Source organism: Pseudoxanthomonas sp. LH2527, from assembly GCF_022539275.1.
Classification (GTDB): domain Bacteria; phylum Pseudomonadota; class Gammaproteobacteria; order Xanthomonadales; family Xanthomonadaceae; genus Pseudoxanthomonas_A.
The window spans coordinates 1-56,051 of record NZ_JAKZBW010000022.1 but is presented as its reverse complement, the minus strand read 5'-3'; the positions used below and the strand labels follow the sequence as shown (position 1 = coordinate 56,051).

General features: G+C 67.9%; 54 protein-coding genes and 2 tRNA genes (1 of these 56 running past the window's edge). 32 read left to right on the top strand and 24 right to left on the bottom strand.

Annotated elements, in window-relative coordinates:
• Positions 1-455, bottom strand: partial view of an aldehyde dehydrogenase family protein gene (locus tag MMG85_RS12825; RefSeq protein ID WP_241046394.1) — the beginning only. It extends 1,078 nt beyond the left edge of the window; the window shows 455 of its 1,533 coding nt (coding positions 1-455); its start codon is at positions 453-455; its stop codon lies off the left edge, out of view.
• Between the two features lie 258 nt (positions 456-713).
• Positions 714-790 (bottom strand) — tRNA-Arg (locus MMG85_RS12820).
• A gap of 77 nt (positions 791-867) precedes the next feature.
• On the opposite strand from MMG85_RS12820, the gene MMG85_RS12815 reads away from it, so the two are divergent.
• The 6 genes from MMG85_RS12815 (at position 868) to MMG85_RS12790 (ending at position 8,708) form a co-directional block, all read left to right on the top strand.
• Positions 868-1,362, top strand: coding sequence for a GNAT family N-acetyltransferase (locus MMG85_RS12815; RefSeq protein ID WP_241046393.1), 495 nt, complete (start codon positions 868-870; stop codon positions 1,360-1,362).
• 330 nt (positions 1,363-1,692) lie between these two features.
• Positions 1,693-4,185: a bifunctional aspartate kinase/homoserine dehydrogenase I gene (thrA, locus tag MMG85_RS12810; RefSeq protein ID WP_241046392.1), complete on the top strand. Its 2,493-nt coding sequence runs from the start codon at positions 1,693-1,695 to the stop codon at positions 4,183-4,185.
• Positions 4,186-4,381: 196 nt separating this feature from the next.
• The gene (locus MMG85_RS12805; RefSeq protein ID WP_241046391.1) at positions 4,382-5,311 is read left to right on the top strand and encodes a homoserine kinase; all 930 of its coding nucleotides are present in this window, start codon (positions 4,382-4,384) and stop codon (positions 5,309-5,311) included.
• Between the two features lie 57 nt (positions 5,312-5,368).
• Positions 5,369-6,658 (top strand): threonine synthase, encoded by a 1,290-nt coding sequence (thrC, locus tag MMG85_RS12800; RefSeq protein ID WP_241046390.1) that lies wholly within the window; start codon positions 5,369-5,371, stop codon positions 6,656-6,658.
• 216 nt (positions 6,659-6,874) lie between these two features.
• Positions 6,875-7,915, top strand: a complete 1,041-nt coding sequence (locus MMG85_RS12795) for a L,D-transpeptidase (RefSeq protein ID WP_241046389.1) — start codon at positions 6,875-6,877, stop codon at positions 7,913-7,915.
• Positions 7,916-7,970: 55 nt separating this feature from the next.
• Positions 7,971-8,708, top strand: a complete 738-nt coding sequence (locus MMG85_RS12790) for a murein L,D-transpeptidase catalytic domain family protein (RefSeq protein ID WP_277399874.1) — start codon at positions 7,971-7,973, stop codon at positions 8,706-8,708.
• Positions 8,709-8,714: 6 nt separating this feature from the next.
• Here MMG85_RS12790 and MMG85_RS12785 read toward each other — a convergent pair whose 3' ends face one another.
• From MMG85_RS12785 to MMG85_RS12765, 5 genes are all read right to left on the bottom strand, one after another.
• A complete protein-coding gene (locus tag MMG85_RS12785; protein ID WP_241046388.1) occupies positions 8,715-9,575 on the bottom strand; it encodes an MBL fold metallo-hydrolase in 861 nt (286 codons plus the stop codon).
• A gap of 76 nt (positions 9,576-9,651) precedes the next feature.
• Positions 9,652-10,008 (bottom strand): carboxymuconolactone decarboxylase family protein, encoded by a 357-nt coding sequence (locus MMG85_RS12780; protein ID WP_241046387.1) that lies wholly within the window; start codon positions 10,006-10,008, stop codon positions 9,652-9,654.
• 21 nt (positions 10,009-10,029) lie between these two features.
• Positions 10,030-10,395 carry a rhodanese-like domain-containing protein gene (locus MMG85_RS12775; RefSeq protein WP_241046386.1) on the bottom strand — a complete coding sequence of 122 codons (366 nt, stop codon included), beginning with the start codon at positions 10,393-10,395 and terminating at the stop codon, positions 10,030-10,032.
• The gene (locus tag MMG85_RS12770) at positions 10,392-10,751 is read right to left on the bottom strand and encodes a metalloregulator ArsR/SmtB family transcription factor (RefSeq protein ID WP_241046385.1); all 360 of its coding nucleotides are present in this window, start codon (positions 10,749-10,751) and stop codon (positions 10,392-10,394) included. The genes MMG85_RS12775 and MMG85_RS12770 overlap by 4 nt, the downstream gene beginning before the upstream one ends.
• Complete coding sequence (locus MMG85_RS12765) at positions 10,748-11,137, bottom strand: rhodanese-like domain-containing protein (protein WP_241046384.1); 390 nt, start codon at positions 11,135-11,137, stop codon at positions 10,748-10,750. The genes MMG85_RS12770 and MMG85_RS12765 overlap by 4 nt, the downstream gene beginning before the upstream one ends.
• 107 nt (positions 11,138-11,244) lie before the next feature.
• On the opposite strand from MMG85_RS12765, the gene MMG85_RS12760 reads away from it, so the two are divergent.
• The 7 genes from MMG85_RS12760 to MMG85_RS12730 all read left to right on the top strand — a co-directional run bounded on the left by MMG85_RS12760 (position 11,245) and on the right by MMG85_RS12730 (position 19,484).
• Entirely contained in the window at positions 11,245-12,516 is a 1,272-nt protein-coding gene (locus MMG85_RS12760) for an FAD-dependent oxidoreductase (RefSeq protein ID WP_241046383.1), read from the top strand.
• Between the two features lie 34 nt (positions 12,517-12,550).
• A complete protein-coding gene (locus tag MMG85_RS12755; protein ID WP_142125131.1) occupies positions 12,551-12,754 on the top strand; it encodes a DUF2892 domain-containing protein in 204 nt (67 codons plus the stop codon).
• Between the two features lie 29 nt (positions 12,755-12,783).
• On the top strand, positions 12,784-13,845 hold the full coding sequence (locus tag MMG85_RS12750; protein ID WP_241046382.1) for an efflux RND transporter periplasmic adaptor subunit: 1,062 nt from the start codon (positions 12,784-12,786) through the stop codon (positions 13,843-13,845).
• Between the two features lies 1 nt (position 13,846).
• On the top strand, positions 13,847-17,098 hold the full coding sequence (locus MMG85_RS12745) for an efflux RND transporter permease subunit (RefSeq protein ID WP_241046381.1): 3,252 nt from the start codon (positions 13,847-13,849) through the stop codon (positions 17,096-17,098).
• On the top strand, positions 17,095-17,769 hold the full coding sequence (locus MMG85_RS12740) for a DUF3365 domain-containing protein (RefSeq protein WP_241046380.1): 675 nt from the start codon (positions 17,095-17,097) through the stop codon (positions 17,767-17,769). The genes MMG85_RS12745 and MMG85_RS12740 overlap by 4 nt, the downstream gene beginning before the upstream one ends.
• Positions 17,766-18,248: an OsmC family protein gene (locus tag MMG85_RS12735; protein ID WP_241046379.1), complete on the top strand. Its 483-nt coding sequence runs from the start codon at positions 17,766-17,768 to the stop codon at positions 18,246-18,248. The genes MMG85_RS12740 and MMG85_RS12735 overlap by 4 nt, the downstream gene beginning before the upstream one ends.
• A 201-nt stretch (positions 18,249-18,449) precedes the next feature.
• A complete protein-coding gene (locus MMG85_RS12730; protein WP_241046408.1) occupies positions 18,450-19,484 on the top strand; it encodes a LacI family DNA-binding transcriptional regulator in 1,035 nt (344 codons plus the stop codon).
• Between the two features lie 142 nt (positions 19,485-19,626).
• On the opposite strand, the gene MMG85_RS12725 is transcribed toward MMG85_RS12730, so the two are convergent.
• Positions 19,627-21,297: an alpha-amylase family glycosyl hydrolase gene (locus MMG85_RS12725; protein ID WP_241046378.1), complete on the bottom strand. Its 1,671-nt coding sequence runs from the start codon at positions 21,295-21,297 to the stop codon at positions 19,627-19,629.
• Positions 21,297-22,787, bottom strand: coding sequence for an MFS transporter (locus MMG85_RS12720; protein WP_241046377.1), 1,491 nt, complete (start codon positions 22,785-22,787; stop codon positions 21,297-21,299). Before MMG85_RS12720 ends, MMG85_RS12725 begins: the two co-directional genes overlap by 1 nt.
• 373 nt (positions 22,788-23,160) lie before the next feature.
• On the opposite strand from MMG85_RS12720, the gene MMG85_RS12715 reads away from it, so the two are divergent.
• Positions 23,161-24,777: an alpha-glucosidase family protein gene (locus MMG85_RS12715; RefSeq protein ID WP_241046376.1), complete on the top strand. Its 1,617-nt coding sequence runs from the start codon at positions 23,161-23,163 to the stop codon at positions 24,775-24,777.
• Between the two features lie 320 nt (positions 24,778-25,097).
• The gene (locus tag MMG85_RS12710; protein WP_241046375.1) at positions 25,098-27,848 is read left to right on the top strand and encodes a TonB-dependent receptor; all 2,751 of its coding nucleotides are present in this window, start codon (positions 25,098-25,100) and stop codon (positions 27,846-27,848) included.
• Positions 27,849-27,988: 140 nt separating this feature from the next.
• Here MMG85_RS12710 and MMG85_RS12705 read toward each other — a convergent pair whose 3' ends face one another.
• The 3 genes from MMG85_RS12705 to rnd all read right to left on the bottom strand — a co-directional run bounded on the left by MMG85_RS12705 (position 27,989) and on the right by rnd (position 30,592).
• Positions 27,989-29,050 (bottom strand): DUF4238 domain-containing protein, encoded by a 1,062-nt coding sequence (locus MMG85_RS12705; RefSeq protein WP_241046374.1) that lies wholly within the window; start codon positions 29,048-29,050, stop codon positions 27,989-27,991.
• Between the two features lie 339 nt (positions 29,051-29,389).
• Positions 29,390-29,465, bottom strand: a tRNA-Ala gene (locus tag MMG85_RS12700).
• A 17-nt stretch (positions 29,466-29,482) separates the two neighbouring features.
• Complete coding sequence (rnd, locus tag MMG85_RS12695) at positions 29,483-30,592, bottom strand: ribonuclease D (protein WP_241046373.1); 1,110 nt, start codon at positions 30,590-30,592, stop codon at positions 29,483-29,485.
• Between the two features lie 242 nt (positions 30,593-30,834).
• On the opposite strand from rnd, the gene MMG85_RS12690 reads away from it, so the two are divergent.
• The 6 genes from MMG85_RS12690 (at position 30,835) to MMG85_RS12665 (ending at position 35,446) form a co-directional block, all read left to right on the top strand.
• A complete protein-coding gene (locus MMG85_RS12690) occupies positions 30,835-32,565 on the top strand; it encodes a formylglycine-generating enzyme family protein (RefSeq protein WP_241046407.1) in 1,731 nt (576 codons plus the stop codon).
• Between the two features lie 16 nt (positions 32,566-32,581).
• The gene (locus MMG85_RS12685) at positions 32,582-33,493 is read left to right on the top strand and encodes a M48 family metallopeptidase (protein ID WP_241046372.1); all 912 of its coding nucleotides are present in this window, start codon (positions 32,582-32,584) and stop codon (positions 33,491-33,493) included.
• Positions 33,490-34,035: an SRPBCC domain-containing protein gene (locus MMG85_RS12680; RefSeq protein ID WP_241046371.1), complete on the top strand. Its 546-nt coding sequence runs from the start codon at positions 33,490-33,492 to the stop codon at positions 34,033-34,035. The genes MMG85_RS12685 and MMG85_RS12680 overlap by 4 nt, the downstream gene beginning before the upstream one ends.
• Positions 34,036-34,070: 35 nt before the next feature.
• Positions 34,071-34,310, top strand: coding sequence for a hypothetical protein (locus MMG85_RS12675; protein ID WP_241046370.1), 240 nt, complete (start codon positions 34,071-34,073; stop codon positions 34,308-34,310).
• A 92-nt stretch (positions 34,311-34,402) separates the two neighbouring features.
• A complete protein-coding gene (locus tag MMG85_RS12670) occupies positions 34,403-34,765 on the top strand; it encodes a hypothetical protein (protein ID WP_241046369.1) in 363 nt (120 codons plus the stop codon).
• Between the two features lie 240 nt (positions 34,766-35,005).
• Entirely contained in the window at positions 35,006-35,446 is a 441-nt protein-coding gene (locus MMG85_RS12665; RefSeq protein WP_241046368.1) for a phage tail protein, read from the top strand.
• A 3-nt stretch (positions 35,447-35,449) separates the two neighbouring features.
• Here MMG85_RS12665 and MMG85_RS12660 read toward each other — a convergent pair whose 3' ends face one another.
• The 7 genes from MMG85_RS12660 to gluQRS all read right to left on the bottom strand — a co-directional run bounded on the left by MMG85_RS12660 (position 35,450) and on the right by gluQRS (position 39,490).
• Positions 35,450-35,665 (bottom strand): hypothetical protein, encoded by a 216-nt coding sequence (locus MMG85_RS12660; protein ID WP_241046367.1) that lies wholly within the window; start codon positions 35,663-35,665, stop codon positions 35,450-35,452.
• A gap of 6 nt (positions 35,666-35,671) precedes the next feature.
• The gene (locus MMG85_RS12655; protein WP_241046366.1) at positions 35,672-35,962 is read right to left on the bottom strand and encodes a hypothetical protein; all 291 of its coding nucleotides are present in this window, start codon (positions 35,960-35,962) and stop codon (positions 35,672-35,674) included.
• Positions 35,963-36,050: 88 nt separating this feature from the next.
• Positions 36,051-36,221: a hypothetical protein gene (locus MMG85_RS12650; protein ID WP_156383629.1), complete on the bottom strand. Its 171-nt coding sequence runs from the start codon at positions 36,219-36,221 to the stop codon at positions 36,051-36,053.
• A gap of 67 nt (positions 36,222-36,288) precedes the next feature.
• Complete coding sequence (gene phbB / locus MMG85_RS12645) at positions 36,289-37,029, bottom strand: acetoacetyl-CoA reductase (RefSeq protein ID WP_241046365.1); 741 nt, start codon at positions 37,027-37,029, stop codon at positions 36,289-36,291.
• 74 nt (positions 37,030-37,103) lie between these two features.
• On the bottom strand, positions 37,104-37,607 hold the full coding sequence (gene phaR, locus MMG85_RS12640) for a polyhydroxyalkanoate synthesis repressor PhaR (RefSeq protein ID WP_055942352.1): 504 nt from the start codon (positions 37,605-37,607) through the stop codon (positions 37,104-37,106).
• A gap of 176 nt (positions 37,608-37,783) precedes the next feature.
• Positions 37,784-38,524: a beta-ketoacyl-ACP reductase gene (locus MMG85_RS12635; RefSeq protein WP_241046364.1), complete on the bottom strand. Its 741-nt coding sequence runs from the start codon at positions 38,522-38,524 to the stop codon at positions 37,784-37,786.
• Between the two features lie 45 nt (positions 38,525-38,569).
• Positions 38,570-39,490 carry a tRNA glutamyl-Q(34) synthetase GluQRS gene (gene gluQRS, locus MMG85_RS12630; protein WP_241046363.1) on the bottom strand — a complete coding sequence of 307 codons (921 nt, stop codon included), beginning with the start codon at positions 39,488-39,490 and terminating at the stop codon, positions 38,570-38,572.
• Positions 39,491-39,610: 120 nt separating this feature from the next.
• Here gluQRS and htpX point away from each other — a divergent pair, with 120 nt between their 5' ends.
• On the top strand, positions 39,611-40,492 hold the full coding sequence (gene htpX, locus MMG85_RS12625) for a protease HtpX (RefSeq protein WP_241046362.1): 882 nt from the start codon (positions 39,611-39,613) through the stop codon (positions 40,490-40,492).
• 542 nt (positions 40,493-41,034) lie between these two features.
• Here the strand turns inward: htpX and MMG85_RS12620 are convergent.
• Positions 41,035-43,110, bottom strand: coding sequence for an EAL domain-containing protein (locus MMG85_RS12620; protein ID WP_241046361.1), 2,076 nt, complete (start codon positions 43,108-43,110; stop codon positions 41,035-41,037).
• A 97-nt stretch (positions 43,111-43,207) separates the two neighbouring features.
• Entirely contained in the window at positions 43,208-44,227 is a 1,020-nt protein-coding gene (gene epmB, locus MMG85_RS12615; protein ID WP_241046360.1) for an EF-P beta-lysylation protein EpmB, read from the bottom strand.
• A 103-nt stretch (positions 44,228-44,330) separates the two neighbouring features.
• Between epmB and efp the strand changes: the two genes are divergently transcribed.
• The 9 genes from efp to MMG85_RS12570 all read left to right on the top strand — a co-directional run bounded on the left by efp (position 44,331) and on the right by MMG85_RS12570 (position 52,529).
• Positions 44,331-44,897 carry an elongation factor P gene (efp, locus tag MMG85_RS12610; protein WP_241046359.1) on the top strand — a complete coding sequence of 189 codons (567 nt, stop codon included), beginning with the start codon at positions 44,331-44,333 and terminating at the stop codon, positions 44,895-44,897.
• Positions 44,897-45,112, top strand: coding sequence for a hypothetical protein (locus tag MMG85_RS12605; RefSeq protein ID WP_055942366.1), 216 nt, complete (start codon positions 44,897-44,899; stop codon positions 45,110-45,112). Before efp ends, MMG85_RS12605 begins: the two co-directional genes overlap by 1 nt.
• Before the next feature lie 6 nt (positions 45,113-45,118).
• Complete coding sequence (locus MMG85_RS12600; RefSeq protein ID WP_241046358.1) at positions 45,119-46,459, top strand: TRZ/ATZ family hydrolase; 1,341 nt, start codon at positions 45,119-45,121, stop codon at positions 46,457-46,459.
• A 117-nt stretch (positions 46,460-46,576) separates the two neighbouring features.
• Complete coding sequence (ubiG, locus tag MMG85_RS12595) at positions 46,577-47,296, top strand: bifunctional 2-polyprenyl-6-hydroxyphenol methylase/3-demethylubiquinol 3-O-methyltransferase UbiG (RefSeq protein WP_241046357.1); 720 nt, start codon at positions 46,577-46,579, stop codon at positions 47,294-47,296.
• On the top strand, positions 47,293-47,988 hold the full coding sequence (locus tag MMG85_RS12590) for a phosphoglycolate phosphatase (RefSeq protein ID WP_241046356.1): 696 nt from the start codon (positions 47,293-47,295) through the stop codon (positions 47,986-47,988). Before ubiG ends, MMG85_RS12590 begins: the two co-directional genes overlap by 4 nt.
• A 111-nt stretch (positions 47,989-48,099) precedes the next feature.
• Positions 48,100-48,807, top strand: coding sequence for a squalene/phytoene synthase family protein (locus tag MMG85_RS12585; RefSeq protein WP_241046355.1), 708 nt, complete (start codon positions 48,100-48,102; stop codon positions 48,805-48,807).
• Positions 48,808-48,913: 106 nt separating this feature from the next.
• Positions 48,914-49,852, top strand: a complete 939-nt coding sequence (gene folE2 / locus MMG85_RS12580; protein ID WP_345778853.1) for a GTP cyclohydrolase FolE2 — start codon at positions 48,914-48,916, stop codon at positions 49,850-49,852.
• Positions 49,853-50,036: 184 nt separating this feature from the next.
• Positions 50,037-51,614 (top strand): diguanylate cyclase, encoded by a 1,578-nt coding sequence (locus MMG85_RS12575; RefSeq protein ID WP_241046354.1) that lies wholly within the window; start codon positions 50,037-50,039, stop codon positions 51,612-51,614.
• The gene (locus MMG85_RS12570) at positions 51,615-52,529 is read left to right on the top strand and encodes a hypothetical protein (protein ID WP_241046353.1); all 915 of its coding nucleotides are present in this window, start codon (positions 51,615-51,617) and stop codon (positions 52,527-52,529) included.
• A 638-nt stretch (positions 52,530-53,167) separates the two neighbouring features.
• Here MMG85_RS12570 and MMG85_RS12565 read toward each other — a convergent pair.
• Genes MMG85_RS12565 through yidD form a run of 3 tightly spaced genes read right to left on the bottom strand, consistent with a single transcriptional unit; the run spans position 53,168 to position 55,625 of the window.
• Positions 53,168-53,974 carry a M23 family metallopeptidase gene (locus tag MMG85_RS12565; protein ID WP_241046405.1) on the bottom strand — a complete coding sequence of 269 codons (807 nt, stop codon included), beginning with the start codon at positions 53,972-53,974 and terminating at the stop codon, positions 53,168-53,170.
• Between the two features lie 44 nt (positions 53,975-54,018).
• Complete coding sequence (locus MMG85_RS12560) at positions 54,019-55,365, bottom strand: dihydroorotase (protein ID WP_241046352.1); 1,347 nt, start codon at positions 55,363-55,365, stop codon at positions 54,019-54,021.
• Positions 55,365-55,625, bottom strand: coding sequence for a membrane protein insertion efficiency factor YidD (gene yidD, locus MMG85_RS12555; protein WP_241046351.1), 261 nt, complete (start codon positions 55,623-55,625; stop codon positions 55,365-55,367). Before yidD ends, MMG85_RS12560 begins: the two co-directional genes overlap by 1 nt.
• Positions 55,626-55,690: 65 nt before the next feature.
• Between yidD and MMG85_RS12550 the strand changes: the two genes are divergently transcribed.
• On the top strand, positions 55,691-56,051 hold a 361-nt coding region (locus MMG85_RS12550; RefSeq protein WP_241046350.1), incomplete at its 3' end, for a hypothetical protein.

Here is a 56,051-nt window from a genome sequence, read left to right as displayed (position 1 = left end):
GGCTGGTACTGCTCGTACATGCGGTGGCCCGGGCGCTCGGAGTGCATGGTGTAGCCGTAGAGCATGCGGCTCTGGCCCACGGCGAAGTCGGCGATGTCGATCATCTCCTGCACTTCGCCGTCGCCTTCCGGCTTGCTCTTGCCCATTTCCAGCGCGACCAGCGAGCCCAGCGCGTCCTTGTGCTTGCGCAGTGCGTCGCCGCACAGGCGGATCGCTTCGCCACGACGCGGGGCGGGCGTGGTGCGCCAGACCTTGAACGCGGCCTGCGCACGGGCGACGACCTTCTCGTAATCGGCCTGGCTGCTGGCGTGCACTTCGGCGATCACCTCGTTGGTGGTCGGGTTGATCGACTGCAGCAGGCCGGCATCGGTGGTGGTGGACCACTCGCCGCTACCCAGATAGGTACCCGAGTTGGTGGTGGCGAGGCCGAGGGCCTTGAGGAGGTCAGCAGACATGGAAGCTCCAGGGGATCGAATTGCGGAGGACGCCGGCGCAAACCGCGGCGTCGCAGGGGGCACGATTCTATCAGAGCGACGTCCGCGGGCCGGGCGTAACTCCGTGTTTTTGCAGAGGTTCTTGCGCAACAGGCGCTTGCGCGCGCGGCCGTTGATCCGCTGCCGGGGTTTGTTCGGTTCGCCGACTCACGGTGGTGGCATTCGGCGATTCGCCGAGTGGGTCGCTGCGATGCCGTTGCACCGGCGTGCAAGGAAGGATGGTGACCCCGGCGCGATTCGAACGCACGACCTGTCCCTTAGGAGGGGACCGCTCTATCCAGCTGAGCTACGGGGCCATCGGCGGCGATTCTCGCACGAAGTGTCGCCAGGTACGACGCGTCCGGCCGTCCGCCATAGCCCGCCAGCCTTTGGCATGGCACTGTGGAACGAGCTCCCCATCTACTCGCACCGCATGGACATCCGTCTTGACGACCTGCGTCATCCCGCTGTCATCGCGCTGCTGCAGGAGCACCTGGACTGGATGCATCGCACGTCACCGCCGGAAAGCGTGCATGCGCTGGATCTCGACGCGCTGCGCGGGAACGACATCAGCTTCTGGGCGGCATGGGACGGGGAAGCGCTCGCCGGTTGCGGTGCGCTGCGCCGGTTGGATGCGGGCCATGGCGAAGTGAAGTCGATGCGCACGGCGCAGACCCATCTGCGTCGTGGCGTGGCGGCACGGATGCTCGACCACATCCTCGACGAAGCGCGTCACCGCGGTTACCGACGGCTGAGCCTGGAGACCGGATCGATGGCGTACTTCGCGCCGGCTCGTGCCCTCTACACGCGCGCCGGTTTCGTCGCCTGCGCGCCTTTCGGCGATTACGTGGAAGACCCGAACAGCGTCTTCATGACGCGCACGCTGTAGCGTGTGTCATTGGTTTCAGATGCATCCATCTGAAATCATTGGCATTGTTGCGACGCAGCGCTTGACAGCCCCCCGGGGTGGCGTGTTTTTCTTCCGCCATGCGCTCCCCTTTCCCGCACGCAACGCTTCCCCTGCCGGCCCCGTCGCCGGCGATGGCGCGTGCCGGCGAAGGATGCAACGTCATTACCACCACCATTACCACCCTGACTCGTCGGGTGCGGCTGGTTGTGTTCGCGTAAACGCAGACCACGGCCCCGCACCCGGATCAGGATGCAGGGCCACCCCACTTCCTGATGCCGTGCCGGGCCTCCTACCCGAGGTTCCTGACCCATGTCGTCCCGCAACGCCGAAGTCGAACAACCCAAACCGCGCACCGTCGTCCACAAGTTCGGCGGCACCTCCGTTGCCGATGCCGAACGCTACCGCCACGTGGCGCAGCTGCTGCTGGCGCGCGACGAGGACGTGCAGGTCACCGTGGTGTCGGCGATGAAGGGCGTCACCGACGCGCTGATCGAACTGTGCGAACTGGCCGCCGCCAACCGTCCCGAGTGGCACGAGAGCTGGCACGCGTTGCGCGCCCGCCATCGCGGCGCGGCGGTGGCGTTGCTGGGCGAGGCGGCGGGGCCGGTGATCGAGTGGGTGGACGAGCGTTTCAAGCGGCTGGAGGAGATCCTCAACGCGCTCATCGTCATCGGTGGCCTGCCGGAACTGGTCCTGCAGCGCGTGCAGGGACTGGGCGAAGTCTGTTCGGCGCGCCTGCTGGGCGAGTACCTGTCGTTGCAGGGCGAAGAGTGTGCCGTGCTGGATGCGCGCGAGGTGCTGCGCGTCGACCATGGCGAACTCGGCGTGGTGGTCGACTGGGAGACCAGCGCGCAACGGCTGGCGGCGTGGCAGGCCACGCACCCGCAGCGCCGCGTGGTGGTCACCGGCTTCGTCGCACGCGATCGCGAAGGCCGCTTCACCACCCTGGGCCGCAACGGCAGCGATTACTCCGGGGCGATCTTCGCCGCGCTGTACGACGCCGCCGAACTGCATATCTGGACCGACGTGGACGGCGTGCTGTCGGCGGACCCGCGGGTGGTGCCAGAAGCGGTGCAGCTCGGCGCGCTGAGCTACGACGAGGCCTGCGAGCTGGCCTACTTCGGCGCCAAGGTCGTGCACCCGCAGACCATGTCGCCGGCGATGGAACGTGGCCTGCCCATCATCATCCGCAACACCTTTCATCCCGAACATCCGGGCACGCGCATCACCGCCGAGCGCGACGCCGTGGGCCCCGTGAAAGGACTGACGCTGAGCGCCGACTTGGCGCTGCTCAACCTGGAAGGCACCGGTCTGATCGGCGTGCCCGGCACCGCCGAACGTGTCTTCGCCGCCTTGCGCAACGCGCATGTGTCGGTGGTGATGATCTCGCAGGGTTCGTCGGAGCATTCGATCTGCTGCGTGGTCAGGGCCAGCGAGGCGGCCAAGGGGCAGGCGGCGCTGCTCGATGCGTTCGCGCACGAACTCGACACCCGCCAGATCCAGCGCGTGCAGCGCCGCGACGGTGTCAGCGTGCTGGCCGCGGTCGGCGATGGCATGGCCGGCACGCCGGGCGTGTCGGCGCGCCTGTTCGGTGCGCTGGGCCGCGCGCAGGTCAATATCCTGGCGATCGCGCAGGGCTCGTCCGAGCGCAATATCTCCGTCGCGATCGACAGTGCCGATGCGACCAAGGCCCTGCGCGCCGCGCACGCCGGTTTCTGGCTGTCGCCGCAGACCTTCGCGGTGGGCGTGATCGGCCCAGGCAATGTCGGCGCGGCATTGATCGAGCAGTTGCGCGCCGCGCAGCCGCAGCTGCTGGGCAAGGCCAACCTCGACCTGCGCCTGCGCGCGATCGCCTCCAGCAGGCGCATGCTGCTGGACGAGCGCAGCATCGGCGCCGACTGGCGCGCGCGCTTCGATGCCAGCCCGCAGCCGGCCGATCTGGAGCGCTTCACCCAGCACCTGCTGTCGGCGCACATGCCGCACGCGGTGATCGTGGACTGCAGCGCCAGCCCGCTGGTCGCGGACCGTTACGCCGAATGGCTGGCGGCCGGCATCCACGTGATCACGCCGAACAAGCAGGCCGGCGCCGGCCCGCTGCCGCGCTACCACGCCATCCGCGAGGCCGCCGCGGCCAGCGGTGCGCGGTTCCGTTACGAAGCCACGGTCGGCGCCGGCCTGCCGGTGATCTCCACGCTGCGCGATCTGCTCGATACCGGCGATGCCGTGCTGTCGGTGGAAGGCATCTTCTCCGGCACGCTGGCCTGGCTGTTCAACCGCTTCGATGGCAGCGTGCCGTTCTCGCAGCTGGTCACCGAAGCACGCGGCCTGGGCTATACCGAACCCGACCCGCGCGACGACCTGTCCGGCACCGACGTGGCGCGCAAGCTGGTGATCCTGGCGCGCGAGGCCGGCCGTGAGCTGGCGCTGGAAGACGTGCAGGTCGAGAGCCTGGTGCCGGAGACACTGCGGCAGGCCAGCGTCGACGACTTCATGGCCCGGCTGACGGAAGTGGATGCCGACTTCGACGCGCGCCTTGCGAAAGCACGCGCGGCAGGCAAGGTTTTGCGCTACGTCGCACGACTGGATGCGGAAGGCCGCGCGAGCGTGGGACTGGTCGAACTGCCGGCGGCGCATGCGTTCGGCAACCTGCGCCTGACCGACAACATCGTGCAGTTCACCACCCGTCGTTACTGCGACAATCCGCTGATCGTGCAGGGCCCGGGCGCAGGCCCGGAAGTCACCGCCGCCGGCGTGTTCGCCGATGTGCTGCGGGTGGCGGCGGGGCAGGGGGCGAAGCTGTGAACCAGGGGAGTAGCGCTTTGCGACACGGATCAAAGCGGATAAAGGCAGATGAAAGCGGTGCGACCGGTGTGAAAGATGTGCCGGGTGCCTTCGTGCCCGCTACTTTCGCGATGGCGCGTTCATCCGCCTGTATCCGTGTCGATCCGTGTCTACCCGCTTTTCACCATTACACCGGGCGAACGAGGAGTTCCGCCGCATGAGGACGCAGGCGACGGCGTTCTCGCCGGCATCGGTGGGCAACGTGGGCGTGGGGTTCGACATCCTGGGCCATGTGATCGAAGGCGTTGGCGACACGGTGACGGTGCGCCGCATCGATGCGCCGGAGGTGCGCATCGCGGCGATCCGTGGTGCCACCGTCGACCTGCCGCTGGACGCGCCGGGCAACACGGCGGGGGCGGCCCTGATCGCGTTGCGCGACGCGTTGGCGCTGCCGTTCGGGTTCGAGGTGGAGATCGACAAGGGCATCCCGCTCGGTTCCGGCATGGGCGGTTCTGCCGCGTCGTGCGTGGCCGCCCTGGTCGCGGCCAATGCATTGCTGGAGGTGCCGCTGACGCACGCGGCCCTGTATCCGTATGCGCTGGTCGGCGAAGCCGTCGCCAGCGGCGGCAAGCACGGCGACAACCTCGGCCCGATGCTGCTGGGCGGGCTGGTGCTGTCCACCGCGGACCGGCTGGTGCGCGTGCCGGTGCCGGAACACTGGCACAGCCTGTTGGTGCACCCGGAGGCGGTCCTGGAAACCCGTCGTGCGCGCGCGGCGTTGCAGGGCGCGTACGAACTGAAGGACTTCGTGGCGCAGAGCGCTAACCTGGCGCTGGTGCTGGCCGGCTGCCATGCCGGCGATGCCGCGCTGGTGCGCGAAGGCCTGCGCGATGTGCTGGTGGAACCGCGTCGCGCGCCGCTGATCGTCGGTTTCGCCGCCGCCAAGCAGGCCGCGCTGGACGCCGCTGCGATGGGCGCCAGCATTTCCGGTGCGGGCCCCAGCGTGTTCGCCTGGTTCGAATCGCGCGCTGAGGCGGAAGCGGCGGCGCCCGTCGTGCAGGCCGCCTTCGCGGCCGCCGGTTTCGACAGCCAGGCCTGGGTGTCGCCGATCAATGCGACCGGCGCCGAACTGCTGCCGGCCAACTGATTCTTTCCTTATCTCGGTCGCCGTGCTTCGCGCGCGGCGCCATCTTCACGGCAGACCATGAACTTCATTTCGACCCGCAACGCCGCCCCCGCTGCCACGCTCAGCCAGGCCATCGCCGCCGGACTGGCGCCCGATGGTGGACTGTATGTTCCCGACGCGCTTCCGCCGGCCCGCGACCTGGTCCCCGGCCGTGACATCGCCGACACCGCGGCTACCGTGCTGGCGCCGTTTTTCGCCGGCGATGCGCTGGAAGGCGAACTGGCGGCGATCTGTCGCGAGGCGTTCGACTTCCCGGCGCCGCTGCGGGCGCTGGGCACGCCCGGCGACCATGTGCTGGAACTGTTCCATGGCCCCACGGCGGCCTTCAAGGATTTCGGCGCGCGCTTTCTTGCCGGAGCGATGACGCGCCTGCGCCGCAGTGAAACGAAGCCGCTGACCATCCTGGTGGCGACGTCAGGCGATACCGGCGCAGCGGTGGCCGCAGCCTTCCATCGCCAGCCCGGCCTGCGGGTGGTGGTGCTGTATCCGGACGGTCGTGTCTCGCCGCGGCAGGCGCACCAGTTGGGCTGCTTCGGCGACAACATCACCGCGCTGCGCGTGGCCGGCTCGTTCGATGACTGCCAGGCGCTGGTGAAGCGCGCGCTCAACGACGCGGACGTGCAGGCGCAGGCGCCGCTGAGTTCGGCCAACAGCATCAGCCTGGGGCGGCTGCTGCCGCAGATGAGCTATTACGCGCATGCGGCGCTGGCGCATCGCGCGGCGACCGGCGAGACGCTGAATCTCGTTGTCCCGACCGGCAACCTGGGCAACGCGCTGGCGGCGATCCTGGCGCGCACGCTGGGCGTGCCGCTGGGTCGTATCGCGCTGGCGACGAACGCCAACCAGGTGCTGCCCGACTTCTTCGCCGGTGGCGACTACGCGCCGGCGGCCAGCGTGGCGACGCTTGCCAACGCGATGGATGTCGGCGCGCCCAGCAACTTCGAGCGCCTGCGCTGGTTCTACCAGGGCGACGACGCGGCGCTGCGTGCGGCGTTCACCGCCACGCGCGTTGACGACGCGAGCATCCGCGAGGTCATCGCGCGCCGCTTCCGCGACCATGGCGAAGTGCATTGCCCGCACACGGCGACCGCCGTGAAGGTGCTGGAAAACCTGCGCGCCCAGGGCGAGCGCGGCCATTGGGCGGTGGCGGCCACCGCGCATCCGGCCAAGTTCGAGAGCGTGGTGGAGCCGCTGGTCGGGCGCGCGGTCGACGTACCGCCGGCCCTGGCCGCCCTGCTGGCCCGTCCCGCGCACGCCGACCCGATCCCCGCCGACTACGACGCCTTGCGCGAGCGCCTGTTGGCGTAGTCCGGCTGCAGGCGCCCCCTGTAGGAGCGACGTCAGTCGCGACCGCACGCCCACCCTCTACGAGGAAAGCCGGTGGTTCTCCTTCCGGGCTGGCTGCGGCGCGTTCCTATTCCTACAGGGGTACCGCCATCGGGGCGCGGTCGCGACTGACGTCGCTCCTACAGGATGGCTTTCGCCATCCTCGATGCATGACTCGCCTGCGATAAGCTCTTGCCCATGAAGCACATCCTGCTGCCCGCCCTCCTGCTCGCCGCACTGATCACCGCCGCAGCCCCGTTCGCCACGCACGCGCAATCCGCCGTGCCGCAGGCCGATGTCCGCGCGCTGAAGCCGGGCGAGTTCCTGTGGTATCCGCAGATCGCGCCCGAGGGTCCGGTGGTGCTGGTGGTCAGCCTGGATGAGCAGCGCGCCTACGTGTACCGCAACGGCATCGCCATCGGCGTGTCGACCATCAGTTCGGGCAAGGCGGGCAAGGACACGCCGACCGGCGTGTTCACCATCCTGCAGAAGAACAAGGACCACCGCTCCAACCTCTACAACAACGCGCCGATGCCCTACATGCAGCGGTTGACCTGGGACGGCATCGCCCTGCATGGCGGTCACCTGCCGGGCTATCCGGCATCGCACGGCTGCGTGCGCCTGCCGCAGGCGTTCGCCGAGAAGCTGTTCGGCATCACCCGCTTCGGCGATTCGGTGGTGGTGGCCAATGCCAAGGCATCGCCGGCCAGCCTGGTGCATCCGGCCGTGCTGGCGCCGGTCACGTCGGGCGGGCAGGCGGCGCATCCTGACCTGTCAACCTACGAGGTGTACTGGAACGAGGCCGCCTCGCCCGAGGGTCCGGTCAGCATCCTGGTCAGCCTGTACGACCAGCGCGTCTCGGTGCTGCGCAACGGGGTGCTGATCGGCGCGGCGCCGCTGCAGATGGTGCGCGACTTCGCGCTCAACGGCACCGTGCTGCTGGTGATGACGACCGAGATGGAGGACATCCCCAGCCTGCTCGACCCCCGGCAGAAGGAGCATCGCTGGGTCGCGCATCGCGTGCTGGGCGAGGAGGGCGCGCCGATGCCGCCGCTGCGCTCGCTGGGGGATTCGTTCTGGATCCCGCAGGATTTCGCGCGTCGCCTGTACGGCGTGCTGAAGCCCGGTACCACCGTGCTGCTGTCCGACCTGCCGGGCGTACGCGCAACGCCGGATGACCAGCCGTCCGTGCCGGTCTTGGAATCGGACGAAGCCAGCCCCACCCCGGTATCGCGCTGAGCCTTGCGGACGGAATCGGGACGCTGGCGCCATTCACCGATCTCTGGGCCTCCGCATGAACCGATTCCCCTTCCTGCTTTCGCTTTGCATCGCCGCGACGGCCCTCTCGCAGGCCGGCGCTGCGTACGCCGGCTCAACCGCCGTCGCGTCCCCCGAGCGCCTGGTCGAGCGGCTGCACCGTGCGGCGCCATCGCTCGACCGCGAGGTGCTGTCGATGGCGGCGCACGCGATGACGTGCTCGATCCGGCGCGGCGAGCCCGTGCCGATGCGCCGGCTCAGCGTGATCGACTATTCACGGCCATCCACCCAGCCGCGCCTGTGGGTGTTCGACCTGGAGGCCGCCCGCCTGCTGTTCGAGGAACGCGTCGCGCACGGGCGCAACACCGGCGAGAACCTCGCCACGCGTTTCTCCAACGTCACCGGCAGCTACATGTCCAGCCTGGGGGCGTTCGTCACGCAAGAGTCGTACAGCGGCGCGAACGGTTACTCGCTGCGCCTGCAGGGGCTGGAACCCGGATTCAACGACAAGGCGCGCGAGCGCGCCATCGTCATCCACGGTGCGCCCTACGTCAGCGATGCGCTGGTGCGCGCGCAAGGGCGCCTCGGCCGCAGCCTGGGTTGTCCGGCGGTCGGTACGGCTGTGGCCAAGCCGCTGATCGACAGCATCCGTGGCGGCTCGTTCCTGTTCGCCTACTACCCCGATCCCGCCTGGCTGAAACAGTCGCGCCTGCTGGGCGCCGACTGCGGGAGCGGTGTCGCCGCCCACCCCGCATCGCCCGCGCCGGGCGGATGACGGCGGTCAGAGCTCGAGCGGAATTTTCAGATAGCGTCGCCCGTTGTCCTCCGGCGCCGGCAGATGGCCGGCGCGGATGTTGACCTGCAGTGACGGCAGCAGCAGCGTCGGTGCCGGCAGCGTCGCATCGCGCGCTTCGCGCATGGCGACGAAGCTGTCTTCGTCCACCTCGCCACCGACGTGCACGTTGCCGGCCTTCTCGTCGGCCACCGTGGTTTGCCAGGCGTAGTGGTCGCGCCCCGGCGCCTTGTAGTCGTGGCACAGGTACAACGTGGTCTGCGGCGGCAGCGCCAGCAGTTTCTGGATCGAACGGTACAGCGTGCGCGCATCACCGCCGGGGAAGTCCGCGCGCGCGGTGCCGTAGTCGGGCATGAACAGCGTGTCGCCGACGAACACCGCATCGCCGATCCGATAGGACACGCAGGCCGGCGTGTGGCCGGGGGTGTGGATCACCTCGACCTGCAGCTCACCGAGCGGGAACGTCTCGCCATCGCGGAATAGGTGGTCGAACTCGCGGCCATCGCCACTGACATCATCCAGTCCGAACACCGGCGCGAACGTGCGCTGCACCTCGGTAATGTGTTCGCCGATGCCGACCGGGGCGCCGGTCTTCTCCTTCAGGTACGGCGCCGCGCTGAGATGGTCGGCGTGCGCGTGCGTTTCCAGGATCCAGTGCACCGTCAGGTCGTGATCGGCGATGAAACCGAGCAGGGTGTCCGCCGCGCGGTGCGAGGCGCGGCCGGAGCGGTGGTCGTAATCCAGCACCGGATCGATGATCGCGGCGTGGCGCGTGGCCGGGTCCCAGACCACGTAGGTGATGGTGTTGGTCGCCTCGTCGAATTGCGCATGCACACGGGGACGGGTCATTGCGTCGCTCCTGGATTTGGGCCGGGTGGGCGGCAGCGCCCATGATCGCAGTCGCATGGCATGCGGCCAAGCGCGATCAGGTGGCCCTCGCGGAGAACTCCTCGAAGGCTTCCAGCGCGTGCGCGGCGTACATCAGCGAGGGACCACCGCCCATATAGACGGCGACGCCCAACATTTCGTGGAACTCCTCCGGCGTGGCGCCCAGCCGTACGAGCGCCTTGGCGTGGAAGCCGAGGCAGCCATCGCAGCGCGACGCCACGCCGATGGCCATGGCGATCAGTTCCTTGGTCTTCTCATCCAGCGCACCGGCGGCCATCGCGCCACGCGCCATGGCGCCGAAGCCCTGCATCACCGCGGGTGCGGCTGTGCGGAAGGGAGCGAGGTCGCGGTTGATGCGCGTGGTCAGCTCCTGGTAGCGATCTGCACTGGACATGGGATTCTCGATAGCGGAGGGTCAGCCTTGCTGGGATACCGGCGGGCCTTCGGCGCGCCACGCGGACATGCCGCCGGCGATGTTCAGATAGGTGCGTGCGTCCTTGCCCACCAGGCCCGACTGCGCAAGACGCGACCGCATGCCGCTCTGGCAGATCAGCAGGATCTCGGTCGTGGCGGCCGGAAGGTGGGCGTCCAGCAGCGCGGGGCCGCCGGCTCGCAGGTCGCCGAGCGGGATGTGGTACGCGCCCCGCACATGCCCCGCGGCGAACTCGCCCGCTTCGCGCACGTCAACGAGCGCCGCGCCCTGGTTCATCCGTTGCACGGCATCACGCGGCGAAACCTGCGGGGCTCCAACGCCGAACAGGGCCTTGAGCAGCGCGATCATCGGGATATCCTTGCACCCTTGCGCGGCGACACGGCGGGGGCGCAATAAATGCCATGGAGCGTCTGCATGACCTCTGCCGCCGGTCCCGGCATCAGCGTATAGATCACGTTCTGCGCCTCGCGTCGTGCCTGCACCAGACTTTCTTCGCGCAGCACGGCCAAGTGCTGCGACAGCGCCGACTGGCTCAGGTCGAGCAGGGCGTTTATCTCGCCCACCGAGCGCTCGCCCGAAGCCAGCAGGCACAGGATCTGCAGGCGCTTCTCGTTGGCGAGCGCCTTGAGCAGTTGCGCGGCGTCGCCCGCATGCGCCTGCATGGCGGCGATGTCGAACGTGGGCGTGGGAGGGTTGCCGGTCATGCGGACTCCGTGGTCAGGGGCAGGCCTCCATTGCGCCATGCGGTGAGGCCGCCGGCAAGCGAGCGGACATGCGAAAAGCCGAGCGCCTGCAGGCTGTCGGCCGCAAGCGCGGAGCGGCCTCCGGTCAGGCAATAGAGCACCACGTCGCGATCGGGGGCAGCCAGTGCCTCGCTGGTGGCGCAGGCCATCGCCGGATGTGCGTGGATCTGGAACTCCAGCACACCGCGGGGCAGGTTGATGGCGCCAGGCAGGTGGCCCTGCGCGTACTCCGCGGGCTCGCGTACATCGATCACGATGCTGTGTTCGTCAACGGCGAGTTGGTCGGGCGCGATCTCTTCGATGCGGCCACGAGCCTCGGCGACCAGATCCTGGACGGAGCGTGCCATGGGTGTCTCCAATACATTAGTTGACTCTAATATTAGTAAATGCTAATTTGAATTGCAAGTCGACCGGCATTCCCGCCGGGGGCGCCATCCGACCTGGAGGGGAAGACATGGCACGCATCGTCGTACTGGGTGCAGGCATCGGCGGCATGAGTGCCGCGTACGAACTGCGCGGCACGCTTGGCCAGGGCCCGGAGATCACCGTGATCGGCGAGGGCGATCGTTTCTCGTTCACGCCGTCCAATCCCTGGGTCGCCGTGGGCTGGCGCAAGCCGTCCGATGTCGAGATGCCGGTCGCCCGCTATCTGGCGAAGAAGAAGATAGCGTTCGAGGGCGCCGGCGCCGAGAGGGTCGAACCGGGCGACAACCGCGTGCTGCTGCGCGACGGGCGCTACGTCGATTACGACTATCTGGTGATCGCGACGGGGCCGCGGTTGGCCTTCGATGAGGTGCCGGGCCTGGGGCCCGAAGGTGGCTTCACCCAGTCGATCTGCACCACGCCTCATGCGACCACTGCGTGGCACGCGTACCAGGCGTTCCTCGAAAATCCGGGCCCGGTCGTCGTGGGCGCCGCGCCGATGGCCAGCTGCTTCGGTCCGGCGTACGAATTCGCGATGATCCTCGACAGCGACCTGCGCAAGCGCAAGCTGCGCGACAAGGTGCCGATCACCTACGTGAGCCCGGAACCGTACGTCGGACACATGGGTCTTGGAGGTGTCGGCGACTCCAAAGGCCTGATGGAATCGGAATTCCGCCAACGCCACATCCGGTGGATCACCAACGCGAAGATCACGGCGGTGCGCGACGGCGAGATGGACGTGTCCGAAATGAACGACGCCGGCCAGCCGAAGAAGGCGCATACGCTGCCGTTCACGTATTCGATGGTGCTGCCTGCGTTCACCGGCGTGCCGGCCGTGCGCCAGTGCGAGGGGCTGTGCAATCCGCGCGGCTTCATCCTGATCGACAAGCACCAGCGCAACCCCGCCTATCCCAACATTTTCTCGCTCGGCGTGTGCGTTGCCATCCCGCCGGTGGAGGCTACGCCCGTGCCGACGGGCGCGCCGAAGACCGGCTTCATGATCGAGTCCATGGTGACCGCCGTGGCGCACAACATCCAGGCCGAACTGGCCGGTACGCCCGCCACGGCCGAAGCCACCTGGAACGCGATCTGCCTGGCCGACATGGGCGACACCGGCGCCGCCTTCGTGGCACTGCCGCAGATGCCGCCCCGCAACGTCACCTGGGCCAAGGTCGGCAAGTGGGTGCACGTGGCCAAGGTCGCGTTCGAGAAGTACTTCCTGATGAAGATGAAGTCCGGCAACACCGAACCGATCTACGAGAAGTACGTCCTCAAGCTGCTCGGCATCATGCGCACCCGCTGATGCCCGCCCCCGAAACCTTTCCGGAGAACACCCCATGAACCTCGACCGTGCCGTCCTCGCCTTCGCCGGCGTGATGACCCTCGCCAGCCTGGCGCTGGCCCACTTCGTTTCGCCGCTGTGGCTGTGGTTCACCGTCTTCATCGGCGTGAACATGCTGCAGGCCAGTGTCACCGGCTTCTGTCCGGCGGCCATCGTCTTCCGCAAGCTGGGCGTGCGCGCCGGCTGCGCATTCAAGTGAGCGCGAGGCCTGCCGTGAGCCGCATCGTGATGTCGTCGCGCCTGTTGTTGCCGCTGCTGCTGCTGGTGGTCACGCTCGCCGCGTGCGTGCATGAAGAGCCCGTCGCGCCTCCGGCACGCATCGACGGATTGCAGACTTTCCAGGTGCGTGCCGCCGACGCGGCGAACGGTCGCGCCTGGGAAGGCGTGGTGGAGGCCGTGCGGCAGGCCACGCTGTCGGCGCAGACGAACGGGCGCGTCATCGCCGTGTCGCGCGATGTCAACGATCTCGTGGCCGCTGGCGATGTGCTTGTGCGGCTCAGTGCGGTCGAGCAGCAATCCGGTGTCGACGCCGCCCGCGCCCAAGTGCGCGCGGCCGAAGCATCCGCGACCGAGGCGGATGCCAACTACCGGCGCTTCGCCGACCTGGCGAAAGACCAGTTCGTCTCCCGGGCCCAGCTGGACCAGGCTCGGATGGCGCGCGACTCGGCCCTCGCCGCGCGCGATGCCGCTCGTGCCCAGTTGGCGAATGCCGGCCAGCAGACCGACTACACCACCATCCGTGCGCCCTATGCGGGCATCGTCGCCACCCGCGATGTCGAACCTGGCGAGAGCGTGGGTGTCGGTCAGACCCTGATGACCGTGTTCGCACCGGGTGCGTTGCGCATCGACGTCGCCGTGCCCCAGTCCGAAGCCGAGGCGATACGCGCCGCCCCGGTGGCCACCGTCACCCTGGACAGTGGGCGACAGATCGAGGCCGATGACGTCACCGTCTTTCCCGCGGCCGACGCGTCTACCCATGCCGTGCGCGTACGCGTGCAACTTCCCGCGCTCGATGCGCCGCCGCAACCGGGGGTTACTGCCAAGGTGGCGTTTCCAGCGGTGAAAGGCGCCGCGTTCCCCCGCGTGCCCGCCAGCGCGCTGGTGCGTCGCGGAGAGGTGACGGCCGTCTACGTGCTCGTCGACGGCCGGCTTTCGCTGCGCCAGGTCAGGTTGGGTGATGTCGCTGCCGAGCATGTCGACGTGATCTCGGGACTCAAGCCCGGCGACGCCGTCGCCGCCGATCCGGTGGCCGCGCAGCAGGCGCTGGTCGCCGCGCGCAAGGAGCGCTGACATGGCACCGCTGACGTCACCGCCGCGACTGGGCATCTCCGGCCGCATCGCGCGCAGCTTCCAGGCCAATCCGCTGACGCCCATCCTCGCGCTGCTTGGCCTGCTGTTGGGGCTGGTGGCGGTGATGATCACGCCGCGCGAGGAAGAGCCGCAGATCGACGTCACCATGGCCAACGTCATCGTGCCGTTCCCGGGCGCGGATGCACGCCAGGTCGAGCAGATGGTGACCTATCCACTGGAGCAGAAGCTGTCCGAGATCGAGGAGATCAAACACACGTATTCGATCAGCCGGCCCGGCATGGCGGTGCTGACGGTGGAGTTCGAAGTGGGGGTCAAGCGACAGCCCGCGTTGGTGCGCCTGTACGACAAGGTGTTCTCGAACCAGGACTGGATGCCGGCGAACCTCGGTGTGGGCCAGCCCATCGTCAAGCCAAAAGGCATCGACGACGTGCCGGTGATGGCGCTGACCCTGTGGACGGACGATCCGCAGCGTGGCGCACGCGACCTGGCGGAGGTGGCCCACACGCTGGAAACCGAACTCAAGCGCATCCCCGGCACACGCGACGTGTTCACCCTCGGCGCGCCGGAGCGTGCGGTGATGGTGCAGCTCGATGCGGCGCGCCTGACCAGCCATGGCCTGGCGGTAAACGATCTTTCTTCAGCGCTGCAGGCTGCCAACCTGGCGCGCCAGGCAGGCGAGCGCGTCGGTACGGATGGGGTGGTGCAGGTGACGTCCGGCCAGTTCCTGGCCGACCGCGCGGACGTGGCCGGCCTGGTGCTGGGCGTGGCGGGTGGCCAGCCGGTGCGGCTGGAAGACGTGGCGACGGTCAGCGATGCCGCTGACGCGCCCTCGAGTTATGTCTGGCACGGCGTGCCGCCGAAACGCGCCGGGCCCTCCACTGGCATGGCCCCGGCGGTGACACTGGCCATCGCCAAGAAGCCGGGCAGCAATGCGGCCGACATCACCTCCGCCGCGCTGGCGCGGGTGGAGGCCTTGCGGGGCACCGTGATTCCCGACGGCATCCAGGTGGAGACCACGCGCGACTATGGCCTCACCGCCAGCGACAAGGCGCAGACGCTGATCAAGAAGCTGGTCTTCGCCACCGGCTCGGTGGTGCTGCTGGTGCTGTTCGCGCTGGGCCGCCGCGAGGCCATCGTGATCGGCAGCGCGGTGGTGCTGACGCTGGCGGTCACGCTGTTTGCGTCGTGGGCGATGGGATTCACCCTCAATCGCGTCTCGCTGTTTGCGCTGATCTTCTCCATCGGCATCCTGGTGGATGATGCCATCGTGGTGGTCGAGAACATCCACCGGCACATGGCGCAGGGCGGCAAGTCGCTGGCGGAGGCCATTCCGCCGGCAGTGGACGAAGTGGGCGGTCCGACCATTCTGGCCACCTTCACCGTGATCGCGGCGCTGATGCCCATGGCCTTCGTCAGCGGCCTGATGGGACCATACATGCGGCCCATTCCGATCAACGCGTCGGTCGGCATGCTGCTGTCGCTGATGATCGCGCTGGTGGTTACACCGTGGCTGTCGTTGAAGCTGCTCAAGCGGCATGCGGTCGCGCACGCGGATGAGGGCGCTGCCCACGGGCATGCGGAAGGCACGATGGCGGCGCGCTTGCACCGCCTGTTCGAACGCGTGATGTCGCCGTTCCTGGATGCCGGCGCGGGTGCCCGGCGCCGGCGCCTGTTGTTCATCGCCATGGTCGTGCTGGTGGCGCTGGCCGCCAGCCTGGCGATGTTCAAGCTGGTGGTGCTGAAGATGTTGCCGTTCGACAACAAGTCCGAACTGCAGATCGTGGTCGATCTGCCCGAAGGTCGCGCGCTGGAGGACACCAACGCCCTGCTGGCCGAACTGGCCGGCGTGCTGGACCGTACGCCGGAAGTCCTGCACTACCAGGGCTATGCCGGCACGGCAGCACCGATCAACTTCAACGGACTGGTGCGGCAGTACTACCTGCGCGAGGGTGCGAACGTCGGCGACCTGCAGGTGAATCTCGTGGACCGCCACGACCGCGACCGCAAGAGCCACGAGATCGCCGTCGCCCTGCGCCCGCAGGTGGACGCGATCGGCCGTCGCCACGGCGCGTCGGTCAAGGTGGTCGAAGTGCCGCCGGGGCCGCCCGTGCTGTCGCCGATCGTCGCCGAAGTATACGGGCCCGACTACGCCCGTCAGCGGCAGGTGGCGCGGGCGCTCGAGCAGCGATTCCTGGCCACCGACGGCATCGTCGACGTGGATACCAGCGTGGAAGCCGATGCGCGCCGCGACATACTGGTGATCGACCGTTTGCGCGCTGCGCGCCTTGGCGTGCCGCAGTCGGCGATCACCGAGACGATCGCCGCCGGCCTGTCGGGGCTGGACGCGACCCATGTGATCGATGGCGGCTCCAAGTATCCGCGCCCCATCCGCCTGCGCCTGCCGGTGGCCGACCAGGCTTCGCTCGACGGAGTTCTGGCGCTGCGGGTACGCGGCGGCAAGGGCCAACTGGTGCCGTTGTCGGAACTGGTGCAGGCGCGCTCCACATGGTGGGATGGCGCCATCCACCACAAGGACCTGCTGCCGGTGGTGTACGTGATGGGCGACGAGAGCGGGACCGTCGACAGTCCGCTGTACGGCATGTTCGACCTGGTCGGCCAGATCGCCGACAACGCCATCGACGGACAGCAGGTGGCGCAGTTCTTCATCCGGCAGCCCCCCGACACCACCGCCTTCGGCATCAAGTGGGATGGCGAGTGGCAGATCACCTACGAGACCTTCCGCGACATGGGCATCGCCTATGCGGCCGGCATGGTGTTGATCTACCTGCTGGTGGTGGCCTACTTCCGCAACTACGTGGTGCCGCTGGTGATCATGGCGCCCATCCCGTTGACCGTGATCGGCGTGATGCCGGGCCATGCCCTGCTGGGCGCGCAGTTCACGGCCACCAGCATGATCGGCATGATCGCGCTGGCGGGCATCATCGTGCGCAACTCGATCCTGCTGGTGGACTTCATCAACCATCTGATCGAGCGCGGGCAGACGCTGGAGTCTGCGGTCGTCGATGCGTGCGCGGTGCGCGCGCAACCGATCGCACTGACCGCACTGGCCGCGATGGCGGGCGCGTTCTTCATCCTGGACGATCCCATCTTCAATGGTCTGGCGATCTCGCTGATCTTCGGCATCCTGGTGTCCACGGTGCTGACGCTGGTGGTGATTCCACTGCTGTACTACGGGCTGAAACATCGCGCACACAAGCCGGCGGCCGCATGAGTGCTCCAAACCTCCGTCGGCTGCTGTGGGCGGCATGTCTGGCGGGCGCCGCTGGCGCCTGCACATCCACAGCCGGTGACGGCGGCCGGGGCGCCGCTACAGGGCGGGCGGTCGATACGCCGCCGCCCCTGTCGTCAGCCGATCCGGATCTCGACCGCGCGAAGGCGGCGGCCCAGGCCTTCAGCGGTCGCCTGCGCGGCCGCCTGCAGGCCGCGATGCAGACCGGCGGACCCACCGCTGCCGTCGAGGTCTGCCAGGCCGAGGCGCCGGCCATCGCGGACGCGGTGATGGCCGAGCACGGCGTGCGCCTGGGCCGCGTCGCGCTGCCCGGGCGTCACCGCAACGCCGGACAGGCCGCCGAAGGTTGGCAGCTCGCCACGCTGGAGGCTTTCCAGCAGGCCGTCCTGGCGGGCGCGCCCGCCGCCGAGCAGGTGTCAGTGATCCGCGAAGATCTTCCCGAGGGCGTCGCGTTGCGCGTGATGCGCGGCATCGCCACCGAGCCCGGCTGCCTGGCCTGCCATGGCATGCAGCTGGCCCCGCAGGTCCGCGAGGCCATCGCGACGCATTATCCTGACGATGCGGCCACCGGTTTCGTGGTGGGCGACCTGCGCGGCGGGCTGTGGGTCGAAGTGCCCGCCGCTGCCCCCACCCCCGACGAGGCTACGCGATGAGCACCGACGCACCGATCCGCATCACCCTGGAGCAGGAAGAGGACTACAGCTTCCGCATCCGTTTCGACGACACCACCATCGCCGACCTGATGGCCGACGAACCCCCGCCGCTGGGCAAGGGCGAGGGTCCGAATCCGACGCGGCTGCTGGTGTCGGCGGTGGCCAACTGCCTGTCCGCCAGCCTGCTGTTCGCGCTGCGCAAGTTCAAGAACACGCCCGGCAAGCTGGTGACCCACGCCACGGCGGAACTGGTGCGCAACGAGCAGGGCAGGCTGCGCGTGGGCCACATCCATGCCGATATCCAGTTGGCGGAGGCCGGCACGGCGCATGCCTCGCTGGAGCGCATCCTGGCCCAGTTCGAGAACTTCTGCGTGGTGACCGAGAGCGTCCGCCACGGCATCGAGGTGTCGGTCAGCATCACCGACGCCGATGGCGTGCAACTGCACGGCACCGCGCGGACGGCGCAGGGCGAGTCCTGAGCTGTGGGTGGAGGCGGGCTGGGGCTGCTCTTGTGGGAGCGACGTAAGTCGCGATGGGCCACCGGTAAGGCTTCATCGCGACTTACGTCGCTCCCACAGGAGAAGGGAGGAGGCCGGCAAGCCTTGCGCCCCCGGATCGCCGCCGGCGGTCGGCCGTGGCATGATCCTGTCCTCCGCCGTCCGTAGCCGAAGCCGTCCGTGATCGCGCCCATCAAGGGGAAGGCCACCTCGCTGGACATCGCCCACCTGGCGGGCGTGTCGCAGCCCACCGTGTCGCGCGCCCTGCGCGGCAGCCCGATGGTCAACGAGGAGACGCGCAAGCGCATCCTCGCCATCGCCGAGCAGCTCAACTACAAGGTCGACAAGAACGCGTCCAACCTGCGCCGGCAGCATTCCGGCACGCTGGCGCTGCTGTTCTTCGAGGACCCGACGCCGGACGAATCGGCGATCAATCCGTTCTTCCTGTCGATGCTGGGCAGCATCACCCGCGCCTGCGCATTGCGCGGCTACGACCTGCTGATCTCGTTCCAGCAGCTGTCCAACGACTGGCAGGCCGACTACGAAGACAGCAAGAAGGCCGACGGCATCATCCTGCTGGGTTACGGCGACTATCTGGAATCGCGCAGCCGGCTGGAGCGACTGGTCGAGCAGGGCACGCATTTCGTCCGCTGGGGCGCGGTGCAGCCGGACACGCCGGGCGTGTCGATCGGCTGCGACAACACCCAGGGCGGGCACGACATCACCGCGCACCTGCTCGCGCAGGGGCGTCGCCGCGTCGCCTTCCTCGGCCACGCGTCCAACCACTATCCGGAATTCTTCGAACGCTACCTCGGCCACCGGCAGGCGCTGGAAGCCGCAGGTCTGATCGCCGATCCTGCGTTGCAGGTCGATGCGATCACCACCGAACAATCCGGCCATGAGGCGGCCAGCGCATTGCTGGCGCGGGGCGCGGTGTTCGACGCGGTGTTCGCCGCCAGCGACCTGATCGCGGTCGGCGCGATGAAGGCGTTGATGGAACACGGCAAGCGTGTGCCGGAGGACGTCGCGGTGGCGGGCTTCGACGATATCCCGCTGGCCAGTTCGATGAACCCCGGACTGTCCACCGTGCAGCAGGACACCAAGCGCGCGGGCACCTTGCTGGTGGAAACCCTGCTGGCGCTGATCAATGGCGAGCCGGCGGAGAGCCAGGCCATTCCGGTGAAGCTGGCGTTGCGGGGGTCCACCGCGGCGAAGTGACCAGTGCTTTTGTGGGAGCGACGTAAGTCGCGAAGGTATGCACTCAGTTGACCATGAAGTCGGAGGGAAGCCCCCAAGCTTTCAAGGCAGGCATGGTCTGCGATCGCGACTTACATCGCTCCCACAACGGAGGGTGCGTGGCTCAATCCGCCTTCGGCGATTTGCGCGCCATCAGCTCGGCGAGGCGCGCGCGGGTGTCGGCGCGGGTGATCGGTGCGTCCAGCAGGAACACGCGCACGCCGTGCGCGGGCACGTCCGCTTGCAGGCGGTTGCGCACGCGCTGGGTCTTGCCGGTGAACGCATCGCGCCAGGTGCCGGCCTGCAGGTGGTCGGACACCGACAGCGTCGCCGGCGCGTCGGCCTTGTTCAGCAGCACCAGGGCGGTCTGGTTGACGCCCTCGTGCTGCAGCACGCGGTAGAACACCGCCTGGTCGCCCTTCAGGCGCACGTTGAGTTGCAGGCCGCGCTGCAAAGCCGGAGTGTCGCGGCGCAGGTGGGCGATGCGCTTGAGCGGCGCGAAGATCGGGCTCTCCGGTGCCGCATCGATGCGTTGCTGGCCGAAGTAGTTGCGGTTGCCGGCGTGCTCTGCGTTGCCGCGCTCGAAGCCCACTTCCGAGCCGTAATAGATCACCGGAATGCCGCGCGCGGTGAACAGCCAGTTGTGCGCGTCGATGAAGCCTTCATCGCTGGCCTTCATGCGCGCCATGTCGTGGTTGTCGTAGAACGTCATCAGGTCGTACGGATTGGCGTACGGGCCGTCTTCCAGATACAGCGCCTTGCCGATCTCCTCGAAACTGACCCCGGGCTTCTCGAAGACCTCGGTCAGCTTCCCCTTCAGCGGGAAGTCCAGCACGCTGTAGCTGCCGTTGCGTGCCCAGGTGTGGCCGGCGATGCTGGCGGCGTCGTAGTTGAAGTTCTCGCCGAACATGAAGAAGCCCGGCTTCTTCGCGCGGATGCGGTCGGCGAATGCCTTCCAGAACGCGTGCGGCATCCAGGCGATGGTGTCCACGCGGAACGCGGCGGCGCCCTGGTCGATCCACTGCTCGTACGCGCCGACCAGATACTCCATCACCGCCGGATTGTTCTCGTTGAAGTCCGACAGCTGCGCCAGTCCGCCGCCGGTGTTGTAGAACGCGTGCATCGGCTTGCGGCGCGGGTCCAGCTTGTCGGGGTCCAGGTTCTGGTGATCGGCGATCAGCGTGCCGTCCTTGTCCCAGATCTTGCCGTACTGCGGCTGCAGGGTCGGCATGGAGTAGGCGGGCGAGCCGTGATTGCCGACGATGTCGAGCACCACGTCCAGTTTCTGTTCCTTCATCGCCGCGGTGAAGCCGGCGAAGTCCAGGCCCTCGCTGGGCAGGTGTTCGTCCAGCTTGTAGAAGTTGATGCCCCAGTAGCCGTGGTAGCCGGTCTTGCCGCGGTCGGTGAACATCCCCTCCCACTTCACTTCCTCGCCGCCGGTGAAGGCCTGGTCGGGGTTGTCGATGATCGGCGTGATCCACACCGAGGTGAAGCCGAGCCCGCGGATGTAGCCGGCGTTGTCCAGCACGCCCTTGAAGTCGCCGCCCAGGTAGCCGACGTTGTCGCTCTGGCCCGCGGGCGCGCCGGGCGTGGGGCGGTCGAAGGTGGGATGCTGGCCGCCCTGGTCGCGGTGATCGTTCGACGGGTCGCCGTTGACGAAGCGATCGGTCAGCACGAAGTAGACGGCTTCCTTCGCGAAGGGCTCGGTGGTGCCGTAGAACTCGTCCGCTGCGAAAGCCTTGGCTGGCAGGAAGAGCAGGGTCGCGACGGCGGTGGCGATGGGGAGCTTTCGCATCAGATGGCCTCCGGGCCAGATCGTGATTCTTTCACGCGCAGGACGAACAACCCGGCCAGCAGAAGGCTGACGCCGCCGATGGCAAGCGCGTAGATCGGCTGACCGCCTGCGAAAATCTTGAGCAGGAAGCCAAGGACGCTCGCCGCCACCAACTGCGGGATGACGATGAAGAAATTGAAGATGCCCATGTAGACGCCCATCTTGTGCGCCGGCAGGCTGTCGGAGAGCAGGGCGTAAGGCAGCGAGAGAATTGAGGCCCACGCGAAACCCACACCTACCATCGACAGCAGCAGCCATTGGGGATCGCGGATCACAATGAGGGACAGCAAGCCGAGTCCGCCCAGCGAAACATTGATGAGGTGACTCATACGCAGGCCAAAGCCTCGCACCATCCAGGGAATCAGGACCGCCGCAAGCGCCGCGAATCCGTTATAGGCCGCGAACAGTACGCCTACCCAGTTGGCTCCCTCGTTGTAGGCGGCGGACGTGGTGTCGGTGGTGCCGTAGTGCACGCCGGTGACGGCCGCAGTGGTGTAGATCCACATGGCAAACAGCGCAAACCAGGAGAAGAACTGGACCACTGCGAGTTGCCGCATGGTGTCCGGCATGGTCTGCAGATCGGTCATGATCGAGGTGAACATGTTGCGCGCACGCCAGGCGCTGGCCACGAGCAGTGCCAAGCCATAGGCCGCCATGCCGCCCGCCAGCACATAGAGGAGGCGGTCCAGCTGCCACCATGTCACCGCCGCGATCGCGACCAGGCCGGAGATCAACCATCCCACGGATGCTCTTCGCGATCGGTCGCGATCGATCTCGGTTTCCAGTTTCACGCCGGAAGGCATGGCGTCATCGAACGATGTCAGTTGCTCCGGCGGATACTCTCGAGTCCTGGCGACGGTCCAGAGGACCGCGAGCAGCAGAACAGCCCCGCCGAAATAGAAAGCGTAGGTCACCGTATCGGGCACGTGTCCGGGCGCTGCCGTGTTGGACACGCCCGCCTTTGCCAGCAGCCACGGCAGCATGCTGGCCACCACGGAGCCTACGCCGATGAAGAAGCTCTGCATCGCATAGCCCGTGGGGCGTTGCCTGGGCGGCAGCTGGTCGCCGACGAACGCACGGAAAGGTTCCATCGATACGTTCAGTGATGCATCGAGAATCCAGAGCGTGCCTGCGGCGATCCACAACGCGGACGAGTTGGGCATCACGAACAGGGCAGCGGTGGAAAAAATGGCACCCCAGAGGAAGTAGGGCCTGCGCCTGCCCAGGCGGGTCCACGTGCGATCGGAGAAGTGGCCGATGATGGGCTGCACGATCAGTCCGGTCAGTGGCGCGGCGATCCAGAGGCCAGGCACATCGTCCATGTCCGCACCCAGTGTCTGGAAGATGCGGCTGACATTGGCGTTCTGCAGGGCAAATCCGAACTGGATACCCAGGAACCCGAAGCACATGTTCCATATCTGCCAGAAGGACAGGCGGGGCTTGGCGGTCATTCGGGTTCCCTGGCAGCGTGGCGCGGTCGAAGTGCGTACTCGCCATGGCGAGCGTGGCGGCATCTTGCCGACATGCGCGACCGATTCCATGCTGCACCGCAAACAACACCGGCGCGCGCGGCGTAGCGTGTCGAGGCGCATGCATCGGCCATGCGCGCGCCCCAAACCCTTGGCCTGCCTGCATTTCGGCAGCGGTACGTGGCGATCGGCACGCCGTCGCCCATGGAGAACGCATTCCGTCGGCCGCATGAGCTGCATACGTATTCATGCCCGGCCGCTCCGCGTCACACTCACGCGTGGCGACGGCTCGTGGAATAGTGGCGCCCGCCGAGCGCACCGGAGGGGTGCGCTACGCATTGCGACGGGTGCATCGATGACGAAGAACAACTGGTGGCGCGGCGCGGTGATCTACCAGATCTACCCCCGCAGCTTCCTGGACACCAACGGGGACGGGGTCGGGGACCTGCCGGGCATCGTCGAGAAGCTCGACTACATTGCCGGCCTGGGTGTGGACGCCATCTGGATCTCGCCGTTCTTCAAGTCGCCGATGGCCGATTTCGGTTACGACATCGCCGACTACCGCGACGTCGACCCGCTGTTCGGCACGCTGGAGGACTTCGATCGCCTGCTGGCCAAAGCGCATGCGCTGGGCGTCAAGGTGATGATCGACCAGGTGCTGAGCCACTGCTCGGCCGAGCATGCGTGGTTCAAGGAAAGCCGCGAGAGCCGCGACAATCCGAAGGCCGACTGGTACGTGTGGGCCGATCCGAAGGAAGACGGCACGCCGCCCAACAACTGGATGTCGCTGTTCGGTGGCGTCGCCTGGCGCTGGGAGCCGCGCCGCGAGCAGTACTACCTGCACAACTTCCTCGCCAGCCAGCCGGACCTGAATTTCCACAACCCGGCGGTGCAGCAGGCCACGCTGGACAACGTGCAGTTCTGGCTGGACCGGGGCGTGGATGGCCTGCGCCTGGACGCCATCAACTTCTGCTTCCACGACGCGCAGCTGCGCGACAACCCGCCCAAGCCGAAGGACCAGCGCGTGGGTCGAGGCTTCAGTCCCGACAATCCCTACGCCTACCAGTACCACTACTACAACAACACGCAGCCGGAGAACCTACCGTTCCTGGAGCGGCTGCGCGCGCTGCTGGACCGGTATCCGGATGCGGCCGCGCTCGGCGAGATCTCCTCCGAGGATTCGCTGGCGACCACCGCCGAATATGTCACCGACCAGCGCCTGCACATGGGCTACAGCTTCGAGCTGCTGACCGACGACGGCACTGCGGCCTACATCCGCGGCACGGTCGAACGGCTGGAAGCGGCGATGGTCGAAGGCTGGCCGTGCTGGGCGGTGTCCAACCACGACGTGCAGCGCGCGGTGACCCGCTGGGGCAACGGCGACGCCTCGCCGGCACTGGCGGCGCAACTGGTCGCGCTGGTGTGTTCGCTGCGCGGTTCCGTCTGCCTGTACCAGGGCGAGGAATTGGGCCTGCCGGAAGCCGACGTGCCTTACGAAGCGCTGCAGGATCCCTACGGCAAGACGTTCTGGCCCAACTTCAAGGGACGCGACGGCTGCCGCACGCCGATGCCGTGGAACGACGGCGAGCGCGCCGGTTTCAGCGATGGCGCGCCGTGGCTGCCGATTCCCGCCGAGCACCGCGCGATCAACGTGGTGAAGCAGGAAGCCGATCCGGACTCCGTCCTCAACACCGTGCGTGGGTTCCTCGCCTGGCGACGCACGCTGCCGGCGCTGCGCAGCGGCAGCATCCGCTTCCTCGATGCACCCGAGCCGGTGCTCGCCTTCGTGCGCGAGCAGGCCGGGGAGCGCGTGCTGGCCGTGTTCAACCTGTCCGCACAGGCCGTGCACTGGCCGTTGCCGGACGGCGTCGCCGCCGAAGCACTGGAAGGCCACGGCCTGCAGCGCGCAACGGTGGAGGGCAGGACGTTGTCGCTGCCGCCGCGCGGCGTGCACTTCGCACGGATGGCCTGATTCCCGCCGCGCGGCGTCTCGCCGCAGGCGGCCTCCGCATCGCGGCCGGACGCCACGTGGCGCGCTCTCGCGTGTCGTTCATCAATCACGCGCGCGCACATGCGTGCGGGCGTCCGCATGCCTTTTTTCCGCACGGAATGCGTGTTACGCGCGGCGCCGGAAATATGCATGAATACGTATGCAGCGCGATTTGTGCGGCTGCGCACGCCACTACCATGGCCGCACATTCCGGGGCGACTTGTCCCGGCATGGAAGACCCGGGCGATCGCATCGTGCGACGCACCCGGTTCATCGCATACAACGTCCTTGGAGAGGGGAACATGCAACTCAAGCGCAACCTGCTGAGCGCGGCGTTGGCGTCCGCCATCGCGCTCACCGCGACCGGTGTACAGGCCCAGACCGCCCAGACCGCCACCGACCAGACGCCCGCGACCGACGCGACCGACCTCGACACGGTTGTCGTCACCGGCATCCGCCGCGGCATCGAGAGTGCGATTTCGGTCAAGCGCGACGCCACCTCCATCGTCGAAGCGATCTCCGCCGAAGACATCGGCAAGCTGCCCGACGTCAGCATCGCCGAATCGCTGGCGCGCCTGCCGGGCCTGGCCGCGCAGCGCGTCGCCGGCCGCGCGCAGGTGATCAGCGTGCGTGGCCTGTCGCCCGACTTCTCCACCACGCTGCTCAACGGCCGCGAGATGGTCAGCACCGGCGACAACCGCAGCGTCGAGTTCGACCAGTACCCGTCCGAACTCGTCAGCGGCGTGACCGTGTACAAGACGCCGGATGCCGGCCTCGTCGGCCAGGGCCTGTCCGGCACGGTCGACATGCAGACCGTGCGTCCGCTCAGCTTCGACGCGCCGGTCGGCGCGGTCGGTGTGCGCGGCCAGCGCAACTCGCTGGGCGCCGCGGCCGATGCCTCGGCCTACGGCGAGCGCATCAACGCCAGCTACATCACCCAGAACGAAGCGCGCACGTTCGGCTTCTCGATCGGCTATTCGCACTCGACCACGCCGGTGCAGGAAAACCAGGTGGGCCTGTACGAGCCGTGGCAGGCGATCGGCGACAACTGGCGCCCCGGCGTGCCGGCCGGCACGTTCTACTCCGACGGCATCAAGGCGCTGCGTCGCACCGGCGAAACCAAGCGCGATGGCGTGATGGCGACGCTGCAGTTCCGTCCGTCCAATGCCTGGACCAGCACGCTGGACCTGTTCTATTCGGAAGCCGAGCAGACCAACACCGCGAACCAGTTCGAGGTGCACATCGGCGACTACAACGGCGGTTTCGGTCGCCTCAACGTCACCAATCCCGTGATCAACGGCAGCAACACGTTCACCGGCGGCACCGCCAACAACGTGTATCCGCTGGTCCGTGGCATGTACAACTACCGCGAAGACGAGATCCAGGCGTTCGGCTGGAACAACGAGTTCAATGTCGGCTCGGTCCGCCTGACAGCGGATGTCAGCTGGTCCATGACCTCGCGCGACGAGATCAATCTCGAGAACAACACCCAGCGCCTGCCGGCACCGCAGCTGGATTCGGTCGACCTGGCGTTCCGCAGCGGCGGCTTCTCGCAGCTGAACCCCGGCTTCGATTACTCCGATGCCTCGCAGCTGTTCCTGGCCAATACCATCTACGGTTCCGGCTACGGCAAGACGCCGAAGGTCGAGGACGAACTGCGCGCCGTCAGGCTGGCGGCCTCGTTCCCGCTGCCGGAAGCGATGGGCTGGTTCACCGACCTGGACGTGGGCCTGAACTACGCCGACCGCGAGAAGACCAAGCGCCAGCCGGAGGGCAACATCAACCTCGGCGCGCAGGGCATCACCGCCATCGGCTCGGACCTGCAGTACGGTCTGGTGGACCTGGGCTTCGCCGGCATCGGCTACATCCCGTCGTGGAACGTGCCGGCCGCGGTCGCGCGCTACATGACCTTCAACCCGGTCGATGACCTGTCGTACCTGATCCCGAAGGCGTGGGACGTCAACGAGAAGATCTCCACGGGCTTCGCCCGCGCCAACATCGATACCGAGTGGGGCTCGGTGCCGGTGCGCGGCAACATCGGTTTCCAGGTGCAGCGCGTGGACCAGTCGTCCACCTCGCGCTACTGGGATGCGACCCGTCCGGCCGGCCAGAACGTGCAGCCGATCGAACGCGGCAAGACCTATACCGATGTGCTGCCGAGCCTGAACCTGGCGTTCTCGCTGCCGGCCGACCAGACCCTGCGCGTGGGCCTGGCCGAGCAGGTCGCGCGTCCGCGCGTGGACGAGCTGCGCGCTTCGCTGGACTTCGGTGTGAACACCGCCACCGGCGAGCCCGGCGGCAGCGGCGGCAACCCGGAGCTGGATCCGTGGCGTGCCTACGCGTTCGACGTGTCGTGGGAGAAGTACTTCGGCACCAAGGCGTACGTGGCGGCGGCGTTCTTCTACAAGGACCTGCGCACCTACATCTACACCGAGGCGCGCGATGGCTACGACTTCACCGACCTGCTGACCGACTACGTGCCGGGACCGAACGAGCCGCCGACCCAGACCACGGGCCGTTTCACTGCGCCGTACAACGGCACGGGTGGTTCGCTGAAGGGCCTGGAGCTGACGGCTTCGCTGCCGCTGGACCTGTTCAGCGATGCGCTGCAGGGCTTCGGCGTCATCGCCAGCGCCGGCTTCAACGACAGCGACATCACCATCCCGCCGCCGCCGAATGCGCAGAGCAGCGTGGGCAGCCAGAACATCATGCTGCCGGGCCTGTCCGAGCGTGTGTACAACTTCACGGCGTACTACGAGCGCAACGGGTTCGAGGCGCGCGTCAGCCAGCGTCGCCGTTCGGACTTCATTGGCGAGATCGGCAACTTCGACGGTGACCGTTCGCTGCGCTATGTGGTCGGCGAGAACATCACCGACGCGCAGATCAGCTACTCGTTCCCGGACGGCCATGCGCTGGGCGGCCTGAGCATCCTGCTGCAGGCCAGCAACCTGACCGACGAGGCCTACCAGACCTACGCCGGCAGCCGCGACCGTCCGCTGGAGTACATCGAGTGGGGCCGCACCTACCTGCTGGGTGTCAACTACCGGTTCTGATCCACGCAGTACCTTGTTTTCCCAAGCCCGCCGGTGTCATGCCGGCGGGTTTTTCTTTTCTTGGGGGGGTGCGGAACTGAAAACAAAAAAGGCCAGGCATCCGCTTGGCCTTTTTTGGATGGTGGAGCCGGGGGAACTGCTCAGTCGTTCGCTTGGCTTAGGGTCAGGATGATCTCTTCCTCGGTTTCGATGGGGTCCAGTGAACCGATGGCTGCACGAAGGTCTTCCAGGTCGGCCCCTGTGTCGCGGTCGCTGATGAAGAATTCCAGTGACAGGTATGCGCTAATGCGGTTGATATCTCCCACGCTCATGGGTTTTGCCGCAGTTGGGAGCCTGGCCACGATGCATCGTGTTGGCGAGACAGGAAGATACGCCGCCTCCAGTACTACGTCATTCGAGATAGCAGCTAGCAACAGCCTAGGCTTTCCGTCGGAGAACATTGCAATGGGGCCGCAATCGCCCAGAATGAAGAACTCGCCAGACTGCGCGTCTACTAGATCAAACGCCATGTCCGCGGCCATACGGTTGGCGCGGATAGGCATTGCGGGGTCCTTCGCTAGCGCCTTCAAGTATGCGTGATCAGCGATTGCGTTTGCTTCAATGCGAGCTCTGGACAGAAGCGCGTGCGTAATTCCCCAGGCCTCAGCAAACAGTTGGGCCTCGTGGGTCGCGACATAGGACCTCCATTGTGAGCTCATGAAGCCATAGATCTTGGTGCGTTGCTCTCGATGCATGTCACCGAAGCGTTTGTTAATTTCTGCATTGATGAGGCGTTTTTGCTCTTTTGGATCCGAAAGGCTTGCGATGAGATCGCGGCGAAGGCTGATGGGATCGAGCAGCTTCAAGCGCAGTGCTTCAATAAGAGAAGGGAACAGCCGCGCCAACGCTTCACGCATTGCCTTCGTGCGGAACGATAAGGCGCAGATGAGGGTAGCTAAGTCCACCGTGGAGACATCATCACCTTGATTGAGGGCCTGCACGGTTGCGGCCAGCGCCCCCTCTCCTTTGGTGATGGCGTCGTCCAAGCTCGTGTCGCTCGGGTCGCCATAAAAATCTATCTCTTTGCCTAGTCCGCTGGTGTTGGGTGTGAATCGCCCCCTTGTCCGATGGTGTGCGTGGACATAAAACTCCTTGCCCTTCTGGCGGTAGGCAAACGGGCGTTGGATCAGCTGAGGCAGATAGTGGTGTTTGCGACCGGACATGGGGTCCATCCGAGCTTGCAGACGTGTGCAAGCGTACGACGCTTTTCATGCGGGCAGCTCACGATCCAAGCTTTGTGCCCGCTGGGCTGTACCCGAAGCGGCAAACCTTGCGCCTGCGCATCCCCAAGTTCATCGCAACGATCCCGGAGAAGGATGCTGGAAATGATCTTCTTGTTCAGCCGGGCGCGCATCGTGCGTCGATTCCCGCAAGTTCCATGTACGTCAGCGCAGCATGAGAATCGGCACATCAACGTCCGGACGAGGACCATCCGTATCCAGGTGCAGAAGCGTCCAACTCCTTAAAACAAAAAGCCCCGCATGAGCGGGGCTTCGTGTATGTGGTGGAGCCAGGGAGGATCGAACTCCCGACCTCGTCATTGCGAACGACGCGCTCTCCCAGCTGAGCTATGGCCCCACAAGAACTGTTTCATTCTAGCCCGTGGCCGCGGCCGGTGCCAAGCCTGCGCGGTCCAGGATCGGGGTCAGCACCGGGGCCAGTTCGCGGTGCCGCCAGCCCGACAGCGCGGCGGGCCACTGGCCCGATTCCTGCAGCGCTTCCAGATAACGGCGGGAGGCCAGTACACCATCCGGCAGGCCGAGTTCCGCGCTGCGCGCCGACACCGCATCCTGCAGCCGCTTGACCTGCGCCTTGTCGCCGTCGGTGGCCGCGCGGGCCTCCGGCATCGACGCCTCATCGTCCAGCGGCGTGGCCAGCGCCTGCCAGACCGCATCGGCCAGCTTGCGCGGTGCCTTGGGCTGGGTATCGAACAGGCGCAGCAGCGCCCCCCTGTCCTCCGGCGGCGTGCGCGCCAGCGCCACCGCCAGCTCGTTGTCCAGGATCCAGCTGCGCGGCTTGTCGCTGGCGCGCGCCTGCGCCTCGCGCCAACGCAGCAGGCGCACCAGCCGCCGCTGCGCATCGGCATCGAGGAACTGCGCACTGCGCATCGACAGGTGCGGCCAGCGCTCGCCTTCGTCGTGCGCGGCGTTGTCGACGAACCGCGCGCAGTCCTCTTCCACCCACGAGCGGCGGCCGGTGGCGTCCAGCCCGGCCAGCAGCGCATCGTGCACGGCGAACAGGTAGCGCACATCGTCGGCGGCGTAGTGCAGCTGCGACTCGCTCAGCGGACGACGCAGCCAGTCCGAGCGGGTCTCGCCCTTGGGCAGGGCGACGCCGGTGATGCGCTCCACCAGCTTCTGGTAGCCGATGCCCGACGCGATGCCGGCGATGGCGGCGGCGATCTGCGTATCGAAGAGAGGCGAGGGCAGGGCGTCGCAGGCGACCTTGAACGCCACCAGGTCCTCGCTGGCGCTGTGCATGACCTTGGTGATCGAGGTGTCCAGCAGCCACGGCCGCAGCGCATCGGTCATGCCCGGGGCCAGGGGGTCGACCAGCAGCACGTCGTCGTCGAGGGCGATCTGCACCAGCGCGAGCTGTGGCCAGAAGGTGCGCTCGCGGACGAACTCGGTATCCAGGCCGATCCGCGTCGGCCGGCGTTGCAGGTGCGCGTCCAGCGCGGCGGGGGTGTCGATCCAGTGGGGCACGTAATCTCCGCGTGATGCGTCGTTTGCTCAGTCAGGGGACAATAACCTAAGGTCCCGGCTCAGCCGGTATGGTCTGCCGGTCTTGTCGGCCGGCATTCTCTCACGGGGCCGCCGGCTCCCATCACGGAGGGTGTTTGCGCGCGATTCTCGCCGCCATGTTGCTGTCGCTTCCCTGGATCGCGGGCTGTTCGCGCGATGCGGCGGAAGCCGGTGCCGCCGACACCGGTGCGGACGCGATCCGCATGCCGAGCGTCACCGTCACCGGCGACGACAGCGCCGTGGACGAACTGAACTGGCGCCCGCCCAGCGTCGAACTGGCGGCCGAAGACGTGGCGGATGCGCATCGGCGTGCCGCCAGGGCCTTGTCGGAGGGGCACCTGTTCGACGGTCCCGACGATGCGATCCCGCTCTACCTCGCCCTGCAGCGCCTCGATGCCGACGATGCGCGTGCCAGGACCGGCCTGGGCCGCAGCCTCGACCGTCTGCTGGACCAGGGCGCGCAGGCGCTGCGGCATGCCGAGGACCGGACTGAATCGCTGCGCCGTGCACGCCAGATCGCGGCCGTGGCGCGCACGGTGACACCGTCGGATCCGGCGGTCGGCACCTACCTGGCGCGGGTGGACGAGATCGACCAGCTCACGCGACTGAACGTGGCCGCCGAGCGCGCATTGCGCGAAGGCGCGCTGGGCGAAGCCGGCGGCGGCGCACTGGCGGGTTTCCGCGAAGTGCTGAAATGGAAGCCGGGCCAGGCGCGCGCGTTGCAGGGCATCGCCGCGGTCGAGAGCGCGATGATCCGTCGCGCCGAAGAAGCGGCATTGGCCAGCGATTTCACGACCGCGCGGACCTGGCTGGAGCACGCGGCCCGCGTCCGCGAGGACGCGCAGACGGTGGCCGATGCGCGCGTGCGGGTGGAAGCGATCCGCCTGGCGCGCATCGTCGAGTTGCGCGACGCCGGCGTGCGCGACATGGCCACGCCGCTCGGGCTGAAGGACGCGCGCATGAAGCTGGCCGAGGTGCTGCGCATCGCCGAACCGGGCAACCGCGTGGCGGCCGACTTCCGCCAGCGCATCGACCTGGCCACGCATTACGGCCTGTTCCGTCCGGGACAGGCGTTCACCGATGCGCTGCACCATGGCGGTCGCGGGCCGGAAATGGTGGTGGTGCCGCATGGCGGCTTCCTGATGGGCGCGGCCGATGACGAGGCCGGCGCGGCCGATGCCGAGAAGCCCGCGCATTACGTGCGCTTCGACCGCGGCTTTGCGATGGCCAGGCACCCGGTGACGGTGGGCGAGTTCCGCCGGTTCGTCGAGGCCACCCAGTACCGCCCGCGTGCGACGCGGCGCGGGCATTCGGTGGTCTACGACGAGCGCAGCGGTAATTTCGTCCGCCGCAGCGGGGTGGACTGGCGGTCGGACTACGCGGGCCAGCCGGCCAGCGACGACATGCCGGTGCTGCATGTCAGCGTGTACGACGCCGAAGCCTATGCCGAATGGCTGGCCGGCCAGACCGGGCACGGCTACCGGCTGCCCAGCGAAGCCGAGTTCGAGTACGCCCTGCGCGCCGGGCAACAGGGCCGCTATCCCTGGGGCAACGGGCAACCTCCGCGCGGCATCGCCAACCTGACCGGCGGCAACGACCGCTCGCCCAGCGGGCGCGACTGGAACAACGCCTTCGTCGGCTACGGCGATGGCTACTGGGGCCCGGCGCCGGCCGGGCGCTTCCGCGCCAATGCGTTCGGCCTGAAGGACCTGGAAGGCAACACCAGCGAGTGGGTGGGGGACTGCTGGCACGCCAGCTACCGGCGCGCGCCTGCGGACGGGGCGGCGTGGTTCAATCCCGGCTGCCGGTCACGGGTGGTGCGGGGCGGCTCGTGGGCCAGTTCACCGGCCCAGGCGCGCGCGGCATGGCGTTCGTCCTCGGATTCGGATATGACTAATGCGCGGGTGGGCTTCCGCGTCGTGCGCGGCATCTAGCCGCCAGGGAGAGGGCATGAGGCAAGATCCAAACGGGCGTTCGCAGTACGGGCAGGGCGGCGGGCGGCGTGGCGGCGGACTGGGCAACCTGCGCTGGCTGATCCTGCTGGGCTTCCTGATCTACGGCGGCTGCTATTACCTCAACAACCGCGTGGTAGATCCCTACACCGGCGAGAAGGTGCTGATCGACGGCTCCATCGGCGTGGAGGAAGAGAAAGCCCTGGGGCTGCAGGCCTACGAGGAAATCCTGCAGCAGGAGCGCCCGGTCGATCCGAATTCGCAGATCGCCCAGCAGGTGCGCACCATCGCGCAGCGCCTGATCGCCAGGATCCCCGAGGTCGAAGCGGCCATCGCGGCGGAGAAGGGCACCCAGCCCAGCGGCAACTGGAAATCCTTCGAGTGGGACGTCAACGTCATCGAGTCCGAGCAGGCCAATGCCTTCTGCCTGCCGGGCGGCAAGATGGCGGTGTACACCGGGCTGATTCCCGTCGCCCAGAACGCCGACGCCGTGGCGGTGGTGATGGGGCACGAGATCGCGCATGCGCTGCTGCGTCATGGTGCGCAACGCATGTCGCAGCAGAAGCTCACCCAGATCGGCCAGATGGCCGGCGCGATGAGCGGCATGGACCCGCAACAGCAGCAAATGGTGATGGCCGCGATGGGCTACGGCTACCTGCTGCCGTACGCGCGCGAGCATGAGACGCAGGCCGATGAAGTGGGCCTGATGCTGGCCGCCGCCGCCTGCTTCAATCCGCAGGAAGCGGTGCCGCTGTGGCAGCGCATGAGCGAAGCCAGTGGCGGCCAGGCGCCGCCGGAATTCTCGTCCACCCATCCCAACCCCGGCACGCGCATCCAGAACCTGACCGCGCTGATGCCGAAGGCGATGGAGTACCGACAGAAGTTCTGCCAGCAGGGCGCCGCACAGTGACGCGCCTGCTGCGCGCGGCCTTGCTGGCGACGGCGATGGCCGCCGCACCGGTACATGCCGAGGTCAAGGAGGCCGCGCCGCAAGGCTTCACCCTCGAAAACTCGGTGTGGGTACCCACCACGCCCCAGGTCGCCTACGCCGCGCTGGTGAACGATGTCGGCCGCTGGTGGCCCGCCGACCACACCTGGTGGGGCGACGCGTCCCGGCTTTCCATCAGCGACAAGGCCGGCGGCTGCTTCTGCGAGATCAACGGTGCGCAGCAGGCCTGGCACATGACCGTGACCTTCACCGATCCTGGCAAGCTGCTGCGCATGACCGGCGGCCTCGGCCCGTTGCAGGGCATGGGCCTGCATGGCGCGCTGGAGTGGCGCTTCGCCGCGGAGAACGACGGCACCCGCATCACCCTGTGGTACCGCGCCGGTGGCTATACACCGGACGACATCGGCAAGTTCGCGCCCGTCGTGGACAAGGTGCAGGCGCAGCAACTCGGCGGACTGGCCACGTTCCTGCGCGCATCGCCCGCATCGACCCCTTCGCGTTGAGCTTCAACCCATCCCAAAAAGGAGAGCAGGACCGCATGAGCATCCGTCTGACGGAAAAAGACACTGGCCGCACGCTGGGCACGATCTCGCGGGAAGATTTCCAGGTGCTGGTCGACCACATGGAAGAAGAGTCCTCGACGGACCAGGATTACTACGTGGAGCACACCGCGATCGACGCGCTGGAAGCCCTGGGCGCCAGCGCCGGATTCGTCGCGTTGTTGCGCAATGCGGTGGGTGAGTCGGAAGGGATCGATGTGGTGTGGGCGGAGGCGTAAGCCCGGGGCTGATTGCGCAGGATGGCTGGTACCGAACGCGGCGCTTCACGGCTTAGTCGGTCTTTCCGTAGCTCACGAAGTTCAAGCCCTGAATGAGATTTTCCCCCGACGAGTTGGCGATCCGCCGACCCCTCTGGATCGCATTGAGCGATCTCTACCTCGACACGGAACCGCCGTGGAACCGGGTCGCCGCGCAGTGCGCCCGCTCGCCCTTCGCCATCCCTGAATTGCAGCGCATCCTCTTCGATGAGGTGCATCCCGTAGTCCATCTGAACCTGTGGTCAGCTGCCGGCGTATGGGAAGCCTTCGACGAGGACTGGCTTGTCAGCCGCATCGTGTCCCGCAGACGCAAACCGTGGTTCCGGCTTCCCTGGCCGGAAGACCGACGATATCCCTGGCGCGAACTGAAGCCGCTGATCATCGCGCTGCGCCAGGGTGACGAGCCCGTACGTTGAGCGGACCAGTCAGACGGCCATGGAAGCGTGATACCGGGGTAGCCCGGGTAGAGCCAAAGGCGAAACCCGGGAATCCAGGCGGCCAGGCATCACACCATCTTTCCCGCACGACATGCCATGAGCAGCGCCACGCCCTGCGTCGCCATCACCACGCTGACCTCAGGCAGCGCGTCCTTGCGTTGGAACAAGCGTCGACCGCCTCCGCGCGAGCGACGTCCCCTTCCACATGGAGCCCTGCCCATGGCCGTACGGCGTGACCGTCCCTATGCCGGAATGAACTTCCACGTCGACCTCGGCCTGGGCGACGGACCGGACGCCGGCGTGTCGGAGGTGTTGTTTCCCGCCGCCCGGCTGCAGCTCAACGAGTACCGCAACGGCAACGACAAGGTGCCGGAAGCGATGAAGCTGTCCACGTTGACGCACTACGACAATCTGGTGCTGCGCCGGGGCGTGATCGGTTCGCTGGCGTGGTACCAGTGGTGGAACGAGGCGCGCAACGGCGGCGACGCCCGACGCACCGTCACGGTCACGCTGCTGGACGAACAGGGCAATCCGGCGATGAGCTGGCGCTTCCTGCGCGCGCGGCCGGCGGGCTACCTGACCTCGCCTCTGGATGCGGTGGAAGCGGAGACGGTGTTCGAAACGCTGGAGATCGCGTTCGACCGCTTCGAAGTCGAATAACCGTCAGTCCAGCGGATCGCGCGGCGGTTCGCGCAGGTACTCCAGGATGCAGCCGACGGTCAGTCCGAGCAGCGCGCAGCCGAGCGCCATCGCGGCGGAGGCGGGTTCCTTGCCGGTCAGATGGAACAGGCCCAGTCCCGCGACGATCCCCAGCAGCAAAGGTACCAGCAGGCGGGGCTTCGACCACAGGTCGGCCAGCAGGTACGCCATCAGTTCCATCGGCGCTCAGCGCGCAGCAGACGCGGGGCAGGTGGCGACGGCAACCGTTTCGTACATCTGCAGCGTCCATCCGCCCGGTTCGAGCTGATAGCGGCGCTGTGTCTGCGTGGCGTCGACGCACTGGACGAGCAGCACGCTGGAGCCCGGACCGGCGGTCGCCAGGTCGAGCGGCTCGATACAGCCGATCGCCTTGCATCGCGGCGCCGTCTGCGCGGTGGCGGTGTGCGTCGCCCATCCCGCCAGTGCAGGCAGGATCATGACGGTCGAGTACAGCGCGAGCCTGACGAAACCTGGCATGCATCGTCTCCGCAGCGCCACGTGGCGTGGTCCGGCGACGGTACGCCGCCGCCAGGTCCCAGGCAAGCCCGGGACGCGGGGGTTGCACTCAGAGCTTGCTGAAGAGCGTGGCCGCGACCAGCAGGCCGAAGCCGGCGACCACCAGCCAGAACGCATGCGGGGCCAGCACCGGCACGTAGCCGAACTTCGCCGCGATGCCGCCGCCGCCGAGCAGCAGCGCGATCAGCCAGACGCCGAAGGTGGGAGGAGTGAGTTTCATCGGGAATCCTTGTCGAAGGTGCGTGTTGATTCGCAGGGAACGGGAAGACGGGGACGCGGCGTACCGCTCAGAAGCTCATGAACAGTCCGCCGTTGACCGGCAGGTTGGCGCCGGTGATGTAGCCGGCGTCGTCGGCAGTGAGAAAGGCGACCGCGCGCGCGATGTCGTCCGGCTGGCCGATCCGGCCGACCGGCACCGAGGCGACAGTGCGGTCGCGGACGTCGTCGGGCATGGCGCGCGTCATCGGCGTTTCCACGTAGCCGGGCGACACGCTGTTGACGGTCACGCCCTTGCGCGCGACCTCGCGCGCCAGCGACATCGAGAACCCATGCAGGCCGGCCTTGGCCGCGGCGTAGTTCACCTGGCCGAAATTGCCGGTCTGCCCGCTGACAGAACTGATGTTGACGATCCGCCCGAAGCCGCGCGCCTGCATGCCGTCCACCGCGTGGCGGCACAGGTTGAACACGCTGTCCAGGTTGACGCCGATCACCGCATCCCACTGCGCCTTGTCCATCTTGCGCAGGGTCGCGTCGCGGGTGATGCCGGCGTTGTTGACCAGGATGTCGAGTGTGCCGTGGCGGGCTTCGACGTCCTGCACGAACGCAGCGCAGGCATCGAAGTCGGCGACATCGACGGTGGCGGTTTCGATATCCAGCGCGGCAGTCTGCGCGCGGAAGTGTTGCAGCCGCTCAGGGGAAGCGGGCAGGTCGGCGGCGATGACCTTGCGGCCGGCGCGCGCCAGGACCTGGCAGATCGCCAGTCCCAGCCCGCCCATGCCACCGGTCACCACGGCGATGCGTTGCGTCATGCGGAATTCCTGTATCTCGGCTCAAAAAAAGGCCCGCGCAACGGGGCGCGGGCCGGGTTTCACTGCGTTGGGCGTCAGCGTGCGCGCGTCTTCGGCGTTTCGCGCGGGGTTTCCTTCGGCTTGACCGTGGTCGGGCGACCCATGCCACCGGTCAGGTTGCGCTGGAATTCCTGCCACAGCTCCATGTTGCGCTCGGTGAGCTGGTTCATCATGGTCCACGGCGTCTGGCCGAGCAGGTTGCCCATCTGGCTGCGGAACTGCTGCTGCTGTTCCATGAACAACTGCATGCTGCGCTCCAGGTAGTTGCCCATGAAGCCCTGCAGCGAGTCGCCGTAGAAGCGGATGATCTGGCTCAACAACTGCGTGGACAGCACCGGTTCGCCGTCCTGTTCCTGCTCGCTGATGATCTGCAGCAGCACGGTGCGGGTCAGGTCGTTGCCGGTCTTGGCGTCGCGAACCTCGAAATCCTCGCCATCGACGATCAGCTGGCGCACGTCCTCGATGGTGATATAGCTGGAGATCTCGGTGTCGTACAGGCGACGGTTGGGGTACTTCTTGATGATGCGGATCGCAGCCATTGAGTCTTCGCTCTAAACGCGTATGACGGCAGCATGACGCAGCGCAACAGCCCTTGCAACAGGCCACAAGGCAGGGACGCCCTGTTCAGCGAAGGAAACATGCTGCGCAGCATCGGAACGGACGACGCCCCTTGCGGGGCGTCGTGTGACACGTCATCGGGGCAACGTGAAGGGCTTCACCAGCCCATGTGGTGGCCGCCGTTGATGTCCAGGTTGGAGCCGGTGATCCACGCCGCCTGATCGTCGACCAAGAACGCCACCGCGTAGGCGATCTCCTCGGGCTTGCCGAGGCGGCCGGTGGGGATGTCCGCGGCGATCTTGGCGCGCACCTCTTCCGGCACCGCCATCACCATGTCGGTGGCCACGTAGCCGGGCGACACGGTGTTGACGGTGATGCCGAGCTTGGCGTTCTCGCGGGCCAGCGAAATGGTGAAGCCATGCATGCCGGCCTTGGCGGCGGCGTAGTTGGCCTGGCCGTACTGGCCCTTCAGGCCGTTGATCGAACTGATCTGGATGATGCGGCCCCACTTGCGGTCGCGCATGCCTTCGATCACCGGGCGGGTGACGTTGAACACCGAGTTGAGGTTGGTGTTGATCACGTCGCCCCACTGTCCGGAGGACATCTTGTGGAACGTGCCGTCGCGGGTGATGCCGGCGTTGTTGATCAGCACTTCGACCGGGCCGAGCGTCTGCTCGACTTCCTTGACCATCGCCTGCGCTTCGTCGGGCGAGGTCACATCGCCCTTGACCAGCGCGAAGTCGTAGCCGTCGGCCTTCATCTGCGCCTGCCACGCGCGCGCCTTTTCCTCGTTGCGGTAGTTGGTGGCGACCTTGTGGCCCATGTCGGCCAGCTTCTTGCAGATGGCGGTACCGATACCTCCGGTGCCGCCGGTGACCAGGGCGACGCGCGATGTCATGTGGGGAATCTCCTTGGACCGCCGCAAGCCGACGGCCATCCGATTCTAGACAGCGCCTGCGACATGATTGTTGTGCGGTGCAGCGAACGTCAGTGATGTCACTTTTGGCAGGCGATCGGGGCGGAATTCGCGCCGGGCGAGCTGCAGGGCGACGGCCGCCGTCCGCGCACCGTCGAGCGCCGTCGGCGGCTGGCCCAGCAGTTGCCACGCGGCCCGAAGGGCGGGCAGCGGGGCGTCGTCGTCGACGGGCAGGGCCGCCATCGATTTCGACAGCTTGTGGCCTTCGGCATCCACGATGAGCGGCAGGTGCAGGTACGCGGGCGTGGGCAGGCCGAGCGCGCGCTGCAGCAGGATCTGCCGCGGCGTCGAATCGAGCAGGTCGGCCCCGCGCACCACATGCGTGATGCCCTGCGCCGCGTCGTCGACGACCACCGCGAGTTGGTAGGCCCAGAATCCGTCGGCACGGCGCAGGACCACATCGCCCACGTCGCGGTCCACCTGTTGCTTCACCTCACCCTGCAGGCCGTCCTGGAAGGCCACCGTCGTGTCGTCGACCACGCGCAGGCGGACGGCGGGCGGCCGCGCGGGATCGTGCGCGACGCACCTGCGATGGATGCCGCCGCTGGCCGCCAGGTCGGTGCGGCTGCAGCGGCACTCGAACGCGCTGCCGTCGGCCAGCAGCTGCGACAGCGCGTCGGCATACAGCGGATGACGCCCGCTCTGCCAGACCACCGGTTCGTCGGACACCAGGCCGAACGCGGCCAGCGTGGCGAGCTGCCGCTGGGCGGCGCCGGGCACCTCGCGGGGCGGGTCGAGGTCCTCCACTCGCACCAGCCAGTGGCCATCGTGATGGCGCGTCAGCAGCCAACTGCCCAGCGCGGCCAGCAACGAGCCGAAATGCAGCGCGCCGGTGGGCGACGGGGCGAAGCGGCCGCGGTAGGGCGTGGAGGGATCGCGTTCGGTCATTCGTCAGACACTACCGGAAGCTGAACCGTACAGTCAGCAAGTCGCTTGAATTCGCAGCGGTACAGCCGCAATTTTGCGTCGTTGCCGTTCGCTCATGCACGACCCTTGGAGATCCGAACCGTGTTTACCCGTGTTGCATTGTTCCTGGCCACCAATTTCGCGGTGCTCGTGCTGGCCGGCATCGTCATGTCCATCCTGGGGGTCAACCCGAACCAGATGGGCGGCCTGCTGGTGTTCGCGGCGATCTTCGGTTTCGGCGGCTCGCTGATCTCGCTGCTGACCTCGAAATGGATGGCCAAGCGCGCCACCGGCGCAGTGGTGATCGAGCAGCCGCGCAACGATACCGAGCGCTGGCTGGTGGCCACCGTCCAGCGCCAGGCGCAGGCCGCCGGCATCGGCATGCCGGAAGTTGCCGTCTATGACGCCCCCGAGATCAACGCCTTCGCCACCGGCGCCAACCGCAACAATGCGCTGGTGGCGGTGTCCACCGGCCTGCTGCGGCAGATGAACCAGGACGAGGCCGAAGCCGTGCTGGGCCATGAGGTCGCCCACGTCGCCAATGGCGACATGGTCACCATGGCGCTGCTGCAGGGCGTGCTGAACACCTTCGTGATCGTGCTGGCGCGCGTGGTCGGCGGCATCGTCGACGGCTTCCTGTCGGGCAACCGCGAGGGCGGCGGGCGCGGCTTCGGCTACTACATCATCGTGATGGTGCTGGAAGTGGTGTTCGGCCTGTTCGCCACGATGATCGCCATGTGGTTCTCGCGCCGCCGCGAATTCCGTGCCGACCATGGCGGCGCCACGCTGGCGGGCCGACAGAAGATGATCGCCGCGCTCGAGCGCCTGGGCCAGCAGCAACGCCCGAGCACGCTGCCGGCGCAGGTCGAGGCCTTCGGCATCGCCGGCGGCATCGGCCAGGGCATGAAGAAGCTGTTCCTCAGCCACCCGCCGCTGGAAGATCGTATCGCCGCCCTGCGTGCGCAGCAGGGGACCTTCGCCTGATCGCAAGATCGCCGCGCTGAACAGAAAACCCGCCGGAAGGCGGGTTTTTTCTGTCCCTTCTCCCTGCGTGAGCGGAGAGAAAGGAGTGAACAGAGCAGGCTGTTGCTTCGATGTTCCTTGCCCGCGCGCGGAGAAGTTCACCGGCTAGGGGATTCAGTCGCCACGCATCGCCGCGTTTCCTTCTCCCTGCGAAAGCGGGGAGAAGGTGCCCAGCGGGCGGATGAGGGGCAGCGCGCAGCGCTAATGCACCCGCGGAATGGTCCCCACTCCGTTCGCCCCTCATCCGCCCTCGGCACTCCGTCTAGCGGGAAGAAGGGAACGTAGCGTGCGCTGTGCGCACGACGCGCGGTGAGAGGTTCATGTGTCGTGCGCGTGGCGCACGCTACACCCGCTGGCGCTTCGAGCCCCTCTGCCGGCGGGAGAGGGGTTGGGGTGAGGCACCGACGCTTTTCCTTCTCCCCGCTACGCAGGGAGAGGGAGTGCATCTGCCCATCCGACAGGTCGACCGTAGTTGTCCGCGCCAGCGGGGAAGGACAGCCCGATCAGCTGAAGTCGTAGTTCATCGCCGGACCGGGGGCGGCCAGGAAGTTGCCTTCCACGTAGTCCAGGCTGGCGGTGAACAGGAACGCCATGGTCGCTGCGTCCTGCACGTGTTCGGCCACTGTCAGGATGCCCAGTGCCTGCGCGCGCTCGGAGATCTCGCGGATCTTCTGCTGGTGCTCGGTGTTCTTGCCGAGGTCCTCGCTGAAGACGCGGTCGATCTTGAGGAAGGTCGGCTGGAAGTGCGACAGCAGTTGGAACGAATCCAGGCCGGCGCCGAAATGCTCCAGGCCCACCTGGCAGCCGAGCTTGGCCGCTGCGGACTGGAACGCCTGCGCCTGCCGCAGGTGCGTGAACACCTTGGCTTCCGGGGTCTGCAGCCACAGGCGGTCGCCCGGCACGTCGTGCGCGGCCAGTTGCTTGGCGATCACGTCGAGCAGGCGGTTGTCGGCGAAGGAGGCCGGGCTGACCTTCACCACCATGCGCGTGTCGTGACCGGCGCGCTTGCGCTCGGCCAGCACCTCGATGGCGCGGTTGACCACCCAGCGGTCGATCGCATCGAGCAGGCCGTTGTCCTCGGCGATGCCGATGAAGGACTGCGGCTGCACGATTTCGCCGTTGGACTCCAGCCGCAGCAGCGCTTCGTACACTTCGCCCGGCTCGCCCTGCAGGCTGACCACCGGCTGGTAATGCAGGCGGAAGCTGCCGTCCTGCAAGGCCGACTGCAGGCGCTGGATCCAGTTCTGCACGCGCTCTTCCTCGGCGCGGTCCACTGCGCCGGGGTCGAAGATCTCGATGCGGTTGCCGCCGAGGTTGGTGGCCGTCTGCAGCCCATCCGTCGCGCGCGTCAGCACCGGGCCGACGCTGGCGATCTTCTCGCCGATCTGCACGCCGCCGATGCTGGTGGTGACCGACGCGGAGCGCTCGCCCACGTTGAACACATGCGAGGCGTAGGACGCCCGCAGTTTCTCGGCCAGTGCCGCGGTCTGCGCATGGTTGCCGCGCAGCAGGACCGCGAAGGTGCGCTCGCCGAAACGCGCGGCGATGGTGCCTGCGTCCAGCTTCTCCGACAGGCGCGCCGCCAGTGCCGCGGCCAGCGCGTCGGCCGAGTCGATGCCGATCTCCGACAGCAGGCGCTGGTAATGGTCGGGCTCGACCAGCAGCAGGGCGTACTGGTCTTCGCCGCGCGCGACCTGGGCCACCGCGTTTTCCAGCTCGCGCAGGAAGGTGGGGCGGTTGAGCAGGCCGGTGACCATGTCGCGCTGGCGCAGGTCCTCGACCTCGCGGGCGAGTTCGGGGTCGAACTCCTCGCGGCGGCGGAACACCACCTGCACGCAGGCCTCGCCCTCGTAGGTGGCGGTGGCGAACTCCAGCGTGGCCGGGAAGCTGTCGCCGTCGATGCTGCGGGCTTCCAGTTCGAAACGCGGTGGCGGCGGTTCGCCCTTGCTGAGCTTCTTCAGCAGGGCCTTGAAGTCGTTGACGTACTGCGGACCCACCAAGTCCAGCAGCGACAGGCCTTCGACATCCTCGAACGACTCGAAGCCGAACATCTCCAGGTAGGCGTCGTTGGCCCGGATGTGCATGCCCTCGTGGATGTAGGCGATCGGGTCGCGCGAGGACGAGATCAGCGCATCGCAGCGGCGCTCGGTCTCGCGCATCTGGCCTTCCAGCCGACGCTGCGAGCGCCGCGCGTCCAGGTCCGCCCATTCGCGGCGCAGGACCGTCAGCACGTGCTCCGGGCGGCCGCGCAGGGCGATCGCGCGGGCACCGGCGGCCTGGTCGGCGAGCAGGTCGGCCTCGCTGATGGCATCGGCCAGCACGATGACCGGAATGTCCTTGCCGCTGGCATCGACCTGGCCCAGCACGGTGGCCAGCGGGATGCCCTTGGCCGTACGCGAGGCCAGCAGCAGGTCCATCGGCTGGGCGGCGACCATCTGGCCCAGTTCGGCGGCGTCGAGCGGTCGCAGCGGACGCACGGCGATACCGCCGTTGCGCAGGGTGGAGACGATGGCTTCCGCGTCCTCGGCGCTGTCGTCCACCAGGGTCAGTCGAAGCGTGGTGTCTTTGCCGATCTGCATGCAGCGTGTCCGCGAGGAGAGCGGGTTTAATACCCGAACGTGTGAGTCGAGTCCAATGCAACCGTCGCAGATGCGGATATGGCCGGTTGCCGGCGGGTCAGAGCGGGCGCTTGCCGGTGTCGCCTGCGACTTCCCGCACCAGGCGCGGCACCAGGTAGCCGGAGAGGCGGGCGGCCAGTGCCGCGTGCAGCGCCTTGGCCCGTGCGTCGTCGACCTCGAAATGGGCGGCCCCGGCGACCCGGTCAAGCTGGTGCAGGTAGTAGGGCAGCACGCCCGCCGCGAACCCCCGCTCGCTGAGCGCGGCGAGGGCGTCGACGTCGTCGTTGACCCCGCGCAGCAGCACCGCCTGGTTGAGCAGGTGCGTGCCGGCAGTGCGCAGGCGCTGCAGGGCGGCGTCGACCGTGCTGTCGAACTCGTTGGCATGGTTGGCGTGGATGACCAGCGTCACCGGCCAGGGCAGGCCGCCCAGCCAGGCCAGCAGTCCGTCGTCCACCCGCTCGGGCAGGACCACCGGCAGCCGGCTGTGGATGCGCAGGCGGCGCAGGTGGGGAATGCCGGCCAGGGCATCGGTCAGCTCGGCGAGCTTGCTGTTCGACAGCGACAGCGGGTCGCCGCCGGACAGCAGCACTTCCTGCACGCTGGCGTCGTCGCGGATCAGGTCCACGGCCTCGCGCCAGCCCTCGCGCGCGGCGGTTTCGTCCGAATAGGGAAAGTGGCGGCGGAAGCAGTAGCGGCAATTGATGGCGCAACTGCCGGTGGCGACCAGCAGGGCGCGGCCGCGGTATTTCTGCAGGACGCCGGTGCCGGTACGGGCGGCGCCGTCGCCCACCGCATCCAGGCCGAAGCCGGGGGCCGGCTGCATCTCGTCGTCCAGCGGCAGCACCTGGCGCAGCAGCGGGTCAAGCGGATCGCCATGACGCATGCGGGCCACGAAACCGCGCGGCACCCGCAGCGGGAACTGCGCGGCGGCCTCATCGGAGACCCGGCCGGCCAGCGCGTCCAGCCCCAGCAGCGACAGCAGCTCGCGCGGATCACGCACGGCGTCGCGCCAGGCCTGTTGCCAGCGCGGTGCGGCCAGGGAGGCGGGCTGTCGGGGGTCGGGGGCTGCGGTTATCATGTCGGGTCTGAAAACAAGCACCCGCCGGGTCCGGCGGGTTTCCGCATTCTATCCGGCCGGCCGCCCTGCGCGGCGGGTACGCCTTACCTCCAGGAGCAGCAGCATGGCCAGTTACGGCATGAACGACGTCAAGAACGGGATGAAGATCCTGATCCACAACGAGCCGGCGATCATCAGCGACACCGAGTACGTCAAGCCGGGCAAGGGCCAGGCCTTCACCCGCGTGAAGTACCGCCTCATCAAGAGCGGCCGCGTGCAGGAAATCACCATGAAGAGCACCGACTCGGTCGAGGCGGCGGACGTGGTGGACACCGACATGCAGTACCTCTATTCCGATGGCGAGTACTGGCACTTCATGCAGCAGGAGACCTTCGAGCAGGTGCAGGCCGACAAGGCCGGCATGGGCGGCGCCGAGAAGTGGCTGAAGGGCGAGGAAGACTGCGTGGTGACGCTGTGGAACGGCAACCCGATCCAGGTGACCCCGCCGAATTTCGTCGAGCTGCAGATCACCGAGACCGACCCGGGCGTGAAGGGCGACACCGCCGGCACCGGCGGCAAGCCGGCCACGCTGGAAACCGGCGCGGTGGTGCGCGTGCCGCTGTTCGTCGGCCAGGATGAAGTGATCAAGGTCGACACGCGTACCGGCGAATACGTCAGCCGCGTCAAGTGATGGAACAGCTCGCGCTTTACCTGGGCGTCTGGGCGGCCGGCGTTCTGCTGGCCGGGCTGGGCGTGATGCTGTGCTGGAACGCCACCCTGCCGCGGCTGTTCCCGCAGGTGCCGCGGCTCGGCTACGGGCGGGCGCTGGCACTGATGCTGCTGTGCTGGCTGCTGTTCGGCGCCGGCGCCTTCGGCATCACCTACACCCTGGGCTTCGGAATCTGAGCACCCATGAGCCACAGCCCGCCTGACCCCTGCGACCTGTTGATCGAAGCCGGTTACGTGGTGCCCGTCGTCCCGCACGGCGTGGTGCTGGAGCAGCATGCGGTGGCCATCACCGGCGGCCGCATCGTCGCCATCCTGCCGGTGGCCGAAGCGCGCACGCGCTTCGCCCCGCGCGAGACCGTGTCGCGACCGGAGGCGGCGCTGATCCCGGGCATGGTCAACGCGCACACGCACAACCCGATGACCCTGCTGCGCGGCGTGGCCGACGACCTGCCGCTGAAAGTCTGGCTGCAGGAACACATCTGGCCGATCGAAGCGGCGGTGATCGGGCCGGACTTCGTCGCCGACGGCATCACCCTGGCGATCGCCGAGATGCTGCGCGGCGGCACCACCTGCGTCAACGAAAACTACTTCTTCCCCGACGTGCAGGCGGCGACCTACAAGCGGCACGGCTTCCGCGCGCGCGTCGGCCTGCCGGTGATCGACTTCCCGACCGCGTGGGCCGCTTCGGACGACGAGTATTTCGAGAAGGCCGGCGAAGTGCACGATCAATGGCGCGACGATGCGCTGATCGCCACCGCCTTCGCCCCGCACGCGCCTTACACGGTCAACGACGCCAATTTCGAACGCGTGCGCATGCTGTCCGACCAGCTCGACGTGCCGGTGCACCTGCACCTGCACGAGACCGCGCAGGAAGTGGAACAGTCGCTGGAGAAGCACGGACAGCGCCCGATCGCGCGACTGGACCGGCTGGGCCTGTTCAACGACCGCCTGATCGCCATCCACATGACCCAGCTGACCGAGGCGGAGATCCATCTCTGCGCCGAACGCGGCGTCAGCGTGGTGCACTGCCCGGAATCCAACCTCAAGCTGGCGTCCGGCTTCTGCCCGGCCTGTGCGCTGGAGCGCGCGGGCGTGACGCTGGCGGTCGGTACCGACGGCTGCGCCAGCAACAACGACCTGGACATGTTCAGCGAGACGCGCACCGCCGCGCTGCTGGCCAAGGCGGTGGCGCAGGATGCCGCCGCTCTGGATGCCTTCAGCGCGCTGCGTGCAGCCACGCTGGGCGGCGCGAAGGCGATCGGTTTCGACGACCGCATCGGCTCCATCGAGCCGGGCAAGCACGCCGACCTGGTCTGCGTGGACCTGTCGGCACTGGAGACGCAACCGCTGCACCATGTGGTGTCGCAGCTGATCTATGCCACCGGTCGCCAGCAGGTCAGCGACGTGTGGATCGCCGGCAAGGCCAAGCTGCGCCAGCGCGTGCTGGTCGACATCGACATCGACGGCGTCATCGCCAATGCGCGGCAGTGGCGCGAGCGGATTGCGGGCATTCGGCTGTCCTGATTGAGCCGTCATTCCCACGAAGGCGGGAACCCAGGGCCTTGTGGGTCAGGCGTGGAACTGGACGGAAGTCACTGGGTTCCCGCCTACGCGGGAATGACGATCTGAGACAATGACGCCATGACGACCCAGACCTCCCCCCTCGACGACAACTTCAACCAGGCCGAACTGGACAAGTTCGGCGCGCTGGCCAACCGCTGGTGGGACCCCGATGGCCCGCAGAAGGCGCTGCATGTGCTGAATCCGGTCCGCCTGCAGTACGTGCGCGACCGGGTCCGCCTGCCGGGCGCGGCGGCGCTGGACGTAGGCTGTGGCGGCGGCCTGCTGAGCGAGGCGCTGGCACGCGAGGGGGCGCAGGTCACCGCGATCGACCTGGCGCCGGAACTGGTGAAGATGGCGCGGTTGCACAAGCTGGAATCGGGCGTGCAGGTGGACTACCAGCTGCGCTCGGTCGAATCGCTGGCCGAAGAGCGGCCGGGCAGCTTCGACGTGGTCACCTGCATGGAGATGCTGGAGCACGTGCCCGATCCGGCCTCGATCATCCGCGCCTGCCACGCGCTGCTGAAGCCGGGTGGCCAGCTGTTCCTGTCCACGCTCAACCGCACGCCGGCGGCGTTCGCACTGGCGATCGTCGGTGCCGAATACATCGCGCGGCTGCTGCCGAAAGGCACGCACCACTACAAGGAATTCATCCGGCCGTCGGAACTGGCCGCCTGGCTGCGCGACGCCGGCTTCCAGCTGCAGGACGTGACTGGCCTGGCCTACGAGCCGTGGCGGCAGCGCGCGCGGCTGACCTCGCGCACCGACGTGAACTATCTCGCCAGCGCGGTGAAGCCGTGACGGCGTCGGGCTTTCCGCGCGCCGCGTTGTTCGACCTGGACGGCACGCTGCTGGACAGCGCGCCGGACATGCTGGCCACCGCCAACCGCATGCGCGCCTCGCGCGATCTCGGCCCGATGACGCTGGACGTATTGCGCCCGCATGTGTCGAAGGGCGCACGCGCGATGCTGGCCGCCGCGTTTCCGGCGATGGAGCAAGCCCCTCGCGAAGCGCTGGTGCCGGAGTTCCTGGCGATCTACCAGGAAGAACTCGGTCGCCACAGCGTGCTGTTCGACGGCGTGGCGGAGATGCTCGACGCGCTGGAGGCGGCGGGCAGCACCTGGGGCATCGTCACCAACAAGCCGGAATACCTGGCGCGCGACATCCTGCCGCAACTCGGCTGGGACACCCGCTGCGCCGTGCTGATCGGCGGCGACACGCTGGCCGAGAAGAAGCCGCATCCCTTGCCGCTGAAGGTCGCCGCCGAGCGCATTGGCATCGCCATCGCCGACTGCGTGTACGTGGGCGACGACGAGCGCGACATCCAGGCCGCCCGTGCGGCCGGCATGCCGTCGATCGCTGCGTTGTGGGGGTACCGGCAGGCGCATGAGGAGCCGACGGAATGGGGTGCGGATGTCCTGGCGGAATGGCCGGCGGAACTGACCCAGACGACGGCTTGGCCCTCGACAGGATCCAGCGTGGGAGCGACGTAAGTCGCGATTGATGTGGCGGGATAGCCTGTCTCGCGTCATTGCTATCCACGTTATCGACTTCCATCGCGACTTACGTCGCTCCCACACGTCTCCCGCCCCGCCAACACTCCGATGTCCGACTCCGCCGCCCTCGACAGCTTTCTCGACAAATGGCGTGCACGTTGGCCCGAGTGGTCGGTGGCCGAGGTGTTCGTCGCGCCCGCGCGCCGGGACACCGCCGTGGCGTGGTTCGCGCTGCTGCAGGAGTTCGATGACGTACTGAACGTCAGCGGCGACCCGATGCCCGCCGACGCCAAGCTGGCGTGGTGGAGCGAGGAGCTGCGGGGCTGGAGCGCGCAGCGTTCGCGCCACCCGCTGGGCCGGCGGCTGGAGCCGGTGCGTGCCGCGTGGTCTGCACTGGGTGATGCGTTGCCCGCGCTGGTGGCCGCGCGTGAAACCCCGCCGTCGGGCGAAGCGGCCTTCGCCGCGCTGGCGGGCTATGCCGCGGCTGTCGCCGCAGTGGAGGCCGAAGTGCTGGGACGTGCGCCCACGACGGATGCGGTCGTTGCACAGGTGCTGGCGGCTCGTCTGGCCGATCTGGGCGCGTCCGCCGTGCCGACCGCCTTCCGCCAGCCGGACGACGTGGCAGCGGTGCGCACCTGGGCGACGGACCTGCTGCGGCGATGGGGCGGACGGCGCGAAGGCGCGCGCGAACGTCGCGTCCTCGCCGCCTACATGCGGGGAAGGGTGACGCGCCTGGCCAGGCACGGCGTGCCGGCGGCGTTGCCGTCGCGTCCCGTCTTGCTGTTCGCCGGCTGGCGCGCCGCCCGCGGCGACTGAAGGCGCCGCATATCGCCGCGATAGCCGCGGAAAAGCGTCGTAACGGACTGTTTCATCTGGGGATTCGGGGCAGGGCGTACAATGCGCGGCACCCACTCCCCCGTGCATGACCATGTCGCCCTCGCTGCCTGCGGTGCCCCGCGCTGACCTTCCCGATGTCGCCCATCAACGCGTGCCGCTGGCCCGTCCGCTGGACTGGGTGGGCATGGAACACATCGCGCTGCCGGTGCGCGTCGCCGACGGGCAGGGCGGACACCTGCAGGTCGCCGCCAGCATCGACCTGTCGGTGAACCTGGCCAACGCCGATGCCCGCGGCATCCACATGTCGCGCCTGTACCTGCAATTGCAGGACGGGCTGGCGCGTGAGGCGATCACACCCGCCGGACTGCGGCACGTGCTGCAGGACAGCGTGGCGTCGCAGGCCGGACTGGCAACGAGCGCGCGCCTGAAGATCCGCTACGACGCCCTCCTGCAGCGCAAGGCGCTGGAGAGCGATTACGCCGGCTGGAAGCGCTATCCGGTCGAGATCGACGCCACGCTGGTCGACGGCCATCTCCATCTGGCGCTGGCGTTCTCGGTCGAGTACTCCAGCACGTGCCCGGCCTCCGCGGCACTGTCGCGGCAGGCCAATGCCGAGCGCTTCGCCGGCGATTTCGCCACCGAGCAGGGCGTGTCGGTCACGGCCGTACACGACTGGCTGGCCTCCGAGCGCGGCCTGGCCGCCACCCCGCATGCCCAGCGCAGCCGCGCCAGCGTGCGGGTGGAACTGCGGCCGCAGTTCGACGAACTGCCGCTGGTGGCGCTGGTGGATGCCATCGAAGCCGCACTCGGCACGCCGGTGCAGACCGCGGTCAAGCGCGTCGACGAACAGGCCTTCGCCCGCCTCAACGCCGAGAACCTGATGTTCTGCGAGGACGCCGCCCGCCGCGTGGCATCCGTCCTTTCCGGCGATGCCCGCGTGGCCCGCTACGACGCCACCGTGGCGCACTACGAAAGCCTGCATCCGCACGATGCCGTGGCCCGGGTGAGCGGCAGCAACGACTGAGCCGCCGGCCGGCCCCACCCTCGAGTCACATTTACCCGCTATCCGCGCTATGCTCCGTCGCTGACGGTACGGCGGAATGGATATGGGGAATCCACGGCGCCCGGCACGCCGCCTGCTGCTCTGGCTCTGGCTCTGGCTCTGGCTGAGCGTAGCGGCACTGCCTGCCACTGCACAGACTCTCAACGTGTCCCGGCTCGCGGACGACGCGCCCGCGCGCGAGGTCGTGTCCGGCGCGCTCGACGGGCGCTTCGTACCCGCCCGCGACGGTCTGATCTTCGAGTCCGTGACCGAACCGCGCTGGTGGCGCGTGGTCAGCCCGGTGGATGTGGATGCCGGCCTGCAGCCGCACCTGGTGGTGCGCGCGCCGTACCAGAACCGCATCACCCTGTGGCCCGGCGACCGGCCGCCGCTGACGCGGAGCCTGTTCGGCGACGATGCCGACCTGGCGTTCTCGGCGCGCGCATTGGCGTTCCCGTTGCCTGACGGCGTGCGTGCCGGGCAGCCACTCTACCTGCGCGTGCAATCGGTAGGCGGCACGCCCATGCCGTTGTCCATCGAGCCGTTGCGGTCGGTCCATCGGCAGGACCTGGAACACGTCACCTGGCGCGCGATGGTGCTGGGTGCGATGGGCGTGCTGACGGTACTGGCGCTGGGCTTCTGCATCGGGCTGGGCGAGCGCAGTTACGGCTTCCTTGCGCTGACCCTGTTGTCGCAGGCGCTGTTCCTGGCACTGGCCGGCGGCGAGTTGCGCAGCGTCGACGTCTTCGGCCACGTGCTGGGTTCGGACCCACGCATGGCGCGCGTGGCGGGCATGCTGTCGGTGATCGCCAGCAACACCTTCCTGGCGTTCTACCTGGAACTTGCGCGGAACGGGCCCCGCATCTTGTGGCTGATGCGGGCCTGCAACCTGGTGCTGGGCGGCCTGATCCTCGCGTCGCTGGCCACCACCCACACCTGGGTGCCGCGGCTCGGCAATGGCGTGCTGCTGGTCGCCACGGCCGCCGTGCTGCTGGCCGCCATAAACGGCACGCTGCGGCGGCAGCGGCCCGCCTTCTTCCTGCTGCTCTCGTGGCTGCCGATGATGCTGCTGACCGCCGCACGCGTGGGCGAACTGCTCGGCTGGTGGGTGGGACCGGTCTGGTTGATCCATGCGTTCCCGATGGGCTTCGCACTGGCCGGCCTGGTGCTCACCGTCGGCCTGGCCGACCGCATGCAACAGCTGCGGCGCGATCGCGACCACGCCAGCCAACTGGCCGCGCAGGACACACTGACGGGCGTGCTGTCGCGCACCGCGATCATCGAGCAGCTGCAGCGAGAAGTGGAGGTCGCGCATGCGCAGGGCACGCCGCTGTCGGTGGTGTTCTTCGACATCGACCACTTCAAGCGGATCAACGACGAACATGGCCATCCGGTAGGCGACCAGAGCCTGCGGCTGGTGGCCACCCGCACGCGCGGGAAACTGCGCAAGCACGATTTCCTCGGCCGCTACGGTGGCGACGAGATGCTGGTGATCCTGCCGGACACCAGCTTCGACAACGCCCTGGTGGTGGCGGAACACCTGCGCGCGGCGGTGAACAACCGGCCCCTGACCATCGATGGTCGCGTCATCGACACCAGCCTCAGCCTGGGCGTGGCGCAGCTCGCGGCCGGCGAATCTTTCGAGCGCCTGCTGGAGCGCGTGGACGTGGCGTTGTACTCCAGCAAATCGGCGGGGCGCGACCGCGTCACCGGCGACCTTTCCCCGACCTCAGGAGATGCATGAATGGATCCGCAGCCCGCCGTCGCGCGCTTTCCGGTCGAACAGTTGCAGGTCGGCGACCTGCTGCTGATGCTCGGCAAGAGCCAGCTGTCCAAACTGATCGCATGGTTCGGCGACAGCGCTTACAGCCACGTATCGCTGGTCTCCGAGGATGGCCTGCTGATCGAGAGCATCCGTCCGGCGGTGAAGGAAAGCCCGCTTGCCGACCGGCTCGCCCCGGACGGGCCGGTGGTGTTCGTCGACGCCTATCGTTCGCTGGCCGCCGACGGCAGTCCGCTGGGTGCCGATGATCGCGCCGCCGTGCTGCGCCATGCGCGCTCGTTGATCGGCACCACGTTCGCGCAGGACGACCTGGTGACGATCGGCCTGCTGGTCGCTCTGCGCGGCAAGCCGCAGCACTTGCCGGTGTGGTTGCGCTGGCTGATCCGGCATGCCACCGAACATGCGATCCGCGCGGACTCGGACAGGATGCTGTGCAGCGAATTCGCCTATCGCGCCTTCGCCGATGCGGACACCGTGCCTGCGCGCCGGCTCGCACGCCCCATCGTGCCGGGCAAGCCGAGCGACCTGCCGTTTCCGGAGGTGGATTACCTCAAGCTGCAGGAAGAAGTGCGCGAGATGCTGAAGCCGAAACACAAGGCTCTGGAGCAGGACACGGTCGGGGTGGATGCGGGCACCGGCGGCGCGCCGGTCTGGGATTCGGTGGACGCGCTGCAACTGGACGATGCCGCGCTGGACGCTTCGATCATGGCGCTGCGTGAACGCCTGGGGCTGGAGTCGCCGCATGCGAAAGCCGCCAACAGCGTGGACGCCGTAGTGGGCACGGCCTGGCCCGAGGTGGGCCCGCCGAATCCCAAGCTGGTCCGCCCTCGCGATCTGGCGGACAGCCCCGCCAGTCGCTACTTGGGTCGTCTGTAGGAGGCTGACGGCACCGAAGGCAGGAAGCCGAGATCGAGCCTTTCGCGATCGCAGGAGCCAACCGCAAAGGCGCTGGGTCCCGGCCTTCGCCGGGATGACGGCAACTGGACGTCAGCGGCGATGTCGTATGTGGTCGGACAGAGCGCGTCTCGACGCACCCTGCTGATACGTCGTCCCAGCGCAGGCTGGGACCCATTGGCTCGTGCTGTTGCTCGTAATGCGGCGCGTCGAGACATAAGCGCGCACAGGCAACAGCAAATGGGTCCCAGCGTTCGCTGGGACGACGATCCGGGGCGTTGCTTTGCCGGGATCTGAGCCATCGTCGCGGCTGCGTCGGGATGGTGGGAAAGGTTTGCATCGTCGACGCAAGCGCGTCGCAACGCGCCCGGCTGATACGTCGTCCCAGCGCAGGCTGGGACCCATTGGCTCGTGCTGTTGCTCGTAATGCGGCGCGTCGAGGCAGAAGCGCGCACAGGCAACAGCAAATGGGTCCCAGCGTTCGCTGGGACGACGATCCGGGAGGCGTTGCTTTGCCGAGATCTGAGCCCTCGTCGCGGCTGGGCTGGCATGACGGGAAGACTGCGCGTCCTCGACGCAAGAGCGCGTCGCAACGCGCCCGGCTGATGAACGATGGGCGGTTACTGGCCGCGTTCGAGGACGAGCAGGGGGTCGATTCGGACGTCGAACCAGTTCATCCCCCAATGCAGATGTGGCCCCGTCGCGCGCCCGGTCGCGCCGACGGCGCCGATCACCTGTCCCGGCTCGATGCGGTCGCCGACCTTCACGTCGATGCGCGACAGGTGCAGGAAGTTGGAACTGACGCCGTGGCCGTGGTCGAGCAGTACGGTGCCGCCGGTGAGATACAGGCCGGGCGCCGCGAAGGTCACGATGCCGCCCGCGGGCGCCTTGATCGGGGTGCCGGTCGGCGCCGCAATGTCCATGCCCGAGTGGCCGGCGCCGGGCTTGCCGTTGTAGATGCGGCCATTGCCGAAGCGGCCGCTGATGCGGCCCTGCACCGGCCACTGGAACGGCAGGGCGAAGTCGGCGCGATCATCGTCGCGGACGCGCGCGGCGGTGACCAGCGCCTGCTCGCGCTGGATGCGTGCGGCGATCTCCGGGGGCGGGTCGACCGTTTTCGGCGGCACGCCGTTGATGCGTTCCAGCGGCCAGTCGCGTGGGGTTACCGCGACGACGACCGATTCCGTGCGGCCTGACGGCGTGGTGACGTCCACGGTCAGCGGGCCCGTTTCATCGCGGCCCACGCCGAGCACGACGGTGCCGTAACCGGTGCTGCGCAGCAGGCGGTCGCGGTAACGCACCTGGCTGCCCGGCGGCACCTTGCCGAACACCAGCGCGCCCTGCGACACGCTCGCCGGGAACACCACGCGCTCTTCCTGCGAAACCGGCGCTGTCGATGCGGCATCCTGCGCGGCGACCAGCGGAATCCATCCGGCACATACCGCGGCGAATAGCGCCGCCGCCACCAGCTTCAACGTGCGAACTCCAGGCGCTGCCCATTGGGGGTGCCGACCAGGTGTTCGCCATTCCAGACCATGCGGCCATTGACCCAGGTGGCGCCGATGCGCGAGCGGAACGTGCGGCCTTCAAACGGCGACCAGCCGACCTTGGACAGCACGTCCTCGCGCTTCACGGTGAACGGCTCGTCGTCGATCAGCACCAGGTCGGCGAAGTAGCCTTCGCGCAGGTAGCCGCGCTCCTTCACGTCGAACAGTTGCGCGGGCGCATGGGCGAACTTCTGCACCACGCGGGTCACGTCCATGCGGCCTTCGTGCACCAGCTCCAGCGCGGCGACCAGCGCGTACTGCACCAGCGGCAGGCCGGAGGGCGCCTGCACGTACGGCTTTTCCTTCTCTTCCAGCGTGTGCGGCGCGTGGTCGGTTGCCAGCACGTCGATCACGTCGTCCACCAGCGCGCGGATCAGCGCCTCGCGGTCGCTGGCGTCCTTGATGGCCGGGTTGCACTTGATCAGGTTGCCGAGTGCGGCGTAGTCGGCGCGGTCGAAGCGCAGGAAGTGGATGCAGGTTTCGGCGGTGATCTGCTTGCGCGCGCCATCCGCGTGCACCAGCGGGCCGGGGGTGAACAGCGCCAGTTCGTCGGCGGTGGAGATGTGCAGCACGTGCAGGCGGGTGCCGTGCTTGCGCGCTAGCGACATCGCCAGCCGGGTGGACTTGATGCAGGCCTCGCGGCTGCGGATGTCGGGGTGGTGTTCGGCCGACAGGGCGTCGCCGTACTTCGCCTGGAACGCCGCCAGGTTGGCGTCGATGGTCGGCGTGTCCTCGCAGTGGGTGATGATGGGCGTGGGCGCTTCGCGGAAGATCGCGTCCAGCGTGTCCGGATTGTCGACCAGCATGTTGCCGGTGGAGGCGCCCATGAACACCTTGATGCCCGGCGCGGTCTTCGGGTCCAGCGTGCGGATCGCCTCCAGGTTGTCGTTGCTCGCGCCCATGTAGAAGCCGTAGTTGCCCCAGGCGCGGCCCTTGGCGCGCTGGTACTTGTCTTCCAGCGCCGCGGCGTCGAGCGTGGGCGGGCTGGTGTTGGGCATGTCCATGAAGGTGGTCAGGCCACCGGCCACGGCCGCCGCCGACTCGGTCGCCATGTCGCCCTTGTGCGGCATGCCCGGTTCGCGGAAGTGCACCTGGTCGTCGATCATCCCGGGCAGCAGCAGCCGACCGGCGGCGTCGATCACGAGGTCGTCGCCCTGCGGCCGGATCTCGGCGGCGATGCGGGCGATGCGGCCGTCCTCGATGCGCAGGTCACCTTCGGTGACGCGGCCTTCATTGACCAGACGGGCGTTGACGATGACGGTGGCGGGCATCAGGGGTTCCTGGAGGGACAAGAAGGGGAGGGGTGCGCGTGGCCGCAGGGCGGCACCGGATCGTATCCGCCGGGGTTCAGGGGATGGCAGCGGCCGATCCGGCGAAGCGCCAGCCAGCCGCCCTTGACCGGGCCGAAGCGGCCGATCGCCTCCATGGCGTACTCCGAGCACGACGGGACGAAGCGGCAGCGCGGCCCTAGCATAGGACTGATGAAGCGCTTGTAGCCCTTCAGCAGCAGGATGAGCAGGCGGGCGAGCATGGCCCGATGATACCGCGTCGGGTTGCCGCTGCCCGCTGGGTAGGCTATAAAAGCGCGCTTTCCCGATGCTCGGGAAGAACAAGGAAGCGCTGTTCGTGGCTGCAAAGAAACCTGCGAAGAAGGCCGCCAAGGCCGCCAAGAAACCCGCTCAGACCGTCGCCAAGAAGCCTGTCGTGAAGAAGGCTGTCGCCAAGAAGCCGGCCCCCAAGCCGGTCGCGAAGAAAGCGGCCCCCAAGCCTGTCGCCAAGAAGCCGGCTGCCAAGAAGGCCGCTCCGGCCAAGAAGGCGGCCCCGGCGAAGAAGCCCGTGCCCAAGCCCGTGGCCAAGAAGGCAGCGCCGGTCAAGAAGGCGGTCGCCAAGGTGACCAAGCCCGCAGTCGCCAAGAAACCCGCGCCCGCGCCGGCCACCAAGGCGCCCGCCTTCTTGA

What these genes read in the sequence shown, in the direction of transcription:
- MMG85_RS12725 (WP_241046378.1), bottom strand. Translation starts at nt 21,297, where the DNA reads ATGCGAAAGCTCCCCATCGCCACCGCCGTCGCGACCCTGCTCTTCCTG.
- MMG85_RS12635 (WP_241046364.1), bottom strand. Translation starts at nt 38,524, where the DNA reads ATGACATCGCGCGTCGCCCTGGTCACCGGCGGCACCGGAGGTATCGGT.
- thrA (WP_241046392.1), top strand. Translation starts at nt 1,693, where the DNA reads ATGTCGTCCCGCAACGCCGAAGTCGAACAACCCAAACCGCGCACCGTC.
- MMG85_RS12770 (WP_241046385.1), bottom strand. Translation starts at nt 10,751, where the DNA reads ATGACCGGCAACCCTCCCACGCCCACGTTCGACATCGCCGCCATGCAG.
- MMG85_RS12735 (WP_241046379.1), top strand. Translation starts at nt 17,766, where the DNA reads ATGAGCACCGACGCACCGATCCGCATCACCCTGGAGCAGGAAGAGGAC.
- gluQRS (WP_241046363.1), bottom strand. Translation starts at nt 39,490, where the DNA reads ATGACCGAACGCGATCCCTCCACGCCCTACCGCGGCCGCTTCGCCCCG.
- thrC (WP_241046390.1), top strand. Translation starts at nt 5,369, where the DNA reads ATGAACTTCATTTCGACCCGCAACGCCGCCCCCGCTGCCACGCTCAGC.
- MMG85_RS12585 (WP_241046355.1), top strand. Translation starts at nt 48,100, where the DNA reads ATGTCCGACTCCGCCGCCCTCGACAGCTTTCTCGACAAATGGCGTGCA.
- phaR (WP_055942352.1), bottom strand. Translation starts at nt 37,607, where the DNA reads ATGGCTGCGATCCGCATCATCAAGAAGTACCCCAACCGTCGCCTGTAC.
- MMG85_RS12570 (WP_241046353.1), top strand. Translation starts at nt 51,615, where the DNA reads ATGGATCCGCAGCCCGCCGTCGCGCGCTTTCCGGTCGAACAGTTGCAG.
- MMG85_RS12675 (WP_241046370.1), top strand. Translation starts at nt 34,071, where the DNA reads ATGAGCATCCGTCTGACGGAAAAAGACACTGGCCGCACGCTGGGCACG.
- efp (WP_241046359.1), top strand. Translation starts at nt 44,331, where the DNA reads ATGGCCAGTTACGGCATGAACGACGTCAAGAACGGGATGAAGATCCTG.
- MMG85_RS12740 (WP_241046380.1), top strand. Translation starts at nt 17,095, where the DNA reads ATGAGTGCTCCAAACCTCCGTCGGCTGCTGTGGGCGGCATGTCTGGCG.
- MMG85_RS12795 (WP_241046389.1), top strand. Translation starts at nt 6,875, where the DNA reads ATGAAGCACATCCTGCTGCCCGCCCTCCTGCTCGCCGCACTGATCACC.
- MMG85_RS12605 (WP_055942366.1), top strand. Translation starts at nt 44,897, where the DNA reads ATGGAACAGCTCGCGCTTTACCTGGGCGTCTGGGCGGCCGGCGTTCTG.
- MMG85_RS12560 (WP_241046352.1), bottom strand. Translation starts at nt 55,365, where the DNA reads ATGCCCGCCACCGTCATCGTCAACGCCCGTCTGGTCAATGAAGGCCGC.
- MMG85_RS12705 (WP_241046374.1), bottom strand. Translation starts at nt 29,050, where the DNA reads ATGTCCGGTCGCAAACACCACTATCTGCCTCAGCTGATCCAACGCCCG.
- folE2 (WP_345778853.1), top strand. Translation starts at nt 48,914, where the DNA reads ATGACCATGTCGCCCTCGCTGCCTGCGGTGCCCCGCGCTGACCTTCCC.
- MMG85_RS12785 (WP_241046388.1), bottom strand. Translation starts at nt 9,575, where the DNA reads ATGACCCGTCCCCGTGTGCATGCGCAATTCGACGAGGCGACCAACACC.
- MMG85_RS12620 (WP_241046361.1), bottom strand. Translation starts at nt 43,110, where the DNA reads ATGCAGATCGGCAAAGACACCACGCTTCGACTGACCCTGGTGGACGAC.
- MMG85_RS12720 (WP_241046377.1), bottom strand. Translation starts at nt 22,787, where the DNA reads ATGACCGCCAAGCCCCGCCTGTCCTTCTGGCAGATATGGAACATGTGC.
- ubiG (WP_241046357.1), top strand. Translation starts at nt 46,577, where the DNA reads ATGACGACCCAGACCTCCCCCCTCGACGACAACTTCAACCAGGCCGAA.
- MMG85_RS12755 (WP_142125131.1), top strand. Translation starts at nt 12,551, where the DNA reads ATGAACCTCGACCGTGCCGTCCTCGCCTTCGCCGGCGTGATGACCCTC.
- MMG85_RS12665 (WP_241046368.1), top strand. Translation starts at nt 35,006, where the DNA reads ATGGCCGTACGGCGTGACCGTCCCTATGCCGGAATGAACTTCCACGTC.
- MMG85_RS12745 (WP_241046381.1), top strand. Translation starts at nt 13,847, where the DNA reads ATGGCACCGCTGACGTCACCGCCGCGACTGGGCATCTCCGGCCGCATC.
- yidD (WP_241046351.1), bottom strand. Translation starts at nt 55,625, where the DNA reads ATGCTCGCCCGCCTGCTCATCCTGCTGCTGAAGGGCTACAAGCGCTTC.
- MMG85_RS12765 (WP_241046384.1), bottom strand. Translation starts at nt 11,137, where the DNA reads ATGGCACGCTCCGTCCAGGATCTGGTCGCCGAGGCTCGTGGCCGCATC.
- MMG85_RS12690 (WP_241046407.1), top strand. Translation starts at nt 30,835, where the DNA reads ATGCCGAGCGTCACCGTCACCGGCGACGACAGCGCCGTGGACGAACTG.
- MMG85_RS12715 (WP_241046376.1), top strand. Translation starts at nt 23,161, where the DNA reads ATGACGAAGAACAACTGGTGGCGCGGCGCGGTGATCTACCAGATCTAC.
- phbB (WP_241046365.1), bottom strand. Translation starts at nt 37,029, where the DNA reads ATGACGCAACGCATCGCCGTGGTGACCGGTGGCATGGGCGGGCTGGGA.
- MMG85_RS12685 (WP_241046372.1), top strand. Translation starts at nt 32,582, where the DNA reads ATGAGGCAAGATCCAAACGGGCGTTCGCAGTACGGGCAGGGCGGCGGG.
- MMG85_RS12790 (WP_277399874.1), top strand. Translation starts at nt 7,971, where the DNA reads ATGAACCGATTCCCCTTCCTGCTTTCGCTTTGCATCGCCGCGACGGCC.
- epmB (WP_241046360.1), bottom strand. Translation starts at nt 44,227, where the DNA reads ATGATAACCGCAGCCCCCGACCCCCGACAGCCCGCCTCCCTGGCCGCA.
- MMG85_RS12750 (WP_241046382.1), top strand. Translation starts at nt 12,784, where the DNA reads ATGTCGTCGCGCCTGTTGTTGCCGCTGCTGCTGCTGGTGGTCACGCTC.
- MMG85_RS12710 (WP_241046375.1), top strand. Translation starts at nt 25,098, where the DNA reads ATGCAACTCAAGCGCAACCTGCTGAGCGCGGCGTTGGCGTCCGCCATC.
- MMG85_RS12655 (WP_241046366.1), bottom strand. Translation starts at nt 35,962, where the DNA reads ATGCCAGGTTTCGTCAGGCTCGCGCTGTACTCGACCGTCATGATCCTG.
- MMG85_RS12815 (WP_241046393.1), top strand. Translation starts at nt 868, where the DNA reads ATGGCACTGTGGAACGAGCTCCCCATCTACTCGCACCGCATGGACATC.
- MMG85_RS12805 (WP_241046391.1), top strand. Translation starts at nt 4,382, where the DNA reads ATGAGGACGCAGGCGACGGCGTTCTCGCCGGCATCGGTGGGCAACGTG.
- MMG85_RS12600 (WP_241046358.1), top strand. Translation starts at nt 45,119, where the DNA reads ATGAGCCACAGCCCGCCTGACCCCTGCGACCTGTTGATCGAAGCCGGT.
- MMG85_RS12775 (WP_241046386.1), bottom strand. Translation starts at nt 10,395, where the DNA reads ATGATCGCGCTGCTCAAGGCCCTGTTCGGCGTTGGAGCCCCGCAGGTT.
- MMG85_RS12650 (WP_156383629.1), bottom strand. Translation starts at nt 36,221, where the DNA reads ATGAAACTCACTCCTCCCACCTTCGGCGTCTGGCTGATCGCGCTGCTG.
- MMG85_RS12670 (WP_241046369.1), top strand. Translation starts at nt 34,403, where the DNA reads ATGAGATTTTCCCCCGACGAGTTGGCGATCCGCCGACCCCTCTGGATC.
- MMG85_RS12660 (WP_241046367.1), bottom strand. Translation starts at nt 35,665, where the DNA reads ATGGAACTGATGGCGTACCTGCTGGCCGACCTGTGGTCGAAGCCCCGC.
- MMG85_RS12760 (WP_241046383.1), top strand. Translation starts at nt 11,245, where the DNA reads ATGGCACGCATCGTCGTACTGGGTGCAGGCATCGGCGGCATGAGTGCC.
- MMG85_RS12780 (WP_241046387.1), bottom strand. Translation starts at nt 10,008, where the DNA reads ATGTCCAGTGCAGATCGCTACCAGGAGCTGACCACGCGCATCAACCGC.